We start from the raw sequence: 57031 nt of genomic DNA, 5'->3' as shown, positions 1-57031 counted from the left end.
TGAGGAAGACCAGGCCGAACAGGAAGTTGGCCAGCGCCATCGCGCCGGCGAAGGCAAAGGGATAGCGCGGGTTGATCGCGCCGAGCAGTCCCCCGATCGCCGGGCCGACGACGAAGCCGATGCCAAAGGCCATGCCCATCATCCCGAAGCTCGCCGCGCGCTTCTCGGGCGGGGTGACGTCGGCGATATAGGCATAGGCGGCCGAGAAGCTCGCCCCGGTGATCCCGGCGATGATGCGGCCGAGCACCAGCCAGCCCATCGTCGGCGCCAGCGCCTGGATCAGGTAGTCGCAGGCGAGCGCGAGGATCGAGGCGAGCAGCACCGGCCGCCGCCCGAACCGGTCGGACAGGTTGCCGATGATCGGCGCGAACACGAACTGCATCGCGGCGTAGCCCGCGCCGAGCCAGCCGGCATATTCGGCTGCGGTCGTGATCGGCACTTTCGCCAGGTGCATGATCAGGCCCGGCAGCACCGGGATGACGATCCCGAACCCCAGCATGTCGATCAGCACGATGGCGAAGACGAAGCCGATCGAGGCGCGGTGCTGCACGGGCGAAATCTTTCCGGGGTTGGCGTTTGCCGCGCTCTAGAGCACGAAATCGCTCGCCGCCAGCACCGTTGTTCCGGCAATCGAAAGCATGAAGTCGGCAACCCCGTCGCCGTTCTGGTCGCCGTAGACGAGCGTCACGGTCGCGCCGTATTCGCAGCGCAGCTCGCCGATCTGCGCGTCGGAGGTGTCGAACGCGGCGGTGCCGAGGAAGACGAAGCCCTGGTCGCCGGCGTGGCCGGCGCGAATGTCGCCGTCGACCGCGGACAGGTCGATCTTGTCGCCCTTGGCGAAGTCGGAGATGCGGTCGCAGCCGGTCCTGGTCAGGGCGCCGAAGTCCCCGTCGTCGAACACGAAGCGGTCCTTGCCCGCGCCCCCGCTAAGCACGTCGCGGCCCTTGCCGCCGATCAGGAAGTCGGCGCCGTCCCCGCCCGCCAGCCGGTCGGCGCCCGCGCCGCCGTAGAGGCGGTCGACGCCGCCCCCGCCGGCAAGGTTGTCGTCGCCGGCATTGCCGTAGATCTGGTCGGCGCCGAGGCCGCCCGTCACCTTGTCCTTGCCGCCTCCGGCCTCGACCCACGACAGGCTCGTCGCCGTTCCCTGCAGCACGATCGAATCGGCATCGCCGCTGCCGCTGACGAAGAAGTTGTCCGCCGCGGTCGCCGCGAACGCGTGGTTCGAGGCATCGAGCGTGACCTTGACCAGGTGCAGCGCGAAGCTCTCGGTTTCGGCGCTGCCGGCAAGGACCGAAGCCTTGCGCACCAGTCCGGTGCCGTCGGTGACGGTGAGCGAGACGGCAAGGTCGATCGCGCCGTCGTCGCGGCCGAGGATCACGCTGCGCAGGTCGAGCGCCGCGCTGTCGCCGCCGGTGGCGGTGCCGTCGACCGACCAGGCGAAGTCGAACAGCTTGTTGTCCGGCGTGGTCACGCCGAGCTTCGTCAGCACCGTCTGGCGCTGCGCGGTGACGAGGTTTTCGGTTGCGCCGTAGAACCGGTCGATGAAGGCTTCCTTCTCGGGCGCGCTGAACGGCGTGTCGAGGTAAAGCATCTTTGAGGTTTCGGTCGCGCGCCAGACTCCGGTCGCGCGGTAGTAGCCGCCTTCATAGACGCCGACCGTGCCGAGTTCGTCGGTGTATCCAATCCAGTCCTTCCATGGCACGTCTTCGGGGGAGGACTTGGTCGAGACATGCGCGCTGTGGTCCAGCACCGACAGCGGGTAGCTGTTGGCGATCGCGGTATCGACGTATTCGTCCTGGAGCCCGGCAAAGCTGTGGCCGATCTCGTGCAGCGCGATCTCGAACGAGAGCGGGTTCCCTGCCGTCGCCCAGGCGACATCGCCCCCGGCCCCGCCATACTTGTCCGAATTGATCAGCACGATGACGATGTCGCGGGCGTTGCCCGACAGGTCCGACAGCGCCTGGTTGACCTTGCCCGAATTGCCATAGACGAGCCGTCCGTCCGAGAGGTACGCCTTCGAGCCGAACGCGGTGTCGCGGGTCTCGGTGTTGGTGCTGTAGCCCGACTGGTTCGAAGCGACGAACACGGCGGACGCATTTATAATCGTAGAGTACGTCGCGAAGGGGTCATTCAGCCGAGAATTGTCCTTCGACAGGATGTAATCGCTGGCATTCTTCGCATCGGCGAGAAACTTGTCGCGTTCCTCGGCAGTATATCCTTCGGCGACGAATACGATATCGATACGATCGGCGCTGGCGCCAGTTGTGCGGATCGATGTGATGTCCACGGTCGGGGCCCTCGATTCGACTTGCTGAAGGCCGTAGAATTACAGACGCAGCGCGGCTGGGCAAGCCGGCTTGGCTTACGCGCGGGTGAGGGCGGCCTCGCTCTCGGCCAGCAGCTGCGCCATGATTGCGGCGACCGGCTGTTCCTGCGTGACCATGCCGACCGACTGCCCGGCCATGACCGAGCCGTTCTCGACATCGCCGTCGATCACCGCGCGGCGCAGCGCGCCGGCCCAGAAGTGCTCGATCTCGAGCTGGGCGGCGGCCATGTCGACGCGGCCCTCGTCCAATGCCTGCGCGACTTCGCGCTGCTTGGCGGTGAACGCCTCGGTGCCCTTGTTCTTGAGCGCGCGCACCGGGATCACCGGCAGCCGCGGGTCGATCTGCACACTCGCCACGGCATCGCGCGCGTTGGCGCGGAAGAAGGCCTGCTTGAACGCAGGGTGCGCGATCGATTCGCTGGCGCAGGCAAAGCGCGTGCCGAGCTGCACGCCCGCCGCGCCCATCTCGAGGTAGCTCGCGATCGCTTCGCCCCGGCCGATGCCGCCGGCAACGAACACCAGGTGCTCGGCGGCGAGCGCGGGGAGGAATTCCTGCGCCAGCACCGAGGTCGAGACCGGGCCAATATGGCCGCCCGCTTCGCTGCCTTCGATCACCAGCGCATCGGCGCCCGAACGGAACAGCTTCCTGGCGAGCGCGATCGTCGGGGCGAACACGATGACCTTGGCGCCGAATGCCTTGATCGCCTCGACGCTGCCCTTGGGCGGGATGCCGCCGGCGAGGACCACGTGGCCGACCTTGTGCCGCGCGCAGACCTCGATCAGGTCGAACAGCGCGGGGTGCATGGTGATGAGGTTCACGCCGAAGGGCTTGGCCGTCAGCGCCCTGGTGCCGGCGATCTCCTTGTCGAGCAGTTCGGGGGTCATCGCCCCGCAGGCGATCACGCCGAAGCCGCCGGCATTGCTGATCGCGGCGACGAGATTGCGCTCCGACACCCAGCTCATCGCCCCGCACAGGATGGCGTGCTCGGTGCCGAGGAACGCCGCGCCGCGCGCCATCAGCGCCGAAGTCCTGGGGGTGCTGGTCATCGCGTCTTGCCGTCCGTCCGTTGCAACTTGGCCCGCGCCCTTAGGCGTCGCGGGCCTGTCGGGCAAGTCGCAGGGCGCTTCAGGCGGCGTCGAGCCCGTAGGCGGTGTGCAGCACGCGCACCGCGAGTTCGACCTCGTCGGCGTCGATCAGCACCGAGACCTTGATCTCGCTGGTGCTGATCGCCTGGATGTTGATGCCGCGGTCGGCCAACGCCTTGAACATCGTGCTGGCGACGCCCGCGTGGCTGCGCATGCCGACACCGACCACCGAAACCTTGGCGACCTTGCTGTCGGCGATCATGCGGTAGAAGCCGATCGCCTCCTTGCGCTCCTCGAGCAGCGCTTGCGTGCGCGCGAGGTCCGACTGCGGGCAGGTGAAGGTGACGTCGGTCTCGCCCTTGTCCTTGGCGATGTTCTGGATGATCATGTCGACGTTGATGTTCGCTTGCGCGAGCGGCTCGAAGATCGACGCGACTGCGCCCGGGCGGTCGGCGATGCGGGTCAGGGTGACCTTGGCTTCGTTCTTGTCGGCAGCGATGCCGGTGATCAGCTGGCGTTCCATATCCAATCCTTCGAGTTCCTCGTCGGAAACAATCATCGTGCCGGGGATGGTGTCGGCGGCGGGCGCGTCGTCGTCGATGAACGAGGACAGCACCTGCACGCGCACCTTTTCCTTCATCGCGAGGCTGACCGAGCGGGTCTGCAGCACCTTCGAGCCGACCGAGGCGAGCTCGAGCATTTCCTCGTAGGTCACGTGCCGCAGCTTGCGCGCCTTGGCGACGATGCGCGGGTCGGTGGTGTAGACACCGTCGACGTCGGTGTAGATGTCGCAGCGATCGGCCTTGACCGCCGCCGCCACCGCCACCGCAGAAGTGTCCGAGCCGCCACGGCCGAGCGTGGTGATGCGGTTGCCGGCGGTCAGGCCCTGGAAGCCCGGGATCACCGCGATCTCGCCCGCCGCCATGCTGGCCAGCAGTTCGTCCGAATCGATGCCCTCGATCCGCGCCTTGGCATGGGCGTCGTCGGTGCGCACCGGCAGCTGCCAGCCGAGCCACGAACGCGCTTTGCAGCCGAGCGCCTGGAGATGCATCGCGAGCAGGCCCGAGGTCACCTGCTCACCGCTCGCGACGACGACATCGTATTCTGCCGGGTCGTAGAGCGCGCTCGCCTCGCGGCAGAAATTGACCAGCCGGTCGGTCTCGCCGGCCATCGCCGAAACGACCACCGCGACCTCGTGCCCGGCGGCCTGCTGGCGCTGGACGATCCGGGCCACACGACGGATGCGCTCGGTTCCGGCCATCGAAGTGCCGCCGAATTTCATCACGATCCGGGCCACGCCACGCTCCCAACGGTTACAGTAACAATCTTTCGTGCATGGCCGGTGGACCATGCGAGAGCGGCGCTTTAGGGATGGGTCATGCGCAATGCAACCACGATCCGCCCCGCCGAAGCCTCGCACTTTGGCAAGCTCGCCGCCGACTGGTGGGACCCGAAAGGCTCCTCGGCTATGCTCCACCGGCTCAACCCGGTGCGCCTCGGCTTCATCCGCCAGGCGATCGATTCGCACTTCGGCATCGATTCGCGCGCGTTGAAGCCCCTGGCGGGCAAGCGCGCGCTCGACGTCGGCTGCGGGGCAGGGCTGCTCGCCGAACCGCTCGCGCGGATGGGCGCGGCGGTGACCGGGGTCGACGCGGCGGAAGAGAACATCGCCGTCGCCAGTGAACATGCCGCCGCTTCAGGCCTCACCATCGACTATCGCCACGGCGAGATCGGCGCGCTGGGCCTCGCCGGCTTCGACCTCGTCACCTCGATGGAAGTGGTCGAGCACGTGGCCGACAAGGCGGCCTTCGTCGCGGCGCTGGCGGCCAGCCTTGCCGAGGACGGGCTGATGGTGCTCTCGACCCCCAACCGCACCGCTGCGTCACGGCTGCTGCTGGTCGAGGGCGCCGAGCGCATGGGCATGGTGCCGCGCGGCACGCACCACTGGCAGGATTTCGTGACGCCGGTCGAACTGCACGACCTGCTCGCTGACGCAGGGCTCGTCATGGGCAATCCGATGGGCATCGCGTGGGGGCCGACGCGCGGCCTGCACCTGTCGGACGATCTTTCGCTCAACTACATCGTCACCGTGACGAAGCGCTGAGCTACTCCGCCGAGGGCAGGAACTTCTCGACCAGCTCGCGCGCCAGCCGCGCCGGGCGCAGCGTGGAAGCATCGAGGCAGCACCAGCTGGACTTGACCTCGGCCAGCACGTCCTCGCCGCGCTTGATCACCGTCTCGTAGAACGCGCGGGCGCCCTGGACCTTCTCGAGGATCACGTGCGCGATCACCGTGTCCTCGAGGAAGGTAGGGCGGCGATAGGTGATCGAATGCGTCGTCGCCACCCAGAGGTACTGTTTGACCGCCTCGACCGGCGCGAAGGCGCGCCAGTGGTCGACCACCGCGTCCTGCACCCACTTGAGGTACGAGGCGTTGTTGACGTGCCCCATGAAGTCGATGTCCGCCGGATCGACGGTGATGGCGAAAGTGTGTGGGACCGCGTTGCTCACATCGATGTAGATAGCACACCCGGCGGCCTTCGCACAGGGTGCCAAGCGTATCCTTTTGTGTCCGTTCCCGCCCTTTTAGGGGGCCCGGCGCAGCAGCACCGAATCGCCCGATGCCGCCACGCGCCGCCAGCCGGGTTCGGCGAAGTCCGGCGCCACGCCGACCAGCCAGACCCAGCCGACCCCGGCGCCGATGGTGCGCATCGCCTCGCGCACACCGGGCCAGCCTTCGCAAGGCTGCTCGTAGAGCATCCCGTGCGCTTCGCGATCGAACGGCGCGGCGGCGGGATTGTGGACGCTCAGCAATTGTCCCGCGGCCTCCTGCCACTGCCGGCTGTCGAATGATTCGCGGCGGATCAGCGCGTAGCCCGAAATGTGGTCGCGGCGGTTGCGGTCCCAGTCGAGATCGCCGCCGCAGCGGTGCGGCACCAGCGTCACCACGTTGCTGCCGCGCGGCAGGCGGTCGAGCACCGCCACGGTCCGCTCGAACTGCGCCGAATGCCGCATCATCGAAACCGCGTTCCCGCTCCAGCGCGCGCCGACGACCAGCAGGCCGAGCACGGTCAGTGCGGCGACGAGCTTGGGGCCGGCGTTATCGGCCGGGCGCACCGCAATGAGGAACAGCACGAAGACCAGCGGCACCAGCCGCATGTCGGCGTATTGCGCCTCGAAGATCATGTCGGGGATCAGCACGTAGATCGCCAGCATCGCCCAGGCGAACAGGGCGAGCGAGGGATCGCGCACCATGCGGCCCGATCGCCAGAACAGGTAGATCGCGATTGCGGCGGCGAGCACCGCGCCCATGTCCCAGCCTTGCCAGCTGTCGCGCAGCACCTGCACCGGCCAGATCAGCTTGTCGAAGGTGAGGTGGTAGGAGAACGGCTCGACCCTGGCGTGGCGGGCGAAGAGCGCGCCGACCAGCGGGCCGAAGCTGAGCGGCCAGAGCGCAAGGCCCGCGCCCGCCAGCACGCGCCAGGCAGGACCGCCCGCCCGGTGCCGCTGCGCCACTTCGTGCGCGAAGGCGCCGACGACGAGCACTGCCAGCGCCACCAGATGGCAGATCCACAGGAGCAGCCCCACCGGCACGAAGATCAGCGCGCGGCGCGAGGCGGGAAAGGTGCGCCCGAGGTGGATCCACCCCGCCAGCGCGACCAGCGCCGCGCCCGATCCCAGCCAGAAGTTGAGGAAGCCGAACTGGAACGGGAAGGCATAGACGAAGGGCAGCGCGAACAGCGCCGTCGGCACGAACTTTCGGTGCACCACCCGCGAGAGCAGCAGGATGCCCGCCGTCTGCGTGCCCAAAGCCAGCGCGACGATCACCCGCAGCGCCGGCTCCGGCCCGATCAGCGGCAGCAGCGCTTGCGCGAGCAGATCGCAGCCGAGATTGGCGACGAGGCCCCAGCGGAAATCGTACCACTGGCGCAGCACCGGCGAGGCGCCGTGATCGACCTGCACGATCCAGCGGGCAAGGTGGCCGGGCGCATCGACCAGCGGCGGCGCGGTGACGAAGGCCATCGGCGCCATTGCCAGCAGCACGAAGGCGACGATCGCCCAGCGGCTTTGAAGTACGGGCAACAACGGAAAATCCGAGCGTCCCGCGCGATCCGGGGCGCTTGCGGCGGCAGGGAAGGGGGCGGCGCTGGGCTGGCTCATCGCCCGCACTTGTCGCGGAGGTATGGTTAAGCCGGCGTAAACGGCTCAGCCGAGCGCGGCGGCCCATTCCTCGGGCTTGAACCCCACCAGCAGCCCGCCCGGATGCTCGACGATCGGCCGCTTGATGACCGAGGCATTGGCCGCCAGCACCGCCGCCGCGCCATCGCCGGCCAGCGCGTCCTTCTGCGCCTCGTCGAGCTTGCGGTAGGTGGTCCCTGCCTTGTTCACGATCCGCTCGCGCCCCGCCTGCGCGATCCAGCCGGCGATGCGCTCAGGGTCGGCGCCCTGCTTTTTATAGTCGTGGAAGGCGTAGGCGATGCCTTGGCCTTCGAGCCAGGTGCGCGCCTTCTTGACGGTGTCGCAGTTGGGAATGCCGTAGACGGTAACGCTCATCGTTCGGACCTGTCGAAGTGGTGGTGGCGCGCGGGGGTGCCGGCGAACAGGGTGTAGCTCTCGTAGTATTCGGCGCGGCCTCGCGCCTGCACGGCGGCGTGGTCGGCCTGCCGTCGCCAGCCGAGCGCCGCGGCCTCGTCGGCCCATTCGGACAGCGCGATCACTTCGCCATCGTCGGCCGTGTAGCTCTTGAACGAGAGGAACCCCGGCTGAGCGCGGGCGAGGTCCTCCATCGCCTGCGCGTCGGCGGCATAGGCGGCGGCGTCTAGGTCGGCGCGCTTGCGGTTGCGGAAGACGACGAGGTACATGGGCCAAGTCCTAGCGCGCCGGGTTGGCCGGGCAATGGACTTTTGCGCGCGCTTGCGACAAAGCCCGTGCCCCATGAGCCTGAACAGCTTCGGACACGTGTTCCGCTTCACCACCTGGGGCGAAAGCCATGGCCCCGCGCTCGGCGCGGTCGTCGACGGCTGCCCGCCGGGCCTCGCCATCTCCGAAGCGGTGATCCAGCCCTTCCTCGATGCCCGCCGCCCCGGCCAGTCGCGCTTCACCACGCAGCGGCAGGAACCCGATCAGGTGAAGATCCTCTCGGGCGTGTTCGAGGGGCGCACCACCGGCACGCCGATCAGCCTGATGATCGAGAACCTGGATCAGCGCTCGAAGGACTATGGCGATGTCGCCAAGGCCTACCGCCCCGGCCATGCCGACTATGCCTATGACGCCAAGTACGGCTTTCGCGACTATCGCGGCGGCGGGCGCTCCTCGGCGCGCGAGACGGCGGCGCGGGTGGCGGCGGGCGGCGTCGCGCGGCTGGTGATCCCGGAGGTGAAGATCACCGCCTGGGTCAGCGAGATCGGTGGCGACCGGATCGACCATGCCCGCTTCGACGAAGCCGAGATTGCCAACAACCCGTTCTTCTGCCCCGATGCAGCGGCGGCGCAGCGCTGGGAAAAGCTGGTCGACGACGCGCGCAAGGCCGGCTCGTCGCTGGGCGCGGTGGTCGAATGCGTGGCGCAAGGGGTGCCCGCCGGCTGGGGTGCGCCGCTCTATGCCAAGCTCGATGCCGAACTGGCCCACGCGATGATGGGGATCAACGCGGTCAAGGGCGTGGAGATCGGCGACGGCTTCGAAGCCGCGCGCAACACCGGCGAAGGAAACGCCGATCCGATGCGGCCGGGCGAAGGCGCGCCCGAATTCCTCGCCAACCACGCGGGCGGGATCGCGGGGGGCATTTCGACCGGCCAGCCGGTGGTGGTACGCGTGGCGTTCAAGCCGACCAGTTCGATCCTCACCCCGATGCCGACGATTACGCGCGAAGGCGAGGCGACCGAGCTGTTCACCAAGGGCCGCCACGATCCTTGCGTCGGCATCCGCGGCGTCCCCGTGGTCGAAGCGATGATGGCGCTGGTCCTCGCCGACCAGAAGCTGCTCCACCGCGCCCAGACCGGGCGTTAGCGCCGGAGGGTCAGCGCCCTTTCCACTGCGGCGCGCGCTTTTCGGCAAAAGCCAGGGCGCCCTCGCGGGCGTCCTCGCTGCGGCGCCACGCGGCAAAGGCGGGATAGCTCTCCTGTGCCCCGATCGCCGCTGCCACGCCCGGCTCGTCCAGCCCGCGCATCACCGCCTGCTTCGACGCGCGGATCGAGAGCGGCGCGCCCTTGAGGATCGCCTCGACCCAGCCCCGCGTCGTCGCTTCCAGCTCGGCATCGGGCACCACCTGCGTGACGAAGCCCAGCCGCTCGCCTTCGACGGCGTCGACCTGCCGCGCAGAAAGGATCATGCCCATCGCCTTTTTCAGGCCGATCTGTCGCGCGAGGCGATGGACGCCGCCGCCCAGCGCGACCGCGCCGACCAGCGGTTCGGGCAGGCCGAACCGCGCGCTTGTCGCGGCGATGATCAGGTCGCAGGCGAGCGCCACCTCGAACCCGCCGCCCAGCGCCAGCCCGTTGACCATGGCGATGATCGGCTTGTCGCAGTCGAACCGCTCGATCAGCCCGGCATAGCCGTGGGCCGGGTAGTCGCGATGCCCGTTCGCGACCACCGACTTGAGGTCGGACCCCGCGCAGAACGCGCGGCCTTCGCCTGTCACCACGCAGACCCACTGCTCGGGATCGGCGGCGAACGCGTTGAACGCGGCTTCCAGTTCGTCGTGCATGTCCGCGTCGATCGCGTTCAGCACCTGCGGGCGGGCAAGGCGGATCCAGGTGACCCGGCCCTCGCGTTCGATCCTGATCCTCTCCACCGGCGTCTCCCTTGTCGCGTTTGCCCTATGCCTAGCCAGCGGTTAGTCTGCCGCGCAACAATCTTGCGGGGACGACAGACCTTGGGCCGACGCCTTACCCTTTACATCGTGATCGCCATGATCGCCGGAATCCTGACCGGCTTCGCGCTCAACCGCGCCTATCCCGCCGACAGCCCGACGCTTGCCGCGATCGCCGATGCGCTCAAGCTGCTGCCCGAGGTGTTCCTCCACCTGATCAAGATGATCATCGCCCCGCTGATCCTGGCGACTCTGGTCACCGGCATCGCCAGCATGGGCGACAGCGCCGCGCTCGGCCGGATCGGCGGGCGGGCGCTTGCCTGGTTCATCACCGCCAGCCTGATCTCGATCGGGCTCGGCCTGGTCCTCGTCAACCTGTTCCAGCCGGGCGTCGGCCTGCAGTTCACGCCGGCGAGCCCCGTCGGCGACCTCGCCACCGCCGATTTCACGCTGCGTCACTTCGTGCTCGAGATCTTCCCGACCAGCGTGTTCGAGGCGATGGCCAAGAACAACGTGCTGCAGATCCTGGTGTTCTCGCTGTTTGCCGGCGTGGCGCTTTCGGCGATCGGCGAGAAGGGGGCGCCGCTGCTGCGCGGTACCGATGCGCTCGCCACGCTGATGCTGACGATCACCGACTACGTGATGCGCGCCGCGCCCCTGGCGGTGTTCGGCGCGCTCGCCTCGGTGGTCGCGACCAAGGGCCTGTCGATCATCGTCACCTACGGGGTGTTCGTCTCGGAATTCTACTTCGGCCTGCTGCTGCTCTGGGTGCTGCTGCTGGGCATGGGCGGCCTGTTCCTGGGCAAGCGCGTCCTGCTGCTCGCGCGCTACATCCGCGAGCCGCTGCTGCTTGCCTTCTCGACCGCAAGCTCCGAATCGGCGCTGCCCAAGCTGTTCGAGCAGCTGGACCGCTTCGGCGTGCCGCGCCGGATTTCCGGGTTCGTGCTGCCGCTGGGCTACTCGTTCAATCTCGACGGCTCGATGATGTACACCAGCTTCGCGACGATGTTCATCGCGCAGGCCTATGGCATCCACCTCTCGGTCGGCCAGCAGATCGCGATGCTGCTGACGCTGATGGTGACGAGCAAGGGCATCGCCGGGGTGCCGCGCGCGAGCCTCGTGGTCATCGCCGCCACGCTGACCCAGTTCGGCCTGCCGCTCGAAGGGATCGCGCTGCTGCTGGGCGTAGACACCTTCCTCGACATGGGCCGCACCGCCACCAACGTCGTCGGCAACGCCGTCGCCACATCGGTCATCACCCGGTGGGAGGGCATGCTGCAGGTGCCGCTCGATCCCGACGCCGACGAAGCGCAACCGCCGTTCGACACTCCCGAACAGGGGCGCCGCGGACTGAACCTCGATTCGGGGCAATAACCCGCCGACGAAAAAGGCCGCCCCGGCATCCCGGGACGGCCTTTTTTCTGTCGGCGATGCCGGCGCGATCAGCGCAGGCGGATCGGCACGTAGAGCGCGGGCTGGCCGCGGCGCTGGATGCGCAGCAGCACCGCCTCGCGGTTCTCGGCCTTGGCCTGGCGGATCACCGCCTCGAGGTCGGAGAGCGTCGCCACCGCCTTGTAGTTGGCCGAAAGCACGATGTCGCCGCGCTGCAGGCCCTTGGCGGCCGCGTCGGCCGAGGTGTCGACCGCGGTGATGACCACGCCCTTGGTGTCCTCGCCCGCGCCGAGCTGGCGCGCGATCTGCGCGGTCAGGGGAATCGCGGCAATGCCGAGCGACTGCTGGATCGCGGGGCCCGCGGTCTGCTTGTCGGCGCCGGGCTTGGCGAAGCCGTTGTCGTCGTCGTCGTCCTGCGAATCCGGGTCGAACCGGTTCTGCGCCAGCTCCTCCTCGCTCGGACGCTTGCCGACGACCGCCTGGACGGTGAGGCGCTGGCCGTTGCGGATCAGCTCGATCGGGATGCGCTTGCCGGGCGCGGTGTTGGCGACGAGGAACGACAGCGTCTGGTCGGGGGTGACCTCCCTGCCGTCGACCGAGACCACGACGTCGCCCGCCTGGATGCCGGCCTTGGCCGCGCCCTGGCCGGGTTCGACCGACTGGATGAACTCGCCGCGCTTCTTGGCGAGGCCCAGCGAGGCGGCAAGGTCGTCGGACAGCTGCTGGATGCGCACGCCGAGGTAGCCGCGCTCGATCGCCTGGCCGCTGCGCAGCTTGTCGACGATCGGCGCGGCGATCTCTGCCGGGATGGCGAAGCCGATGCCGACGCTGCCGCCGGTGGGCGAGAAGATCGCGTTGTTGATGCCGATGACGTTGCCGTTCATGTCGAACATCGGCCCGCCCGAGTTGCCCCGGTTGATCGACGCGTCGGTCTGCAGGTAGCGGTCATAGGCCGAGCCCGAGCCGGTGTTGCGATAGACCGCCGAGATGATCCCGCTGGTCACCGTGCCGCCGAGGCCGAACGGATTGCCGATCGCGATCACCCAGTCGCCGACGCGGGCGTGGCGCGAATCGCCGAACTTCACGAACGGGAAGGGCTTGGTCCCGACGATCTTGAGCACCGCGAGGTCCGAGGCCGCGTCGCGGCCGATCAGCTTGGCGGGATAGTCGGTGCCGTCGGTCATGGTGACGGTGATCGATTCGACCTCGCCCTGGCCGTCGGCGGTGATCACGTGGTTGTTGGTCACGACATAGCCGTCGGCCGAGATGATGAAGCCCGAACCTAGCGACTGCGCCTCGCGCGTCTGCGCTCCGCCCTGGCCGCCACCGAACAGGTCGCCGAACGGCGTGCCGGCAAAGGGGTTGTTGGGCTGGACCTTGACCCGCTGGCGGGTCGAGATGTTGACCACCGCCGGCTGGAGCTGCTGCGTCAGGTCGGCGAAGCTTGCCGGCGCGCCCGCGCGGGGCACCACGTTCTGCATCTGCGCGGAATCGTTCTGCGCCACCTGGGCGCCGGCCGGAAAGCCCGTCACCAGCGTCGCCGCGCTGCCGGCAAGGAGCAGCGCCGTTGTCACTCCGTAAGCATATCGCACGTGGCTCGTTCCTCTTGTCCTGAATGCGTTGGCGGCTCACGCTCTCACGTGGATGCCGCTCCCGATCCCCGTCCGCGATCAACGCTTCGTCGCATGAACGAGGATTGAATGGCGCTGTTCCGTCACTTTCCGCGGAATTGCCGCAGGTATTCGTTGTCGGGCGAAAGCACGATCGAGGTGCTCGAACCCTTCTGCGCGAAGGTCGTATCGTAACTCTGCATCGCGCGATAGAAATCGTAGAACTGCGGATCCTTGCCGAAGCTGTCGGCATAAGTGCGCGAAGCGTCGGCCTCGGCCTGGGCGCGGATGATCTGCGCGTTCTTCTGGCCCTGCGCGCGGATCGTCGCCGCTTCCTGCTGGCGCGCGGTCGCCATCCGGGTGAACGCCGATTCGAGCGGCGCGCCGTCGGGCAGGTCGGCCCGCTTGATCCGAACGTCGATCACCTGCGCGCCGTATTCGCGCGCCTCGGTGTCGAGCCCCTTGCGGATGTTGGCCATGGCCTGGCCGCGTTCGGCGGTAAGCAGCGAGGCGAAGGTGCGCTTGCCCAGTTCCTGGCGCAGCACCGAATTGAGGATCGGCTGGAGCTGCTCCGAGACCCGATCGACAGTGCCGGCGGTCTCGTACATCTTGACCGGGTCGATCACGCGAAAGCGGGCGTAGGCGTCCACTTCCAGCCGGCGCTGGTCGGCGCTGGTCACCTGCTGGCGCTCCATGTCGACGTCCATCACCCGCTTGTCGACCCATACCACCGTCTCGAAGAACGGGATGCGCCACGAAAGGCCCGCTCCGGTCTGGCCGAAGTCGGCGTTGGGGCGGAAGCGGTTGATCACCCGCTGCGGCTCGCCCAGCCGGACGATCACCGCCTGCTTGGTCTCGGGCACCACGATCAGCGTGCTGGCGAGCGCCACGATCGCGACGATCACCGCGATGATCGCCGCCTTCTGCTCGGCCCACAGGCGTTCGAGCGCATCCATGTCAGTTCGCCCCCCCGTTCGCGGCATCGCTGGGCTCGTCGCTCGGACGGCGCTTGATCTCGGGCAGCGGCAGGTACGACTGCACCCCCGGGGTCTCGACGATCACCTTGTCGGTCTGGCTCAGCACGCGCTCCATCGTCTCGTAGTACATGCGCCGGCGGGTGACGTCGGGCGCGAGCTTGTACTGCTCGTAGACCTTGTCGAAGGCCGCCGCCTCGCCCTGCGCGCGCGCGGTCAGCTGCTGCGCCCAGGCTTCGGCGCGGTTGACCTCGCTCTGCGCGTCCTGCTGCGCGGCGAGCACTTCCTTGAAGGCGTCGACCACCTTGGCCGGCGGGTCGGTCTTCTTGATCTCCACGCCCTGGATCTTCACGCCCGAGCGATAGGCGTCGAGCACGCGCTGCATCCGCTCGCGCACGTTCTGCTCGATCGCGGCGCGGCCCGAACCCATCGCATCGTTCAGCGTCACTTCCGCGATCGAGGCGCGCATCGCCGCCTCGGCCACTTCGCGCACGGTCTGGTCGGGCTCGGCCAGCTGGAAGGAATAGAGCTTGAGGTCCTTGATGTTCCAGCGGACCAGGTAGGTCAGGTCGACGAGGTTCTGGTCGGCGGTCAGCATCAGCTTCTCGCCTTCGCCCTCGGGGATCGATTCCCGGCGGATCGAGGTCACGTCCTTCACGTTCACCGTCTGCACCGGCCAGGGCAGGGTCAGCGCCATGCCGGGGTGCAGCGTGCGCGAATAGGAGCCGAAGGTGGTGACCACGCCCTGCTCCTGCGGGGCGATGCGATGGACCATCGAGGTGCCCAGCCACAGCAGCACGAACGCGGCGATGCCGATCGGCACCCACGACTTGCCGTCGGGCCGCTGCGGCAGGCGGAACGCGGGGCCGCCGGCGCCGCCGCCGGTCAGGCCGCCGAGCGCGCGCTTGCGGAACAGTTCCTCGATGCTCGGCCCCTTGCGCGGCTCGGCCGAACCGGGCGGCAACCAGGGATTGCGGGGGCCTTCGCTGCGCGGGCCTTCGCCGCGCTGGCCGTCCTGGGCGGGCGGCGGAGCGGGCCGGTCGCCGCCCGGCGTCCCGCTCCCGGGCGCGGCCTCGCCGCTCGCAGCCTCGCCGTCCGCGGCCTCGCCATCGGCGCCCGGGTCGCCCCAGGGGCTCTTCTTGCCCGCCATCGCGCTGCTGGTCCCGGGCAGGGGTCCGGGCCCTGCGCCTGCTCCACCGAAATCCGTCATGCCCGATGTTATAGGGGCGCCGCGCGCGAAAAACAGTGTCTCGCTCCCAAAATTCCTCTGCTAGGGCACTGCCCCGAAGGACGCCCCCCAAGGGTCGTCGGGCAGGAAGGACAGGGACGGGCGTGAGCCTCGATGGCAAGACGCTGCACGATGCGGTGCGGCAGGTGGCGGGCAATCGGTTGCAGTCGGCCACGGTGAAGGGGGACGTCGCGACGATCGTGCTCGACGTCGCCGGCATGGAGCGGCTGGCGCGCGACAAGCTCGACCTTGCCGTGCGCGACGCCGCCAAGGGCGCGGGCGCCGCCGAAGTGCGCGTCGCGATGACCGCGGAAAAGCGCAGCCCGCCGCTGATCCTCGCGGTCGGCTCGGGCAAGGGCGGCGTCGGCAAGTCGACGCTTTCGACCAACCTCGCCGTCGCGCTGTCGCGCGCGGGGAAGAAGGTCGGCCTCGTCGATGCCGACATCTACGGCCCCTCGCAGGCGCGCCTGCTGGCGACCGAGGGCCTGCGCCCCACTGCCGAGGGCAACAAGCTGCACCCGGTGCAGAGCCCGTGGGGCCTGCCGCTGCTGTCGATGGGGCACCTCGTCCAGCCGGGGCAGGCGATCGCCTGGCGCGGGCCGATGGCGGGCAATGCGCTCGGCCAGCTGACCGATGCGATCTGGGGCGATGTCGAGCTGCTGGTGGTCGACCTGCCGCCCGGCACGGGCGACGTGCAGCTGACCATGCTGCAGAAGCACAAGCCGGCAGGCGCGGTGATCGTCTCGACCCCGCAGGACCTCGCGCTGATGGACGCGACGCGCGCGGTGCAGCTGTTCGAACAGGCGCACGTCCCCATCGTCGGCCTTGTCGAGAACATGGCCGGCTATGTCTGCCCGCACTGCGGCGAGGAGAGCGATCCGTTCGGCCAGGGCGGGGCGGAAGCGGCGGCCAAATCGATGAACCTGCCCTTCCTCGGGCGCATTCCGCTCGATCTCGCGATCCGCCAGGACAGCGATGCCGGGCGGCCCCCGGCGGCGGGCGAGGGGCCGCAGGCCGATGCCTTTGCCGCAATCGCGCAAGGCGTGATCGCCTGGCTCGACCAGCGGTAGGCCCCGTGCGGCTGACCCGGCGCGGCCTGCTGATCGGCGCGGGTGCGACAGGCGGCCTGCTGCTCGCGTTCCGGCTGGTGCCGCGCCGCTACGCGAGCCCGCTCGCTGCCAGCGAGGGCGAGCGCGTGTTCGACAGCTTCATCCGCCTCGCGCGCAATGGCGATGTCGGCGTGGCCGTGCCGTTCTGCGAAATGGGGCAGGGGATCGCCACGCTCGCCGCGCAGATCGTCGCGGTGGAGATGGGCGCCGACTGGAAGCGCATCGGCGTCGAGCCCGCGCCGGTCAGCCCGGTCTATGGCGATGCCGTGCTCGCCGCGCGCTGGGCGCCGCTCTGGCTGGGCCTCGCGCCATCGCTCGCCGATCGGCCGGACGCGCTCCTCGCCCGCCTCCATGCCGAGCGCGAGCCGCTGCAGATCACGGCGGAGGGCACCGCGCTCGCCGCGTTCGAAGCGCCGTTGCGCGAAGCCGCCGCCGCGGTGCGCGCGGTGCTGTGCCAGGCCGCCGCGGCGCAATGGGGCGTCGGCTGGGAAACGCTCGATGCGCAGGGACACGCCGTCACCGACGGCAAGCGCCGGCTCGCGTTCGACAAGCTGCTTGGCACCGCCGCCGGGTTCGACCCGCCCGACCCGCCGGTGCTGCGCGCGCAGCCCCCGCGCGAAGAGCCCGGCGCCTTTCCCGAAGGCGCGCGCCCGGCCTGTCCCCGGCTCGATCTTCCGGCCAAGGTCGATGGCAGCTTCGTCTTTTCCGGCGATGTGCGCCTGCCCGGCATGGTCCACGCGGCGATCGCGATGGGGCCGCAGGGCGACAGCGTGCTGGCAAGCTACGACAAGCAGGCCGCAGCGCAAGTGAAGGGCCTCGTCGGCGTGGTCCACGCCAAGCGCTGGCTCGCCGCCGCCGGCACCACCTGGCACGCCGCCGACAAGGCCTTGAAGGCAATGGACCCGCGCTTCAAGGCGGCGGGCCGCATCGCCGACAGTTCCGCGCTCGACACCCGCCTCGACGCGGCCTTGCGCAAGGGCGCGGCGACGCTCATCGCCGCGCAGGGCGACCCCGACGCGCTGCTCGCGCGCCCTTCGCTTTCCGTCCGCTACGATGTCGAACCGGCCGTCCACGCCCCGCTCGAGACCGCCACCTGCACCGCGCGGCTGGAGGAAGGGCGGCTCGAGCTATGGCTGGCGACGCAGGCGCCCGAACTCGCCCGCCGCGCCGCCGCGCGCGCCGCGGGTGTCCCCTTGCGCGATGTGGTGCTCTATCCGCTCCATGCGGGCGGCAGCTTCGATGCGCGGCTCGACGCGCGCATCGCCTCGCAGGCCGCCGCCATCGCCAAGTCGCTTGGCCGCCCGGTGCAGCTGATGTGGTCGCGCTGGCAGGAATCGCTCGGCAGCTATCCGCGCACGCCCGTCTCGGCGCAGCTGTCCGCGGCGATGAGCCCGGACAAGCAGCGCCTGCTCGGCTGGCGCGCGCGGATGGCGCTGCCGGCCACCGCGATCGAATGGGGCACGCGCCTGCTCGGCGAAACCAGCATGCCCGCGGCGAAGGCCGCGGCGCGGGGCAAGCCCGATCCGATGGCCTGCGAAGGCGCGCTGCCGCTCTACGCCATTCCCGAAAAGGCGGTCGACCACGTGCCCGTCGACCTGCCGCTGCCCACCGCCCGCCTGCGCGGCGGGGCGGCGGGCTACACCGCGTTCATGGTCGAAAGCTTCGTCGATGAATGCGCGCATCTTGCCGGCGCCGAGCCGCTGTCGTTCCGCATCGGCATGCTCTCGGGCCAGCCGCGCCTCGTCGCCTGTCTGCAGGGCGCGGCGCGGATGGCGATGTGGGGGGGCGGTGCCGATGCCTCGGGCCAGGGGATCGCCTGCTGGCGGCTCGACCTCGCCGCGCCCGAAGGCCCGCGCTCGGGCCATATCGCGGTGGTTGCGACGGCGCGGCAGGACAACGGCGCGATCCGGGTCGACCAGCTGTCCGCCTACGCCGACATCGGCCGCATCGTGAACGTCGACATCGCCCGCCAGCAGATCGAAGGCGGCCTTCTCTTCGGCCTCGCCCATGCGATCGGCGGCAGCACAGCCTATGCCGCCGGCCTGCCGCTGTCGGGCCGGCTGGCGCAGCTCGGCCTGCCGCTGCTCGCCGATTGCCCCAAGGTCGATGTTGTCTTTGCAGACTCGGCGGAGCAGCCGTTCGACCCCGGCGAGCTGGGCGTGGTCGTCGCCGCGCCCGCCATCGCCAATGCCCTGTTCTCGGCCACCGGCGCGCGCCTGCGCCGCCTTCCCCTCCTGTCCGAAGGTTTGTGATGACCGCTTCGCATCTCCCCGCCGATCACCCGGTCGTGCGCAAAGGCAAGGTCGGCGTGCTGCTGGTCAACCTCGGCACGCCCGATGCGCCCGATGCGAAGTCGGTGAAGCGCTATCTCGGCGAATTCCTGTCCGACAGGCGCGTGGTCGAAATCCCCACGCTGCTGTGGCAGCCGATCCTGCGCGGGATCATCCTAAACACCCGGCCGAAGAAGAGCGCGCACGCCTACCAGCAGGTGTGGAGCGACGAAGGCTCCCCGCTCGCCGCGATCACCGCCGCCCAGGCGCGCGGGCTCCAGGCGCGCCTGGGCGATGCGGCGATCGTGCGCCACGCCATGCGCTACCAGAACCCGGCGATGGGCAAGGAGCTCGACGCCCTGCTCGAACAAGGGTGCGAGCGCATCCTCGTCGCGCCGCTCTATCCGCAGTATTCGGCCGCCACCACCGCCAGCGCGCTCGATGCCATGGCGGACTGGATCAAGGGCCGCCGGCGCCTGCCCGCGCTGCGCACGCTGCCGCCCTATCATGACGATCCCGCCGCGATCGCCGCGCTCCACGCCGATCTCGCCCGCCAGATCGGCGCGCTCGCGTTCGAACCCGAACTGCTGCTGCTCAGTTTCCACGGCATGCCCGAGCGGACGCTGCACCTCGGCGATCCCTACCATTGCCACTGCCGCAAGACCGCGCGGCTGATCGGCGAACGCTTCGCGCAGAGCCACCCGGCGCTGCGCGTCGCCACCAGTTTCCAGTCGCGATTCGGCCGCGCCAAGTGGCTCGAGCCGGCAACCGACGCGGTCCTGCTCGAGGAAGCGCGCAAGGGCACCCGGCGGGTCGCCATCGCCGCGCCGGGCTTCTCCGCCGATTGCCTCGAGACGCTCGAGGAACTGGCGATCCGCGGGCGCGACGATTTCCTCGCCGCCGGCGGCAGCGACTTCGCCGCGCTTTCCTGCCTCAACGCGGGCGAGGCGGGCCTCGACCTCATCGAAGCGCTCGTCCGGCGCGAACTCGCGGGCTGGATCTGACGCGTTCCCGGGCTTGCCTCTGCTGACATTCGTGTCATTAATGGGGCGATTAAATGCACCGGGAGACCTTTCGATGGCGAGCGTTCCTGCCCGCAGCTTCACCGACGTCACGGTCCAGTCCGAACGCGGCAACCCGCACTGGACCCGCCACCCCGGCGATGCCGCGCTCGATGCGATCCCGGGCGACGACGGACTGCCGATCGTGGGCACCACCTTCCGCCAGCTCGCCGACCCGATCGGCTTCGGCAACGCCATGCTCGCCAAGTACGGGCCGGTCTACCGCACCCGCAGCTTCGGCCGGCGCGGCGTCACCCTCGTCGGCCCCGACGCCAACGAGCTGGTCCTGTTCGACCGCGACAAGCTGTTCTCGAACGAGCAGGGCTGGGGCCCGATCCTCAACCTGCTGTTCCCGCGCGGGCTGATGCTGATGGACCACGAAGCGCACCGCATCGACCGGCGCGCGCTGTCGATCGCGTTCAAGCCCGAACCGATGCGCGCCTATTGCGGCCAGCTCAACGAACAGATCGCGCGCGGCGTCGACGCCTGGGGCAAGGGCGCCGGGGCCAATGGGGTCACGCAGGTCCGCTTCTACGACCTGATCAAGACGCTGACGCTGCAGACCGCCGCGGTCAGCTTCCTCGGCCTGCCGCTGGGGCCCGAGGCCGACCGGCTGAACAAGGCCTTCGTCGACATGGTCCAGGCCTCGGTCGCGCCGATCCGCCGCCCGCTGCCGTTCACCGCGATGGGACGGGGCGTCGCCGGGCGCAAGCTGATGGTCGAATACTTCACCCGGCTGGTGCGCGAACGCCGCGAGAAGCCGGGGCAGGACATGTTCAGCCAGTTCGCCCTCGCCACCCGCGAGGACGGCAGCCTGCTGGCCGAGGACGTCGTGGTCGATCACATGATCTTCCTGATGATGGCCGCGCACGACACGATCACCAGTTCGTTCACCACGCTCGCCTGGCACCTTGCGACTTCACCCGAATGGCAGGACAAGCTGCGCGCCGAGGCGCTGGCCGTCACGGGAGGTCCGGACCGCGCGCTCGCCTACGAGGATCTGGGCAAGCTCGAGCTGACCGACCTCGCCTTCAAGGAATCGCTGCGGATCATGCCGCCGGTGCCGGCGATGCCGCGCCGCGCATTGCGCGATTTCACCTTCCGCGGCCACCGCATTCCGGCGGGCACCGGGGTCGGCATCAGCCCGGCCGCGGTCCATGCCGACCCTGCGCTCTGGCCCGATCCCGACCGCTTCGATCCGCTGCGCTTCACCCCCGACAAGGTCGCCGCGCGCCACAAGTACGCCTGGGTGCCGTTCGGCGGCGGCGCGCACATGTGCCTTGGGCTCCACTTCGCCACGATGCAGACCAAGGTGCTGGTCGCGCAGATCCTGTCGCGCTATGCGCTCGAAGCGGCGCCCGGCTATGCGCCCAAGTGGCAGGCCTGGCCGATCCCCAAGCCGCGCGACGGCCTGCGCCTGTCGCTGCGCCGGCTGGGGTAGGGCTGCGCCGGCTGGGTTAAGGCTGCGCCGGCTGGGTTAAGGCTGCGCCGGCTGGCGTAAGGGGCGGCCCGCAGGCGCCGAATCTGTTGACCGCACCGCGGCTTGACGCTAAGGGCGCCGCTTTCCGGCGGGCTTTCCCCGCTTTCCATCATGATTGCATGGGCGCCTTTTCGGTGGCCCGCCAGAGGACACGAGACAGGAACACATGGCCAACACGCCGCAAGCCCGCAAGCGCATCCGCCGCAACGAACGTCGCGCCGAAATCAACGGCAACCGCCTCTCGCGCATCCGCACCTTCGTCAAGAAGGTCGAAGCCGCGCTCGAAGGCGGCGACAAGACCGCGGCGGCCGAAGCGCTCAAGGCTGCCCAGCCCGAGCTGGCGCGCGGCGTCGCCCGCGGCGTGCTCCACAAGAACACCGTGGCGCGCAAGATGAGCCGTCTGAGCAAGCGAGTCGCCGCGCTCTGATTCGCGCCGGCCTGCTGTTCGTGTCGGGGTGATGACCGGCGCGTTACGGCACAAAAAAAGAACATGGCCGGCGTGTCAAACGCCGGCCTTTTCTTTTGCGCGATTGTTTCAGGCGCGCGACTTTTGCGCGGATGCAACAAGTCGCGGAATTTCCGCGATTCGCGAATACTCTGCAGAAAAAGCATTGAAAATCAGCCATTTGATGGAGTTCTGCGGGCCAGAACCGAGTCAAGAAGGTTTATTTCAGTTTTTTTGCGCCGGGCCGCTTGCGCGAGTCAGCGAAGCGCCAATACACAGGACGGACCGGCAGCGGCGGGGGCCTTCTGTTTCGGCAGGGTAATCGTCTGGCCGGTGTCACGAAATCGCTTGAAGCAGGGTCCGGGGCGCGCTGGTGCGCGTCCGGGCAAGGGGTAGGTCGTGCCCGGTCTCCGGCGAAGGAGGCGGGCCGGAAAATGCGGGGCGGCGGCGCGTGAAGATTGACGAGTTCGGCATGGGCGGCGCCAGTCAGGCGGCGGGCGGCAACAAGACAACGGGACACGCCGGACAGGCGAAGAAGGGACGCGAAGGCACCATGATCGAGGACCAGGAAGCCCTGGATCTGGCGGCCGACTGGGCGGACATCAGCCAGGGTCTCAAGAAGGACCTGGGCTCGCAGCTGCACAGCCAGTGGATCAAGCCGATCCAGCTCGGCAGCTTCTGCAAGGACACCGGCACGCTCGACCTGTTCCTGCCGACCGAATTCTCGGCCAACTGGGTCGCCGATCGCTTCGCCGACCGGCTCAGCCTCGCCTGGAAGATCGCGCGCGCCGAAGTGCGCCAGGTGCGCATCACCGTCCACCCGCGCCGGCGGACCATGCCCGACCTGCGCGTCGCCGCTGCGTTCGAGCCTGCCGCCCCGGCGCGCGCGGTCGCGCCCGCGGTGGCCGAGACCGCGCTCGCCGGGCTCGATCCGTCGCTGACCTTCGCCGATTTCGTCTCGGGTTCGGCCAACGTGCTGGCGGTCAACGCGGCGCAGCGCATGGCCGCGCTCGAGACCCCGCAGTTCTCGCCGCTCTACCTCAAGGCCTCGACCGGGCAGGGCAAGACGCATCTGCTCCATGCCATCGGCCACGCCTATGCTGCGGCCAAGCCGGGCGCGCGGATCTTCTACTGCTCGGCCGAGCGGTTCATGATCGAGTTCGTCCAGGCGATGCGCTCGAACGAGATGATCGAGTTCAAGGCGCGGCTGCGCGGCTTCGATCTGCTGCTGGTCGACGACATCCAGTTCATCATCGGCAAGGCGAGCACGCAGGAGGAATTCCTCCACACGATCGACGCGCTGATGAGCGCGGGCAAGCGTCTGGTCGTGGCCGCCGACCGCGCGCCGCAGGCCCTCGACGGGGTCGAGCAGCGCCTGCTCTCGCGCCTGTCGATGGGTCTTGTCGCCGACATCCAGCCGGCGGACATCGAGCTGCGCCGCAAGATCCTCGAGCACCGCCTCGCCCGCTTCGGCAATGCCCAGGTGCCGGGCGACGTGATCGAGTTCCTGGCGCGGACGATCAACCGCAACGTGCGCGAGCTTGTCGGCGGGCTCAACAAGCTGATCGCCTATGCCCAGCTCACCGGCCAGCCGGTCAGCCTGAGCCTCGCCGAGGAACAGCTCACCGACATCCTCTCGGCCAACCGCCGCCGCATCACCATCGACGAGATCCAGCGCACGGTCTGCCAGTTCTACCGCGTCGACCGCACCGAAATGGCCAGCAAGCGCCGCGCCCGCGCGGTCGTTCGCCCCCGCCAGGTGGCGATGTACCTCGCCAAGGTGCTGACCCCGCGCTCCTATCCCGAGATCGGCCGCAAGTTCGGCGGGCGCGACCACTCGACGGTGATCCACGCGGTCCGCCTGATCGAGGAACTGCGCACCCGCGACGCCGACATGGACGGCGACGTCCGCACCCTCCTGCGCCAGCTCGAGGACTGAGTCGGCGCAGCTGCTAGGGTGCAGGGACCATTGCTCCCTGCACCTGCCGACGCCGGAAGCGACGGCGTCCCACCCGCCATCCTCCCCTGCAAGGGGAGGGGGACCACCCGCAGGGTGGAGGGTGCCGCGCAGCGCCAGCCCTCGAAGAAGGACGATCCTTCGACAAGCTCAGGATGGACGGAGTTGGCAGGCCAGCCCGTGCCCCGAGCCGCTCGGAGTTGGCAGGCCAGCCTTTGCCCCGAGCCGCTCCGGATGGACGGGCCAAGACACCAACGCCAGCCCCCAACTCCGCCCGCCCTGAGCCTGTCGAAGGGCCGCCCTTCCTTCGGCGCACCCCCCCGAAGCCCCCCGCACCCCGCGCCGCATCCACAACGCCAAAGCCGGAAGACGTCCCGGGAGCGCGAGGGGCCATGCCCCTCGCACCTCTCTTCTCTTCCTTCTCCGCGCCTCTGCGATCCCTGCGCGAACCCTCCCCAACCCATCTTGACATGACTAACCATATAGGTTATACGCCACCCCATGGACCGGGAGCGGCATGGCCGGCTTGCTCTTCGCTCCTTCGGGGTTGCGCCCATGTGGCAAGGCCCCGACGCGACCGGCGCGGGTCGGCGCTGCGGGAAGCCGGATCTCTCACCAGATGCGGCGAGCGGGGGCGTTAAGCCCCAAGTCCCTCAGGGCACACCCCAGCCAGTGCAACGGACGGGCGGATGTGGTGCGGCGGTCCAGCCGCGTGGCAGCGCTCCCATGAAGTCCGGTTCCGGTCCGGCCTGGCCCCCTCGCGCGGCCCTGCTTATCCCGGAACTTATCCTTAGGGACTCGCTACGGACCCGATGCGGCACGCGAGCCGTCGCAAGGGATACGAGCCCCCCGTCCGACCAAGGCCGAGCCGTGCGGGAAGCAACGCCCCGCCGGCCACTCGCCAGAGCGTTCACCGCCCTCCTTCGCGCAGCGCCAGGCAATGGCGCCCGCGCCGGTCGCGCAGGTCCGTATGGTTTCCCCAAGGCGCAAAGGTCCGGGTTCGCCGCCGGATGCTTTCGTGTGTGCGGCCTTGCGGGCGTTCGCTCGCGCGACGGTCCGCTCAGCTCCAGACCGCTTCGGGCGGCAGGCTCATCAGGATCGCGTCGATGTTGCCGCCGGTCTTGAGGCCGAACAGCGTGCCGCGGTCGTAGACGAGGTTGAACTCGGCGTAGCGGCCGCGCCATTGCAGTTGCTGCAGCTTGTCGGCCTCGGTGAACGCCATGCCCATCCGCCGCCGCACCAGCCTGGGGAACACCGCGAGGAACGCCTCGCCCACGTCGCGGGTAAAGGCGAAGTTGGCGGCAAAGCCTGCTTCGTCGGCGCATTCGAGGTGGTCGTAGAAGATCCCGCCGACGCCGCGATGGACCTTGCGGTGGGGGATGTAGAAGTATTCGTCGGCCCAGGCCTTGAAGCGCGGGTAGTATGCGGGATCGTGGGCGTCGCAGGCAGCCTTGTAGGCGGCATGGAACTCAGCCGTGTCCTCGGCATAGGGGATCGGCGGGTTGAGATCGCCGCCGCCGCCGAACCAGGCCTTGCTCGTCGTCAGGAAGCGGGTGTTCATGTGGACCGCGGGCACGTGCGGGTTGGCCATGTGCGCGACGAGGCTGATGCCGGTCGCGGTAAAGCCCGGGTTCTCCGCGCTCGCGCCGTTGATCGAGCCTGCGAATTCCTTCGAGAACGCGCCGCCCACGGTCGAGACGTTGACGCCGACCTTCTCGAACACGCGGCCCTTCATCAGGCCCTGCACCCCGCCGCCCCCGTTCTCCACCGGCTCGCCCTCGTGCTGGCGATCCCAGGGCGTGTAGGTGAAGCGCGCGTCGCTGCCCGCCTCGCGCTCGATTGCCTCGAACTCGGCGCAGATGCGATCCCGCAGCGATTCGAACCAGGCGCGGGCGGCGGCGGTCTCGTGCGACCAGTCGGTCTTGGGGCTGTCCATCGCCAAGCCCTTGCCAAGCAATCCCGCCTGCGGCAAGGGGCAGCCATGGTTCCCTTTTCGTTCGCAGGGCAGGAATGGCGCCTGGGCGCATCGCGCGCGCTCTACTGGGCCGAGGAGCGCGCGCTGCTCGTTGCCGACCTGCATCTCGAGAAAGCGAGCTTCTTCGCCCGCTTCGGCCAGATGCTCCCGCCCTACGACAGCCGCGAGACGCTGGGCCGCGTCGCCGACGCGGTACGCGCGACGGGCGCTGCGCGCGTGTTCTGCCTCGGCGACAACTTCCACGACGCCGCCGGGCCCGAGCGGCTCGAACCGCATGCCGCGGGGATGCTGGCGGCGCTCACCCGCAGCCTCGACTGGGTGTGGATCACCGGCAACCACGACGAGAAGGGGGGCGCCGCGCCCGGCACCTACGTGCCCGAACTGGCGGTGCGCGGCGTGATCCTGCGCCACGAGGCGAAGGCGGGCGAGCGCGCGCCCGAGCTGTCGGGGCACTACCACCCCAAGCTGCGCATCGCCGCGCGTGGGCGCCGGATCGCGCGCCCCTGCGCGGTGCTTAGCGAGCGCAAGCTGATCCTGCCCGCGTTCGGCGCGCTGACCGGCGGGCTCGATGCCGGCGACCCGGCGATCGTTCGGGCAATGCAGCCGGCCGCGGCGATCGACGCGCTGGTTGCGGCGGGCGAGCGGCTCGCGCGCTTCCCGGTTTGGCGCGATCCGCTGTGGCAGGAAGGCCGCGCTCCGGCTTGAACCGGAGGCGGGGCGACACCATCTCGCAAGACTGGGCCTTTATCTGCCGCGCCATTGTGATATGAGCGCGCGCACAGCCGCATTATCCGACCACGATCAGGAGAGTACACAATAGCACCCCCTCCCCGGCGCATGATGGCGCCCCCCGTCAAGAGCGGGCCTCGCTACAACCACATGATCAACGTGCCCAAGGTGCGCGTGATCGATGAAAACGGCGAAAACCTGGGGGTGATGTACACCCGCGAGGCGATCGAACAGGCGGCCGAAGTCGGCCTCGACCTCGTCGAAGTCTCGCCCAACGCCGATCCGCCGGTGTGCAAGTTCCTCGACGTCGGCAAGTTCCGCTACGAGGCGCAGAAGAAGGCGAACCTCGCCCGCAAGAGCCAGAAGACGCAGGAGATCAAGGAGATCAAGATGCGTCCGAACATCGACGACCACGACTACGACACCAAGATGCGCAATGTCGTGAAGTTCATCGGCGAAGGCGACAAGGTCAAGATCACCCTGCGCTTCCGCGGCCGCGAGCTCTCGCACCAGCAGCTCGGCATGAACCTGCTGCGCAAGGTGCAGGACGACGTCGCCGAAATCGCCAAGATCGAAGCCTTCCCCCGCATGGAAGGCCGCCAGATGCTGATGGTGCTGGCGCCGAAGTAAGGCCGACGTTGGCCAGTGCATGGCCCCGACGGGCGCCGGAAACGATCCGGCGCCCGTTTTTGTGAAGCCGTCGCGCGCGACTACAGGACGAGCAATTCGCCCGTAAGGTCGTGGGGCGGTGGAGCGCCGGGCAGGTCGAACTGCACGTTGTCGATGGCAAATCCGCTTGGCTCGTCACCAATGGTGTGTATCGCCCAGCCCCCGATCAAGGCATCGCCCTTGGCCACCACATCGAAGTGCTGGATGCCCGACTGGGTATTGGTCAAGCGGCCGAGCACCTTTCCGGTGGTGCTGTACCAGACCAGCTCGGTGCTGCGGATCGCATCGAAGTAGCCTGCGTCGAGCTGGAACTCCTTGACGCCAATGGTCTTGCCCGACGCGGGATCGACGAAGGTTGCCTTGATCTCACCGACAAATATCGGCGAGCCCGAAAGAACCGGGCTTGTCGGATTGGCCCCGTCGCCAGCAAGCTGGGCGCCGTCAGCGAACACGATGCCCTTGTCCTGAAACTGGTCGGTGATGGCGGTGCCAGTTGAAAACTCGTCGAAGGTCAACTTTACCGACTGGTCGTGGGCGATCGTCACCCCGAAATCGCCGGAGACGAATTTGTTGATCGTCACCGATCCACCGGCTCCATCGCTTATGGTCAGCTTCTTGGCTGCGGCATTGTAGTCATAGATCAACCCGTCATCGGCGACAGCGTGCTGCTGTGCATCGAGCGTGATCGACGCCGCGATATCCCGGTTCGAGAAGTAAGCCCGGTCGCTCTTGTCGGCCAGCAGGCCGCCGGTCAGGGTGGCGTGATCGCCACGCACGAAGATCAGGTTGTTGTGCGTTCCGTCGGACTTGTCTGTGACCGTATCGTTGCCAAGCCCGGTCACGACCAGGGTATCGACTTTCGCCTTGGCGCCGATGAGGACGGCCTCGCCATTGTCGGTGGCCGGCATGACCACATCTTTGAGCGACTGCTGCCCCTGGCCAAAAAGCGCGATCAGTTCGGCCTTGGCGGGAGCGTAGCTAGCCTCCCAGAACTTGGCGGTCTGGTTCTTGCCGAGCCCGCTTGCCGTGAACTTCGCGGTCACAGCCTTCTCGTTGACGAGAAGGTAGCGGAACGTGTTGAGCGCCTCGCCGCCGCCGTCGTCGTGGGCGGTTTCCGGAGCGTCCGGTGTGCCGTGGCTGTAGAGGCCGAATTCCTTGGCTTCCTCGATCCGGCGGTTTTCCAGGCCCTTCACGTTCTTGCCATTCATGCCGATGAGGATTTCGCGCCAGGCGCCCAGCCGATCACCCGCGTCAAGGTAACCCTTGAACGCCTTGCCCGCCAGGGCGGGTGAATTGTACACGATGTCGGATATCGCGATCGCCTCGAACGTGTTGGCGAGTTCCGGCGAATTGAGCCGCGTCACCAGCCCGGCCGTCTTGATGTTGCGGTCCACGGCAAGGTTCAGCAGGTAGTCCGCCTTGGTCTCGTCGATCGAAAGGTCCAGCGTATCGATCGCGCGATTGTCGAAATTGGCCTCGGCCTGATCGAGGTAGCTTTGTGCCGATGCCGTGTGGGCGGCATAGCCGTCTTTGTCCCCCGCCTTCATCGCCTTGGCGGCCAGCGCCAGTTCGCCTTCGCGCTTTGTCAGCAAATCTGCGATCTTGGTCAGCAGAGTCGTGTCGGCTTGCGACAGGGTATAGACATCCCCCAGATCAGACTGGATCTTTGAGTTGACCGAGAACGTCCCGGCCTTGTTCTTGATGAGCAGGGCGTAGCCGAAATCCACGGTCGGAATACCGACGTTGTCCTGATAGACATCACCCGTGAACTTGGTCGCCTCGCGGGCCTTGATGAAATCTGCCCGTAAACTTGCGAAATCGCCGAAGCCAGCGACAGATCGTCCATTGAGCATTTGGTCCCCCTCAAAATCCGTCAAGAATACGAAATTTTTGAAGCGACCTGTCGGCAACAGAAACACATCAAATGATTCAGGTCAATTTCTCCCGCAACGATTACGGCCAATCTATTGCCGATAGGAGACCATACTCAAGGCCGCGTTATCCGCACCGACCAGTTCGTGCCCGAACCGATGCCGTGGTCCCTGGCGTAATTGCCCTGGTTCAGCGCCACGGCCACCGCGAGCAGGCTGTTGATGTAGACCATCGGCTGGCCGACGGGCACGTCGCCGAAGGTCTTCGTGTAGGGTGCCACCACGGTGTCGACGACCTTGCCATCCTTGAGGAACTCGACCTTGACCTTGTCGCCGAGCTTGAAGCCGGCCTTCGCGAAAAGCTCCTGCGGCACGTTGGTCCAGACGTTGCCATAGGCGACATCGAGCGCGGGGATCATGCCCTTGAGCACCCCGCCCTCGAGCGCCGGCTTCTGGTAGGAAAGGCGCACCAGCCTCGCGGGATCGATCTTCGGCCCGACCTGCTCCCACGAAATCGTGCCCGAGGCGAGCCGCGCGCCGGTGTAGCCGAACACGTCGCGGCCATGGAAGGTGTTGCTCTTTTCAGAGCCGGCGAGGCGGTTGATCGTCTCGTCGATCACCCGCGCCTCGTCGATCCCCTCGACCTCGTCGATCAGGGTGTAGAGGCCGTTGTCGGGGCCGATGTAGTAGTGCCCGGCGCGGGTGCGCACGGCGATCGACAGGCGGCTGGTGCCGACGCCGGGGTCGACCACGGTCACGAACACCGTGCCCTTCGGCCAGTAGGGGGCGACCTGGTAGAGCCGGTAGGCGCCGTCCCAGATGCCGTCGATCTGGTGCGACAGGTCCGAGATCAGCAGGTCCTGCGACACGCCGTAGGCGACGCCCTTCACTTCCGAGACCGCGCCGTCGACCGTGCCGAAGTCGGTCATCAGCACCAGCGGCGCGCGGGTCGCGGGCGCCGCTTGCGCTCCCTGGACCCCCTCGGCAAGCGCGGCCGACGGCGCAAGCGCGCCCGCGCCGCACAGCGCTGCTGCAAGAACGATGGCAATGGTCGAACGCGTGGTTTTTTCCCCCTTGGCTCGCGCCAAGGTGTCAGATCGGGGCGCGCTCGCGCAAGAGCGTTTCGCGTGGGCCTCCGGCCGGAACGGAGGCCCCCGACGCCGCCCGATTGCCCGGTGCGCGAAGCTGTGCCACCTGTGCCCGGGGAACAGCGCTCGTCGGCCGGGCAGAACAGGAGCACCCGGCACAAGGCAGGGGAAGCCCGATGACTCTACGCTATGCGACCTCGACGTACGGTACCGGAGTGCTGTTCGATGTGGGCACGGTCGACAGCTTCCTGGTGCTGCGCGAGAGTACCCTGTTCAGCGAGAACAACTACGCCATCGTCACCGCGGGAACCGGCCAGTCGGTCCAGGTCCTCGGCCTCGTCGGCGGCGCCCGCGGGATCGCCATGATCAACCAGCTCGGCGGCTCCTCGCTCAACACCATCGACGTTGCCCGGAACGGCTCGATCAGCACCGAGTACGTCGCCATCTCGGTGCAGTCGGTCGCCACCACGATCATCAACTCGGGCGAAATCCGCTCGAGCGACGGCGCCGCGATCTCGCTCAGCACGGCTCTGGACAAGCCGATGGGCACGGTCGTCAACTACGGGGTGATCAGCGGCGAAAGCGGCGGGATCGCGATGAGCACCGGCGGCGCCTTGTCGATCAGCAACTACGGCACGATCAGCAATGTCGACCCGCTCAATTACGCGGTGATCACCGACGACGGCAACGACCTGCTGGTCAACCGGGGCACCATCGAGGGCCGGGTAAACCTCTCGCTGGGCGACGACGTGCTGCGCAACCGCGGTCTCATCGCCGGCAATGTCGACATGCTCGACGGCAACGACCGGGTCGATACCATCGGCGGCACGATCGACGGCGCGATCCTGCTCGGCGCGGGGGACGATACCCTCCTGCCCGGGCTCGATGTCGAGAACGCCGATGGCGGCCAGGGCACCGATACGCTCGACTTCAGCCGCCTGCCCGGCGTCGTGGTCGCGCTCGACGGCAGCCTCGACAACGCGGGCGGCGCGGCCGGCGACAGCTACACCGCCTTCGAGAACATCGTCGGCTCGCAGCTCGGCGACGATACGCTGGTCGGCGATGCAGGCGCCAACCTGCTCCAGGGCCTCGGCGGCAAGGACGCGCTTTACGGCCAGGCCGGCGACGACAGGCTCGCCGGCGGGCGCGGGGCGGACACGCTCGACGGCGGCGACGGCGACGACCAGCTCGATGGCGGCGAAGGCAACGACAGCCTGTTCGGCGGGCTCGGCGCCGATACGCTGACCGGCGGGGCCGGCAACGATACGCTGACCGGCGGCGGGGCGGGCCGCGACCTGCTGACCGGCGGCGCCGGGGCGGACAAGTTCGCCTTCACGCTCGACGATGTCGCCGGAACCAGCATCGCGGCCGCCAACTACGACCAGATCCTCGACTTCACCCGCGCCGACAAGGACAAGATCGTGCTCGCCGCGATCGACGCCAAGGTCGGCGTCGCCGGCGATCAGGCCTTTGCCTTCATCGGCGCCGCCGCGTTCCACAACCTCGCGGGCGAACTGCGGATCAGCCCGGTCGACGGCGGCTATGCCGTGATGGGCGACACCAACGGCGACGGCGTGGCCGACTTCGTGATCGGCGTGACCACCAGCGCCGCGCTCGTCGCCGGAGACTTCGTGCTCTAGGCCGTTCAGGAGTTTACGGCCTGGTCCGCAAACCCGCTTCCCCCTGCTCGGCGCGCCATGCTAGGCCGCCGGGACAGGGAGCCGGGGGGGGTACGATGGCGGCATTCGATCTACGCAAGCTGGCGCTCGTCGTCGGGCCACTGGGCTTTGCCGCGACGCTGCTGCTCGCCAGCCCCGGCGGCATGACCGCGCCCGCCTGGCACACCGCCGGGCTGCTGTGGTGGATGGCGGTGTGGTGGATGAGCGAGGCGATGCCGCTGTCGGCGACCGCGCTGCTGCCGTTCATCGTCCTGCCGCTGACCGGCGTCGCCGACGCCAACAAGACCGCGTCCGCCTACTATTCGCCGATCATGTTCCTGTTCGTGGGCGGCGCGTTCCTCGCCCTCGCGATCGAGCGCACCGGGCTCCATCGCCGCCTCGCCCTTGCCATGCTGCGGCGCGCCGGCGCGAGCCCGTTCCGCCTGCTGCTCGCGGTGATGGCCGCCACCGCGACGATCTCGACGATGATCTCGAACACCTCGACCGCGCTGATCATGATGCCGATGGCGCTCGCCATTCTCGCCTCGGGCGGGGTCAGGGACGGCGAGACCGGCGGCATGGCGGGCGCGCTGCCGATGGGGGTGGCCTTCGCCGCGACGCTCGGCGGCTACGGCACGATCGTCGGCACGCCGACCAACGCCATCGCCGTCGCCCTGCTCGAACGCACCCTCGGCGTTCGCATCACCTTCATCGAATGGTCCGCGTTCGGCCTGCCGGTCGTGCTGATCGGCGTGCCGCTCGCCGCCTGGCTGATCGCGCGGGTCCACGATCTGCGCGCCGACAGCTTCGATCCCCAGGCCGCGCGCGATGCGATCGAGCACTCGGTGGAATGGACGCTGCCCGAAAAGCGGCTGGTGCCGGTCTTCGCGCTCGCCGTGCTCGCCTGGGTCACCCAGCCGCTGACCGAGGGGCTGTTTCCCAAGGGCGGGCTGACCGACGGTACCATCGCCGCGATCGCCGGGCTTGTCCTGTTTGTCCTGCCCGACGGCACCGGCCGCCCGATGCTGCTGTGGAAGGAAGCCAACCGCGCGCCCTGGGACGTCGTGCTGATGTTCGGCGGGGGGCTGTCGATGGCGATGGGGATGAGCGAATCGGGGCTGGCCGACTGGCTCGGCACCGCGATGCTCCCGCTCGCCCACGTGCCGCTGCCGGTCGTGGCGCTGGTGCTCGTCGCCTTCGTGGTCGTCGTCACCGAGTTTGCCAGCAACATCGCCGCGGCGAGCGGGATCATGCCGGTGGTGGCGGCGCTGTGCGGCGCGCTCGGGGCCGATCCGATCCTGCTCGCGCTGCCCGCCGCGCTCGCCGCGAGCTGGGGCTTCATGCTGCCCGCCGGCACCGGACCCAATGCGCTCGCGTGGGCCACCGGGCACATTGCGATGCCGCGCGTGCTCAAGGCGGGGCTGGCGCTCGACCTTCTCGGCGCGGTGCTGATCGTGGGGGTGGTGTGGACGGTCGCGGCGCTGCTCGGCTTCTAACCCCTTGGCGGGCCGGTTTTTCCCCTTCCCCATTCCACCGTTTTGGCACTAAGGTATTTTCCTGAGGCCATCGTCACGTCGCCGCTCACCTTGTGAGCGCCGACACAGCAGAGCGCGGACGCAAAGGCCAGAACGGGCGCACCACCGGAAACCGGCATCGGAAGAGGGCCACACCGTGCGCAGGATCATCATGTCATTGCTGGCCGGAGGCGCGCTGTGCGGCGCGCTCGCCGCCATCGCGTTCGTTCCCACCGAAAGCGCGACGAGCGCCGACCATCTCGACCCGCCGACGCGCACCGACGGCGGCTTCGACACGACGCCCGACGTTCCGGCCGACATCGCCGACGTCTTCGCCTGGCATTCGGACGGCACGGTCAAGATCGCGATGACCTTCGCGGGACCGGTGCGCAAGAGCGAGCCGCTGCACTACGATCGCGACGTGCTCTACAAGATCCACATCTCGACGAAGAAGCCCGGCACCACCGACGAGTTCACGATCCGCGCGCGCTTCGGCAAGGGCGCCGGCGACAAGGACTGGGGCGTGCGCTTCGAAGGCGTGCCCGGCGTTGCGGGGGCGATCGAGGGGCCGGCCGAGACCACGCTCCAAAAGGACGGGGTCAAGGCCCGCGCCGGCCTGTTCGACGAACCGTTCTTCTTCGACCTGATCGGCTTTCGCGAAACGCGCCAACTAGGCCAGATCCGCATCCGCAACAACCGCAATTTCTTCGACGAGCAGAACGACATGGCGCTCGTCTTCGAAATTCCCGACGCCAACTTCGGCGCCGACGTCAGCCAGCTCGAGCTGTGGGGCCAGACGCTGCGCTTCGGGGGGAACCTGTGATGGACAAGACCTTCTCCGCCCGCGCCGCCGCCCTGTTCGCAGCGCCGCTCGCGCTCGTCCTGACGCTCGCGGCGTGCGGCGACGATGGCGCGGGCAGCACCGTCGTGATCCCCGGCCCGCAGCCGAGCACCACCGGCACGCCCACCGGCACGCCGACGCCGACCGAGATCGCCTACGACGTCGCGCCCTGCTTCAGCCAGAAGATCCAGGGCCAGAGCGGCGACACCGCCACGCTCAAGCAGATCATCATCCCCGACACGCTCAAGCTCGACCTGACCCGGCCGACGCGCTGGCCCAACGGGCGCCACCCGTCCGATCCGGTGGTCGACCTGCTGCTGGCGACGCTGTTCCTCGACATGAACGCCTCGGGCCAGGGCCCCAACACGCTCGCCAACCTGCCGCTCGATCCGCCGGCCAACGACCAGCCGTTCAGCCTGACCTTCCCCTTCCTCGCCAAGGCGCAGGGCCAGCCCGAGATCGCCAGCGGCACCGGCAGCGGCTTCGATTTCCGCACCGATCCCGAATCGGCCTATGTCAACGTCGACCGCATGGGCAACCCTGCCGTGGCGACCGCCTTGATCCGCAGTCCTAAAAAGGTGGAGTATAACGACGACAACCCGTCTATAGACGTCTCCGAAAAGTACTTCGAGGAAGAGAAGGCCGACCTTGGCGAGCTGTTCCACCTGATCGGCGACGATCTTGTCGGACTTGGCCTCAAGATCTGCGCCAAGACCTCCTGAGGTTCCGGGTTTCGGTCGCCAATACGATGAATGAAGCAGGGGAGAGCAACCGCCGCGCGCCCTGGCCGTGGCTGTTGCTCGTCGCAGCCCTGGTGGTGCTCGCGGCAGGCTTTGGCGTACGGTCATGGCGCGCGCATCACCAGGGGCCCCCGGACCCCGACCCCGCCGCGATCCGCCCCGGGTTCGGGCCGAAGTCCGCCGCCGCGGCGATCGCGCTTGCCGATACCCAGATCACCGGCGCGCGCGAAGGCGTGGCCGAAGGCGGGACCGACTGGCTCCATCTCGAAATCCTCGCCGATACGCTCGTCGGGCGCTACCGGCTGACCGGCGACTGGGCCGACCTGGCCGAGGCCGACCGCACGCTCGACCGCGCCATGGCCTCGGTGGAATCGCCCGGTGGGCCGAGCCTCAGCCGCGCGGCGCTGGCGAACACGCTCCACCGCCTGCCGCAGGTCGGGCAGGCGCTCGCCCGCTTCGATGCCCAGGCGGCGCGGCCCCTGCCCGACGAAGCGGCCAGCGCCTTCGCGCTGCGCGGCGATGTCGCCATGCAGCGCGGCGACTATGCCGCGGCGCGCGAATGGTATGGCAGGGCCGAGGCCGCGGCCAGCAACGCCGGCCTCGCGCTGCGCCAGTCGATGCTCGCGCTGCGCACCGGCGATGGCGAACTCGCCCGTCGCCGCGTCAACGCGGTGCTGCGCGGCAAGCGGCTGACGCGGCAGGCGCTGCAGACCGCCGCGCTGCAACGCGCGACCATCGCCTACGCCACCGGCGACTGGGCCACGGCCGGGCGCTGGATCCGCTGGGGCGACGCGCTGTTCCCGGGATTCTGGCTGGCGCAGGCCTTCGCCGCGCAGCAGGCCGCGATCGAGGGCCGCGTGGACGAAGCCGTGCGCCGTTACGGCGAACTCGCCGAGCGGACCAATGCGCCCGAAGTGATGGACGCGCTCGCCCACCTGCTGCGGCTGCAGGGCAAGCGCGATGCGAGCCGGTTCTGGGCCGCGCGCGCCGGCGCGCTGTGGGCGCAGCGGCTCGCGCTGCTGCCCGAGGCCGCCTATGCCCATGCCGCCGAGCATGAACTGGCGGTGGGCGATCCCGCGCGCGCGCTCGACCTTGCGCGCAAGGACGCCGCGCTGCGCCCGCATGGCGCGACGCTGGCGCTGCTCGCGCGCGCGCAACTGCTGACCGGCGACGCTGCCGGGGCGCTCGCCACGATCGAGCGCGCGCAGCACGGCGGCTGGCGATCGGCGCTGCTACTGATGCAGAAGGGCGAGGCGCTCGACGCGCTGGGCCGCGATGGCGAGGCGGAAACGGCGCGCAGGGCTGCGCTGGCTATCAACCCCCACGCCGCCGATCCCGCCGCGCGCTATGTCTGGTTCGGGCATGATTGACCGCTGGCGCTGGGTGGCGGCGCTCGTCCTGCTGCTCCTGTCAGCGCCGGCCGCGGCGCATCTCACCCCCAATTCCGAGATCCGGCTCGATTTCGCGCCCGGCGCGGTCACCGCCGACGTGGTCGTGCCGCAAAGCGAGTTCGGCTATGCGACCGGCCTTGCCACCGACAATACGCCCGCGAGCCTTGCCGCCGCATCGCGCTACCTGCTCGCGCACATGGCGGTGGCCTCGCCGACGGGCGCGCGCTGGACGGTCGCGCTGCGCCGCCTGCGCTTCGAGACCATCGCCGGCCCGCCCGACCTCCACGCCAGCCTCGTGCTGGTGCCCCCGCCCGGCGCGAGCGACCGCGCCTTCCGCTTCGACTGGCGCGTGATCACGGGCGAAGTGCCGACCCACTTCGCGCTGCTGGTGGTGGGCGGCGATCTCGTCGGCGGCACGGCGGAGCAACGCGAGCTGGTCGGCGCGCTCACCGCGGCGCGGCCGAGCCTGATGGTCGACCGCGGCACGGTGGGCCTGCCCTCGCTCCTCGCCAGCGCCTTCCGGCTCGGCGCGCGGCACATCGCCGAAGGGACCGACCACCTGCTGTTCCTGCTCGCGCTGCTGCTGCCGGCGCCGCTGCTGGCGAGCGGCGGGCGCTGGCCGCGTGGCCGATGGAGCGGGCGGCGCGCCACGCGCGCCACGCTGCGCCACCTCGCCGGGATCGTCACCGCCTTCACCCTGGGCCACAGCACCACGCTGATCGCCGCCGCGCTGTTCGGCGCGCGCCTGCCCGCAGCGCCCGTGGAGGCCGGCATCGCCTTTTCCGTCCTCGTCTCGGCGGTCCACGCGGCGCGGCCGCTGTTCCCGGGGCGCGAGGCGGTCGTCGCCGCGCTGTTCGGCCTCGTCCACGGCCTCGCCTTCGCCACCACCATCGCCAACTTCGGGCTCGACCTCGCGACGCGGACGACCGCGATCCTCGGCTTCAACCTCGGCATCGAGGCGGTGCAGCTGCTGGTCGTGCTCGCCGCGCTGCCGCTGCTGATGGCGCTGCCCCGGCTGCGGAACGCCGCGGCGGTCCGGCTCGTTCTGGCGGGCGCGACGGGCTTTGCCGCACTGGTCTGGCTCACACAGCGGATCGGGCTCGCCTGAAGCGCCGCCGCTGGTTACACTCGCAACCAGTCACGATCTTCGAGAGGACCGCCCGATGACCGCCAGCCCGCCCGACCGCCCGCTCAAGCCTTCCACCCGGATGATGGGCGCGGGCTACGATCCGCGGCTTTCCGAAGGCGCATTGAAGCCGCCGATCTTCCTCACCTCGACCTTCGCGTTCGAAAGCGCGGCGGCGGGCAAGCGCCACTTCGAAGGCATCACCGGCAAGCGCCCCGGCGGCGCCGACGGCCTCGTCTATGGCCGCTTCAACGGACCCGATCAGGAGATCCTCGAGGACCGCCTCGCCATCTGGGACGAGGCGGAAGAAAGCCTCGTCTTCTCGAGCGGCATGTCGGCGATCGCCACGCTGCTGCTGGCGCAGTGCGGCCAGGGCGATGTCGTGGTCCATTCCGGCCCGCTCTATGCCGCGACCGAAACCTTCATCGCCAAGGTGCTGGGCCGGTTCGGCGTGACCTACCTCGATTTCCCCGCCGGGGCCACGCGCGCCGAGATCGAGGCGCTGCTCGAACAGGGCAAGGCGCAGGCGGCGGAACAGGGCGGCAAGCTCGCGCTGGTCTATCTCGAAAGCCCGGCCAACCCGACCAATGCGCTGGTCGATATCGAAGCGGTGCGCGCCGCGCGCGATGCCGTGCTGGGCGCCGACGGCGCGCCGATCGCGATCGACAACACCTTCCTCGGCCCGCTGTGGCAGCAGCCGCTGCGCCACGGCGCGGACGTGGTGGTCTATTCGCTGACCAAGTATGTCGGCGGCCATTCCGACCTTGTCGCCGGCGGCCTGTCGGGCGCGAAGCGGTGGATGGACCCGATCCGTTCGTTGCGCAACGTGATGGGCACGATCCTCGATCCGCACTCGTCGTGGATGCTGCTGCGGAGCCTCGAGACGGTCGAACTGCGCATGATGCGCGCCGGGGAGAACGCCGCCAGGGTCTGCGCCTTCCTCAAGGACCATCCCAAGGTCGAAGGGCTCGGCTACCTCGGCATGATCGCCGATCCGCGCCAGCAGGACATCTTCGACCGGCACTGCACCGGCGCGGGCTCGACCTTCTCCCTGTTCATCAGGGGCGGCGAGGCGGAATCCTTCCGCTTCCTCGACGCCCTGCGCATCGCCAAGCTCGCGGTCAGTCTCGGCGGCACCGAGACGCTCGCCAGCCATCCCGCGGCGATGACCCACCTTTCCGTGCCCGACGCGCGCAAGGCCGCGCTCGGCATCACCGACAACCTCGTGCGCGTGTCGATCGGCATCGAGGACCCGGACGACCTGATCGCCGACTTCGCGCAGGCACTGGACGCGGTCTAGGCCTGTACCAACCTGTCTCGACTTCGCTCGCCGGGAACGAAGGCCAGTCTCCCGCTTCCGTTGCCCTGAGCTTGTCGAAGGGCTGCCCTTCTTCGTTGCACCCCTTCCCTGACCGACAGGAAGGACAGCCCTTCGACAGGCTCAGGGCGGACGGATCGGGGGCGGACGGATCGGGGCGGACGGATCGGGGCGGACGGATCGAGGCGGCCATCGTAAGCCCGCCCCCTCCCCGTTCGTGTCGAGCGACGTCGAGACACGCTGGACAAGCGCCGCCCCGATCCGCCACAACCGGTGGCGGGATGGACAGGAACGGGGAACCCTCGGCGCTTTCGGCGGGCGCCAATTCCGTGCTCGGCTCGCCGCTGCGGCTGCTGTCGGGCACGGTCACCTACGTCGCCGCGCTGTTCCTCGTCTCGACCATGGGCTACGTCCGCGCCGGCTGGCCGCTCGGCGATGCCGCCTACATGGTGCTGCTGACGATCTTCTCGGTCGGCTACGGCGAAGTCCGCCCGATCGACACCACCTTCCTGCGGCTGTGGACGACGATGACGATCGTGCTCGGCTGCACCGGCATGATCGTGCTGACCGGCGCGCTCGTGCAGGTCTTCACCCTCTTCCAGTTCCGTCGCCTGCTGGGGCTCGACAAGATGCAGACCGAAATCGAAAAGCTGACCGGGCACATCATCATCTGCGGTTATGGCCGGATCGGGGTGCAGCTGGCCAAGGCGCTGACCGAGGCGCGCGCGCCCTTCCTGATCCTCGAGCGCAGCCCGGCCAAGGCCGAGGAAGCCAAGGCCCACGGCTACCTCACCCTCGTCGGCGAGGCGACGCAGGAGGAAACCCTGCGCGAGGCGGGGATCACCCGCGCCCGCGTGCTCGCCTCGGTGCTGCCCGACGATGCCGCGAACGTGTTCATCACGCTCTCGGCGCGCAACCTCAACCCCGGCGTGCAGATCATCGCCCGCGGCGAGGCGCCGAGCACCGAGAGCAAGCTGTTCCACGCCGGCGCCGACAAGGTCGTGCTGCCCACCCACATCGGCGCCGAGCGGATCACCGAGCTGATCCTCTACCCCGCGACCGACGCGGTGACGCAGGGCGCCGAGATGGGCACGTTCAAGCGCAACCTCCACGATTTCGGACTCGACCTCGAAGTGGTCCGCGCCGCCGAGAAGGGCGCGCTGACCGGCGAGAGCGTGGGCGAGGCCGAGCGGCGCGGCAACGGCGCGTTCTTCATCGTGCGCATCGAGCGCGCCAATGGCCAGTCGATCGAGCACCCGGGCGAGGACGTCCGGATCGAGGCGGGCGACCAGGTCATGCTGGTGGTGCGCGGCAGCCGCCTTTCGGCCGGCGCGATCTTCACCACGCCCGCCCGCCCGGTGAAGCAGGGCCGGACCTGGAGCTGAACGTTCGTGACCGTTGCGCGCGTGCCTTCCCCCTGCACCACATCCGTCACCCCGGCCTTGAGCCGGGGTCCCGCTGCCTTGTTGCAAAGGAAGAAGCGGGATCCCGGGTCAAGCCCGGGATGACGAACTGGACAGACCTGGGGCGGAACGTTCGCCCTTGAGGCCACTAGAGCCGGTTCCGCCCCCGCATCATGTTACCTCGAGGGAGGACAACCGATGGTCTCGCCGCAATTCAGGGAATGCCTGCTCGACGTCTACCTCGCCGTCCATGCGGCCGAAGCGGTGTTCGAGGTCATGCTGGTGCGCGCGCAGGGCGCCGAGCAGCGCTACGTCCTCTCCACCCTGCTCCAGGGCGAAACCGAAGCCAAGGTGGTGATGCGCCCGCTGCTGTCGCGGCTCGGCCTGCCGATCACCGACAGCGAGGGCACCAGCGTCGGCGGCGCCGCGGCGGCGAACCAGCTGTCCGCCCTGCCCTGGACCGACCGCTTCGACGCGCTGGGCGACATGATCCGCGCGACCTACCTGCCGCGCTACCTCGAACTCGCCACGCTGGTCACGCCCGAGGAGGATGCCGAGGCGGCGGCGATCGCGCGCTTCATCGGCGAGCACGAGCGCGCCGTGCTGCAGCTTGCCGACAACGTCGCGCAAGGCGTGCCCGACCCGGCCGCGCCGCTCGCCGCGCTGCTCCACTTCCCGCTGGTGCGCCCGACGCTGATGTGAGCGGCGGCGCGCCTCAGCCGTGCGCGCCGAAGATGTTGGCGATGGCGACGGCGATGCGCAGGTTGAGCGCATGGGCGCGCTCGATCGGGTCGATGAACCGCGCCCGGATCGCGCCGTAGTCCTCGCCCTGGCTGTCGGGGAAGTCGGTCGGCTCGTCGACCGCGAAGTCGGCGATTTCCGGCTCGACCACCGGATAGGCGCGACGCATCTGCGCCAGCGCATCCTCGACGCGGAGCGACAGCACCATTTCGAGCACGTCGTCGCGGCTGACGTCGTTCGAGCGCGCGAACGGCGGCACCTGCACCGCGCGCAGGAACATGTGCATCAGCAACGCGAGGCGCACCGACTGGAGCAGGCCGATGTTGCGCCGTTCGGCATCGGCGGCGGGATCGCGCGCGGCGGAACCCGCGCCGGACGCCGATCCGGCAGTCAGCGCCAGCAAGCGGTGCAGCTTCATCCAGTCGACCCGCAGCCGCGAGACGAGCCGGCGGAACACCCCGGCGCGGTCGTCCTTGGTCAGGTGCTCGGCCAGGGTCATGCACGCGGTCTCGAGCTGGGTCTCGGTGCCGCGATAGGGCCGGCTCGCCCAGTAGGCCGAGTTGAACAGCTCGCCATAGGCGGCGACGGTCTTGATCGAGGCGAGCCCGTTGGCGCTGCGCAGCAGGCGCACCAGCTGGCGGCCGCGCCCCGAACGCCCGAGCAGTTCGGCAAGCGCCTCCATCTCGTCGCCCGCGGCGGTGCCGGCGCCGGCGACCACGTTGACCGGATAGCCGATCTGCTGGAGGATCGCGTTGTGCGGGATCGCGCGGATCTGGCGCAGGCTCATCGTCCGGTCCGCGCCGACGTCGGACTGGCGGCGCGAGACGCGGCTGCCGGTCGCCTTGAGCAGCCCGAGGCCGAAGGCGGTGACCGCGCGCGCGTAGGTCGCGCTTTCGAGGTGTTCGCGCTGGACCCGGCGGATCGAGCGGTAGAAATCGAGGCTGAGGTCGGTGCGGTCGTAGAACGGATCGCGCGCGCCCTCGTCCAGCTCGCCCGCGATCTGCGCCTCGGCCTCCGCGATGCGGGTCAGCGTCGCGAGCGCGAGGTCGTCGTTGCGGAAGAACAGGTAGCCGTCGCCGCCCTGGAAGCTCGCCTCGGGTTCGAGCGCGATTCCGGCCCTGGCAAAGCGCGCCCGCGCCCAGCGCGACAGCGGCCAGGTCAGGCGGTCGGCAAAGCCTGCCGGATGCGCGCCGCGCCCCATCGATTCGCCGTGCGTGTCGAAGATCAGCGCGGCGACGTCGGTCAGGCCATTGCTCTTCATCGCTTCGGCCAGCCGCCCCTGCAGGCGCTCGATCGCAAGCGCGGCGGGAAGCTGGCCGATGAAGCGGCCGGCATCGGAAAAGCCGGTCTGGATCGACACCCGTCCGCGCCCGCGCACGTAACTGCGATAGCTCTCCTCGGCGAGCAGCGCTTCGAGGAAGCGGCCGCCGTGTTCGAGCGCGGTCTCGGTCTCGAACAGCGGAGAGACGTCGACCTTGCCCTCGATGCCGAACAGCTTGGCGAAATAGAGCGCGGCAAGCACCGTCTGTGGCTGTTCGCATTCGGCGATCAGCATGCGGATCGGCGCGTCGGCGTCGATGTGGTGCAGGATCTGCGCCATTGCCAGGAACTGGCGCATCGCGGTGCTGGTCTCGATCGCCAGCGCGGCGAAATTGACCCGCAGCGGCCTGACTTCGGCGAGCAGTTCACGCAGCCGCGAAATCGCGCTCTTGCTCGACAGGTCGAGCGTGGCGTCGGGGTCGATCCGGCGGCGCAGCGCGTTGTGCAGCTGGCTGGCGTTCACGCGGAAGTGGATCCAGCCCATGCCGAGACCGTCGGCGCGCATCGCCGCCGAAAGCGTCGCGAGCGCCAGAGCCTTGTCGCCTGCGCCTTCACCGTCCGCCGCCCTGGCATCGGCCTCCAGCGTCGCGATCAGCGGGGCAAGGCTCAGCAGCTTGCCCGGATCGTCGGCGGTGAGCCGGTTGGCCGCGGCCGACAGCGCCTCGGGCGCGTCGAGCGGGCGCGCGAACAGGCCCGCCATCTCGGCCGCGTGGGCCTGCGCCGCCGCGAGCGTCGCGACCAGCGGATGCGCGGCGTCGATGTCCTCGAGCGCGGCGAGATAGCCCGCCAGCCGCCGCGCCTTCTCGGCGAGGCGATAGGAGATCGAGGTGTGCCAGCCGATGTCGGTGCGCCCGTCCATGTCGTAGCCGACCCAGGTGGCGAAGCGGAACGGCAGCGGGCGGAAATCGAGCCAGCGGCCCGGCCAGCGCCCCCGCGCATGGCCGAGCAGCGTGGCGACGATCCGGTCGCGCGCGGCCCCTGCCCGCGCGATCGCGTCCATCGCCTCGACATGCTCGAAATCGAGCGTGATCGCAGGGCCCGGTGCGGGCACGGTGCAGACCGTCGCCGCCAGCGGGTCCTCGGCGAGCGCGGCGGTGGCGACCGCATCGGCCTCGACCGGGTTGAGCAGGAACGTCGGGTGCGCGGTGAACACCGCGTGGAGCAGCGGCTTTTCCCAGCGCGCGCGGAACTGCGAGAAGCCGTCCTCCTCGTTGAGCAGCGCCGCGACCCGGTCGAGGTTCTGCGCAGGCTCGGTCGGCGCGACCAGGCGGCGCAGCCGCGCGGCGCGGCTCTGCAACGCCTCGCACTCGAGCTCGGCAACCAGCGCTTCCACGCCGTCGAGCGTCAGCGCGCCGCTTTCGAGCTGGCGCGACAGGTCGTGGCTCAGCTGGAACACCGGATTGAACAGCGGCGTTTCCGCCGTCCGCTGGTGCAGCGCCTGCAAGCGCTCGCGCAAGGCTTCACCCGTCTTCATCGCCCGCTTGCCCCCTTTGCGCGCCGCTTTCGCCACGGACGCTGCTGTCAGTCCTGCCGCAACGCGGATGCCGCGCGCGCCGCCGCCTCGATCTTGTTCTCGTCGGGTGCGCCCTTGCCCACCAGCCAGCTGCCGCCGACGCAGAGCACCGGTTCGGCCGCGAGCCAGTCGGACGCGGTGTCGAGCGTGATCCCGCCGGTCGGGCAGAACCGCGCCTGGTGGAACGGCCCCGCCAGCGCCTTCAACGCCGGAAGCCCGCCCGAGGTTGCCGCCGGGAAGAACTTGAAGTGCGCAAGGCCAAGGTCGAGGCCGAGCATGATGTCGGCGGCATTGGCGGTGCCCGGCAGGAACGGGATGCCCGAGGCGACCGCGGCTTCGCCGAGGCGCGGGGTCAGGCCGGGCGAGACGACGAATTCGGCGCCCGCGTCGATCGCAGCCTTGAGCTGGTCGGGATTGACGACCGTCCCGGCGCCCACGATCGCGCCTTCGACACCCTTCATCGCGCGGATCGCCTCGAGCGCGGCGGGCGTGCGCAGCGTCACCTCGAGCACGCGCAGGCCGCCCGCGACGAGCGCGCGCGCGACCGGCACCGCGTGCTCGACCGCGTCGATCACCAGCACCGGGATGACCGGCGCGGTGCGCATGATGGTTTCGATCGGCTTCATGGAAGGTCTGCTCTTTCCGACAGAGGATGGTCTGCCGGACGAGTAACGCGCAAGACCTTATTGTGCAGCCGCTAACCGTGCGCGCGCATAGCTATTACTCGGCGAAGCGCCCCCTTCAGACCGCCGAGCTGAACTGGTGCGCGCCGTCGCGGTAGGCGTCGAACAGCGCCGCGACCGAGCGCGCATAGGGCTCGCTGCCGCGCTCGAGCACGAGCAGGTCTCCCTCCAGACGGACGATGCCGCGCTCGGCGAAGGCGTCGAGCCGGTCGCGCGCGGCGAGCAGGAGGTCGCGCTCGATGCGCGCATGGCCCCGGCACAGCAGGTCGGTGATCACGCGCCCGCGCCGCCGGTCCTCCGCCGTGCGGACAACCCCCTTGCGCCCGGGCAGGAGGCTGGCTGCGACCAGCATCCGATAGCGCCCGGCATTCTTCTCGTTCTGCACGAGCAGGCCGTCGAATTCGCTGATCGCGCTTGCGCCCAGGCCGATCAGCGTCTCTGCCGCATCATCGGTAAAGCCCTGGAAATTGCGCCGCAGCGTGCCGGCGAGCGCGGCGCGGGCAAGGTCGTCGCCGGGCCGGGCGAAGTGGTCGAAGCCGACCGCCTGGTAGCCTGCATCGACCAGCCGGGCGTGCCCCTGCGCCGCCATGCGGAAGCGCGCGCGCTGGTCGGGCAGTTCGCTCGCATCGATCCGGCGCTGGCGCGGGATCAGGTGCGGCACGTGGGCATAGCCGAACAGCGCCACCCGGTCGGCGCCCATCGCCGCGCTGCGATCGAGGCTGTCGGCCAGCGCCTCGTCGGTCTGGAACGGGAGGCCGTACATCAGGTCGAAGTTGATCGATTCGACCCCGGCCTTGCGCAGGCCCTCGACCGAGCGCTCGATCATCGCGGCGGGCTGGACGCGGCCGATCGCGGCCTGGACGCGCGGGTCGAAGGTCTGCACGCCCATGCTCGCCTTGATCACGCCTATGCCGCGGATCGCCATGAACCAGTCGGGCGTGACGCTGCGCGGATCGAGCTCGATCGACAGCACCGGCCGCTCCATCCGGAAATTGAGCGTAAGCGCGTCGATCAGCCGGACGAAGTCGGTGGGCTTGATCGCGTTGGGCGAGCCGCCGCCGAAGGCGATGCGCCCGATCCGCACCGAAGGGTCGAGCAGCGCGCCGGCCAGCTCGATCTCGCGGTGGAGCGCCTCGAGGTAGGCGGCGAGCCGCTGGCGCTTGTTGGCGGCGCCGGTGTTGCAGCCGCAGTACCAGCAGATTTCCTGGCAATAGGGGATGTGGATGTAGAGCGAGGCGGTGCCGCGGACCGCTTGCAGGGCGGTTCGCTGGGCCTGCTCGAAGCTGTCCTCGACGAATTCGGCCGCCGTGGGGTAGCTGGTGTAGCGCGGCACCGGCCGCGCCAGCAGCGCGGGGTGATAGGTCCAGTCGCCGAAGCTTTCGCTCGCGAGCGCATCAGCCGCCATCGGCTTCGTCCTCACAATGGTCGTCATGGCAGCAGGTGCTATCGCCGCCGATCCGCTTGCGCATTGCGATATGGCAAACTTTGCAGCACGGCGCGCCGCCCGGTCCGTCGCCCGGCGCGTCGTTGCGTCCGGGCACCCGGATCGGCGCGGAATGGCCGGGCTCGCCGCAGATCGGCACGAGCACGAAGGCCGCCTGCGCCGGCGCGGGGAGCGCCATCTGCAGGACCGCGAACGGCGCGAGGAGAGCGAGCGCGCGGCTCATCCGGCGTCGTCCTCGTCGATCAGGATCCGCGCCGCCGCGCCGTCGAGGTCGCTGAACTGCCCGCGCTTCAAGGCCCAAAAGAACGCGGCGAGACCGCAAAGGCCCATGCCGAGCGCGATGGGGAGCAGGAAGGCGATCGAAGTCATCGTGCGGCTCCCTGCAGGCGGAGCGAATTGGCGACGACGATCAGCGAACTGGTCGACATCGCCACCGCCGCGATCAGCGGGGTGACGAGGCCGGCCATCGCCAGCGGCACCGCGAGCGCGTTGTAGCCGATCGCCAGCGCAAAGTTCTGCCGCACCACGCGCATCGTCCGGCGGCTCGCCCGCACCGCGCGGGGCAGCGCCAGCAGGCTCTCGCCGGTGAACACGAAGTCGGCGGCCTGGCGCCCGACGTCGCTGGCGCTGCCCGGCGCGATCGAGGCGTCGGCGGCGGCGAGCGCGGGCCCGTCGTTGAGCCCGTCGCCGACCATCAGCACGCGGCGCCCGGTGGCCTGCAGGCTGGCGATGTTCTGCTGCTTGTCGGCGGGCGAGGCCGAGGCGCGCGCGGTCAGCCCGGTGCTGCGCGCGACCTGCGCGACCGCGGCGATGCCGTCGCCCGACAGGATCGAGCACTCGACGCCGAGCGCCTTCAACTCGTCCAGCGCCTGCGCCGCATCGGGTCGCAGCCGGTCGGCAAAGCCGATCACGCGGACCGGGCCGAGCCCGGCGTCGAGCGCGCTCGCCATGCCTTCGGCGGCGACCGGGCGGCCGAGCGCAACGCGCATGCCCTGCCAGGTCCCGCTGACCCCCCGGCCCGGCTCCTCGACCACGTCGGCAAGGTTCGCCGCCTGAACGCCGCGCGCCGCCAGCGCCTGCGCGAGGCCGAGCGAGAGCGGGTGTCGGCTGTGGCTGGCGAGCGCGAGCGCGACCGACGCTTCGGCCGCCGACAGCGCGTCGAGCGCGGCCTCGTCGGGCACGGGCCGGCCGAGCGTGAGCGTGCCGGTCTTGTCGAGCAGCGCGCGGTCGACCTGCGCGAGACGCTCCATCGCGGCGCCGTCCTTGACCAGCACGCCGCGCTTCATCAGCGCGCTCGCCGCCACGACCTGCGCCACCGGCACGGCCAGGCCCAGGGCGCAGGGACAGGTGATGATCAGCACCGCGATGGCGACGACGAGCGCGTGGTAGAGCCCCGCGCCGGCCAGCATCCAGCCCGCGAACGTCAGCGCGGCGAGCGTGTGCACCGCCGGGGCATAGAGCCGCGAGGCGCGGTCGGCGATGCGGACATAGGCCGAGCGCGACTGCCCCGCCGCTTCCATCAGCCGGGCGATCTCGGCGAGCGCGGTATCGGTGCCCGCCGCCGTCACCTCGACATCGACCGGTGCGTCGACGTTGAGCGTGCCGGCGTGGACCGCCTCGCCCGCGCGCGCGGCGACCGGTTCGCTCTCGCCGGTCAGCAGCGACTGGTCGAAACGGCTGGCGCCGCGCACCACCCGGCCGTCGGCCGCGAGCCGCTCGCCGGCGGCGACGCGCATGACCATGCCGGGCGCGAGCGCCGCCGCCGCGAGCCAGCGCGTCGCGCCGCCCGCCTCGACCACCATCGCGCCGCTCGCCGCCTGGCGCAGCAGCGCATCGACCCCGGCGCGCGCGCGGTCGCGCATCATCGCATCGAGCGCGCGGCCCGCGAGCAGGAACAGCAGCAGCATCAGCGTGCCGTCGAACCAGGCATCGGCGCCGCCGGTCATGGTCTCGTAGATCGACAGGCAGGTGGCGAGCGTGACGCCGATCGAGATCGGCACGTCCATGTTGGTGCGCCCGCGCTTCAGCGCCGCCAGCGCCGAGGCGAAGAACGGCTTGCCGGCATAGGCGATGGCCGGAACCCCGATCGCCGCCGATAGCCAGTGGAACATTTCGCGCGTGGTGCCTTCGGCGCCGGACCAGATGCTGACCGAGAGCAGCATCACGTTCATGCAGGCGAAGGCCGCGACGGCAAGCGGCGCGAGCAGCGGCCGCACCGCCGAGGGGGTGTCCTCGGCCGCGACGCGCGGCTGCGCCTCGAACCCGGCGGCGGCGAGCGCGGCGACGAGCTGCGGCGTCTCGAGCGCCTCGTCGTGGACCACCTCGACGGTGCGCGCGGTCAGGTTGGTGCGCGCCGAGGCGACGCCGGGAAGCGCTCCGAGGCTGCGCTCGACCTTGCCCATGCAGCCGGCGCAATGCATCCCGGGCACCGCCAGGACGCTGCGCACCGGCGCTGGCGCGGCGGCCGCCGGGAGGCGCGCGGCGGCGCTCACTGCACGTCCCCGACCGCGCGCCATTCGTGACCCTGCGCGCGCGCGGAAATCCGCAGCCGCCAGCGCCCGGCGGCAAGCGGCGCTTCGTAGAGGCCGGGCGCGGTCTCGCGCAGCGTCAGGGTTTCATCGTCGCGCAGGCCGAGCGGATGTTCCGCGACCACGCCGACGCGCGCCCCGGTCAGCGCCCGGCCGCCCGCATCGCGCAGGACGACGCGAAGCGCGCCGCGCGACGTGCGCTCGAAGCGCGCCTTCCAGCCGAGCGCCTTTTCCGCCCTCGCCTCGTCGAGCCAGGTGTTGAAGTGCTGGCTCGCGACATAGGAGTTCTCGACCACCACCCCGCCGAAGGTCGAGGTGGCGAGCCGCGCCATCAGCACGTTGACCGCGATGACGACGCCGAAGAACGCGACCATGATCGCGGCCATGTGCCTGCCGGTGAATTGCCCCGGCTGCCGGGGCGCCTGTGCACGGCGCGCTTGCGTCACTGGCCGTTTCCTTCCGCTGTGGTGAACGTGGTGCGGACGCTGTCCTGCCCGCCTTCCTTGTCCAGCGCCTTGACCTGGAACAAGAATTCGGTGGGCCTCGCGCCCTCGGGAACGATCGCGTAGACGCGCATCCGGCGGGTCGTGTCGGCCGGCACCTCGACCGACAGCGCCTGCCGTGCAAGGCTTGCGTCCATCTCGTCGGTGTAGATCGCGCCGCCCGGCAGCCCGGCGATCGCCAGCGCGACGGGGCGCGGACGGTCTTCCATGTTGCGCAGCTTGACGGTGAAGCCGTTGCGCACCTCGCCCTTCGACAGCATCACGTATTCGGGATTGCGGTCCTTGGCGACCGACAGGTCCAGCCGGGTGCGCGAGGCGAGCAGGAACAGCATGGCCATGCCGATCCCCGCCCAGATCCCGAAATAGACCAGCGTGCGCGGGCGGAAGATCGTCCGCAGCACCGGGGTCGGCGCCTCGCCGCGCGCGACCTTTTCGGCATCGTCGAGCGTGAAGTAGTCGATCAGCCCGCGCGGCCGGCCGACGTCGGCCATGGCCTTGTCGCAGGCATCGATGCACAGCGCGCAGGTGATGCAGCCGACCTGCGGCCCCTCGCGGATGTCGATCCCGGTGGGACAGACCGCGATGCACTGCCGGCAATCGATGCAGTCGCCCAGCGGATCGAGCCCCTGCTCCACGCGCTTTGCCGCCGCCTTGACCGACCCGCGCGGCTCGCCCCGCCAGTCCTTGTAGGTGACGGTCAGCGACTTTTCGTCGAGCATCGCGGTCTGGATGCGCGGCCAGGGGCACATGTAGATGCACACCTGCTCGCGCATGAAGCCACCGAGCCAGAAGGTGGTGAAGGTCAGCACGGCGGTGGTGGCATAGGCGACCGGCGCCGCCGTGCCGGTCCAGAACGCGCGCTGGAGCGTCGGCGCATCGGCGAAGTAGAAGATCCACGCGCCGCCGGTGAGGAAGCTGATGGCAAGGTAGACGCCCCACTTGAAGGTGCGCCGCGCGATCTTGGCGGGCGTCCACGGGGCGTTCTGCAGGCGGATCTGGGCGTTGCGATCGCCGTCGATCAGCCGGTCGACGTGCTGGAACAGGTCGGTCCACACCGTCTGCGGACAGGCATAACCGCACCATGCGCGCCCGACCGCGCTGGTGACGAGGAACAGGCCGATCCCCGCCATGATCAGCAGCCCCGCCACGAAGTAGAATTCGTGCGGCCAGATCTCGATCTGGAACATATAGAAGCGGCGGTGGGCGAGATCGACCAGCACCGCCTGGTCGGGCGCATAGGGCCCGCGGTTCCAGCGCAGCCAGGGCGTGCCCCAGTAGACGACCAGGCAGAACGCCATGATCGCCCACTTGAGTCGACGGAAGGCGCCGTCGCTGCCGCGGGGGAAGACCCCCTTGCGCTTCTCGTAGAGGCCGATGTCTTCGGAATGGTCCGCGCGGGTGAGCTTGGGATCGTGCGCGAGGTTCATCTTGGCTGTCCTGCTAGGGGCGGCCGCCGTCCCGCTGCCCGGGTCCGGCGGCCGCGCCCGATCATTTGGCTGCCGCCGAAGCTGCCGGTGCGGGCGCCGCGGCCGGGGCTCGCGCCTTTTCGCCACCGCCGAGCGAATGGACGTAGGCGGCGAGCATCTTGACCGTCACCGGATCGAGCCGGCTGCCCCAGGCGGGCATCACGCCGTAGCGGGCGTTGGTCACCGTCTCGGTCAGCGTCGCGCGGTCGCCGCCATAGAGCCAGATCGCATCGTTCAGACGCGGCGCGCCGACGGTTCGGCCGCCCTCGCCACCGGCGCCGTGACACACCGCGCAGTTGGCGGCGAAGATGGCCGCGCCGCGCTGCGAGGAACCGGAGGGCTTTTCCTGCCCGCTGATCACGCGGACGTGGCTGACCACGTCCTGCACTTGCGCTGCGGTGAGGATGCCGTCGCGCCCGAAGGCGGGCATCTGGCTCATCCGCGTGGCATCGTCGCCGGGCTGGCGGATGCCGTGGACCAGCGTCTGGTGGATCGTGGCAATGTCGCCGCCCCACAGCCAGTCGTCGTCGTTGAGGTTGGGATAGCCTTTCGCCCCCGCCGCGCCCGCGCCGTGGCACTGCACGCAGTTGACCTTGAACGCGGCGCGGCCGCCTTCGATCGAGGCGCGCAGCAGCTTCTCGTTGCCGGCGAGCTGCTCGACCGGCGTCGCGGCGATCTCGGCGCGGATGCCGGCGCGGGCGGCGTCGGCCTCCTTCATCTCGTGCGCCAGCGCGCCGCGGCTCGACCAGCCGAAGGTGCCGGCGCTGGCCTTGTGCAGGCCCGGGATCGCCGGGTAGACCACGCAATAGGCCACCGCGAAGACGATGGTGGCGTAGAACGTCCACAGCCACCAGCGCGGCAGCGGATTGTTCAATTCCTCGATGCCGTCCCATTCGTGGCCGACGGTTTCGACGCCCGTGGCGTCGTCGATGCGCTTATTGGCCATCGTTCTCATCCTTGAAGATCGAGGTCGCCGCCTGCGTGTTCGCGTCGCGTGCGCCGGGCCGGAACGGCCAGAGGCACAGGCCGACGAACACGATCCCCATCGCGAGCAGGCCCCAGCTGTCCGCGAGGTGGCGCAGCATGTCGTAGGTGGAGTGGGTGGAGAGGGCGAAGAGGCTCATCGTCCCTTCTCCTTGGCCAAATCCTCCTGCGCGGCGGGCGCATTGACGTCGACCATCGTGCCCAGCACCTGGAGATAGGCGACCAGCGCATCCATCTCGGTCAGGCGCTTGGGATCGCCGTCGAAGTCGCGCGCCTGAGCCTTGGGATAGCGCTTCCTGAGGTCGGCGGTATCGGCCTCGGGATCGGCCTGGGCCTTGAGGTCGTCGTTGGCCTTGGCGATGTCGGCCTTCGAATAAGGCACCCCGACGCGGTAGAGCGCCTGCAGCTCGGCGGTCATGTCGCCCGCGTTCAGCTCCTTCTCGGCGAGGAACTGGTAGGTCGGCATGATCGATTCCGGCACGACCGAGCGCGGGTCCTTGAGGTGCTGGACGTGCCACTCGTCCGAATACTTGCCGCCCACGCGCGCAAGGTCCGGCCCGGTGCGCTTCGAGCCCCACTGGAACGGATGGTCGTACATCGATTCCGCGGCGAGGCTGTAGTGGCCGTAGCGCTCGACCTCGTCGCGGAACGGACGGATCATCTGGCTGTGGCAGACGTAGCAGCCTTCGCGGATGTAGATGTCGCGGCCCGCCTGCTCGAGCGGGGTGTAGGGCCGCATCCCCTGGACCTTCTCGATGGTGTTGTCGATCCAGAACAGGGGCGCGATCTCGACGATGCCGCCGACGGTCACCGCGGCAAAGGCGAGCACGCCGAGCAGGGTGACGTTGCGTTCGAGCTTCTTGTGACGCTCCATGATGGAGAATGCCATTGTTCGTCTCCTTCCCCTGAGCGTCAGGCGTGGACCGCGGCCGCGGCCGGGGCTGCGGTGGCGGCGCCGACGAGCGGCACGTCGCGGTTCGCGTCGTAGGGGGTCTCGGTCATCGGCTTTTCTTCGCGCAGCGGCGAGCCGAGGATCGTGCGGGTGATGTTGTAGGCCATGATGCTGGCGCCGGCGAGGTAGAGCAGCCCGCCGAAGGCGCGCAGCGCATACATCGGGTGGAGCGCGGCGACGGTCTCGGCGAACGAGTTCACGAGGTAGCCGTCCGGCCCGTATTCGCGCCACATCAGGCCCTGGGTGATGCCCGCCACCCACATGCTCGCGGCGTAGAACACGATGCCGGTGGTCGCGAGCCAGAAGTGCCAGTTGACCAGGCGCAGGCTGTAGAGCCGCTCGCGGTTCCACAGGCGCGGCGCGAGGTAGTAGAGCGTGGCGAAGGTCACCATGCCGTTCCAGCCGAGCGCGCCCGAATGCACGTGGCCGATGGTCCAGTCGGTGTAGTGCGAGAGCGAATTGACGCTCTTGATCGACATCATCGGGCCTTCGAACGTGCTCATGCCGTAGAAGGCGAGGCTCATCACGTACATGCGGATGATCGGGTCGGTGCGGATCTTGTCCCAGGCGCCGTTGAGCGTCATCAGGCCGTTGATCATGCCGCCCCAGCTCGGCATCCACAGCATGACCGAAAAGACCATGCCCAGCGTCTGCGCCCAGTCGGGCAGCGCGGTGTAATGGAGATGGTGCGGACCCGCCCAGATGTAGAGGAAGATCAGCGCCCAGAAGTGGATGATCGACAGGCGATAGCTGTAGATCGGGCGCTCGGCCTGCTTGGGCACGAAGTAGTACATCATCGCGAGGAAGCCGGCGGTGAGGAAGAAGCCCACCGCGTTGTGGCCGTACCACCACTGCACCAGCGCGCCCTGCACCCCGCCGAACACCGAGATCGAGTGCGAGCCGAAGAAGCTGACCGGCACCGCGGTGTTGTTGACCAGGTGGAGCATCGCCACGGTCAGGATGAACGAGAGGTAGAACCAGTTGGCGACGTAGATGTGCGGTTCGGTGCGCTTGAGGATCGTGCCGACGAAGACCGCGAGGTAGGCGACCCAGACGATCGTCAGCCACAGGTCGACGTACCATTCGGGCTCGGCATATTCCTTGCCCTGCGTCACGCCGAGCAGGTAGCCGGTGGCCGCGAGCACGATGAACAGCTGGTAGCCCCAGAAGACGAAACGGGCGAGGCCGGGGAAGGCCAGCCTCGCCCGGCAGGTGCGCTGGACGACGTAGTAGGACGTCGCGATCAGCGCATTGCCTCCGAACGCGAAGATGACCGCGCTGGTGTGCAACGGGCGCAGGCGGCCGAAGTTGATCCATTCGAGCCCGAGGTTGAGCTGCGGCCAGGTCAGTTCGAGCGCGATGTAGAGCCCGGCGAGGAACCCGGCCATGCCCCAGAACACCGTGGCGATGACCCCCCAGCGGATCGGGTCGTCGTCATAGCGGCCCTGGTCGGGCATCCGCAGCGCGCCGCGCACCAGCGCATCGACGTCGGCCTGGCGCAGCGAGACGACGAGGCCGATCAGCGCGGCGAAAGCGCAGATGGTCATGTGGATCGCAAAGGGCGCATCCTTGGCGAGCGCGACTGCGATGACGGTGAAAAAAAGTACAGCGAGCCAGACGCCGCTGCGCGTCACTAACGAGACCATGGACCCTTCCCTTCCATGCATGATGTGACAGTGCCCGTGCGACGGGAGGGAAGGCAGAACATTGACGAACGTCAAAATTGCGGAGAATCAGATTGTTCGACAAGTCAGTCGACGCGCCCCGTTATTTTTGCGCTTCGTCAATGCTTGCGATTCGCTCCCGCAGCATCAGCGTCTCACACCGCGAGGCCGAAATACAGGCCTGCGAGGGGCAGGCCACCCGCGGTCGCAGGACATGATGACCATGAACAAGTTCTTCAGCGTCGCCCCGCACGTCGCCCTGGCGGCGGCCCTCGCCACCACCGCGCTGGTCGCCCCGGTCGCCGCGCACGCCGGCTCGGCCGACGGCAAGTGGCAGGTCAAGGTGCTCGGCACCGCCGTGCTGCCCGACGGCAAGATCGACGAGATCAAGTCGATCGACACGACGACCACGCTGGGCTCGACGCTCGCCGCCGTGACCGGCCCCGACACCCGCGCCAACGACAACGTCGTGCCCACGCTCGCGGTCGAGTATTTCTTCAGCCCCAACGTCTCGGTCGAGACGATCTGCTGCTTCACCGGCCACCATGTCGAAGGCGACAAGGGCCTTGCCGGCGCGGGCCACCTCGTCGACCACGTGCTGATCCTGCCCGCCACGGTCACCGCCAAGGCGCACCTGCCGCTCGGGCCGATCAAGCCCTACGTCGGCGCCGGCCCCGCCCTGTTCTTCGTGTTCGGCGAAAAGCCCGGCGACACCGCGAAGGCGCTCGGCGTCGACAAGGTGAAGATGAGCAATTCGCTCGGCGTAGCGCTGCAGGGCGGCGTCGACATCGCGCTGGGCGACAAGGGCTTCGGCCTCTCGCTCGACGCCAAGAAGTACTTCATCAAGCCGACCGCCAAGTTCTACGACAACGGCACGCTGGCGCTGGAAACCAAGCACAAGCTCGATCCCTGGGTGCTCAGCGCCGGGGTAAGCTACCGCTTCTGATCTCGCTTTCCCCGTTCCCGCCCTTCCCCAAATCTGGGCGGGAGCGGGGATCGGCGGGCGGGTCTGCCGGGGTTCTGGGATCACTCCTGCACGGCCCGCCCGCTTAATTTTTCGGGGCATCACGTCCCCGCCGCTCTCGAAAGCGAAACCTTCGCCTGCCATGGCGGTTGCCCCTGCACCATCCCCGGGACCCAGGAGCAACCCTTGCCGCGCCAGCTTTCGATCGACGTCCTGCTCGACTACCAGTTCGACGAGCCGGCCGACGTCCTGCTCCAGATCGAAGCCGCGCCGCTGCCCGACCAGACCATCGTCGAAAGCAGCCTCGACCTTGCCGATGGCGTGCGCGTCGCGGCGCTCGACGGCGTGGGCGAGCGGATCTGGCTGCACCGCTCGGGCCGGATGCGCGTCAACTATCGCGCCAGCGTCGAGATCACCCGCGCCGGCATCGACCTCGCCCCGCTCGCGGCCGTCGCGCACCGCGACCTGCCCGGCGAGACGATCCCCTACCTGATGCCCTCGCGCTATTGCCCGTCCGACCGGTTCCAGGCCTTTGCGCTGCGCACCTTCGGCGAGATCGGCAACGGCGCGGGCGTGCTCGCGATCCGCGACTGGATCGCCGGCCACCTCGACTACGTCGCCGGGGTCAGCAACAGCGGCACCTGCGCCACCGACACCTTCGTCACGCGCCAGGGCGTCTGCCGCGACTACGCCCACCTGATGGTCACGCTGGCGCGCGCCGCTGGTCTGCCGGCGCGGTTCGCCAGCGTCTATGCCGCCGGGGTCAAGCCACAGGACTTCCACGCCGTGGCGCAAGTCTGGCTCGAAGGCGCATGGCACATCGTCGACGCCACCGGCATGGCCCGGTGCGACGAGACGGCGATCATCGGCGTCGGCCGCGATGCCGCCGACGTCGCCTTCCTCACCGCCTTCGGCTTTGCCCGCTACGTCGACCAGCGGGTGGCGGTCGCGGCAGCCTAGCCCGCCAGCGCCACCAGCGCGGGGCGGTCGAGGATCTCGACCTCGCGGCGCGAGGGCAGTTCGATCACGCCCTCGTTCTTCAGCTTGGTGAATTGGCGGCTGACCGTCTCGATCGTCAGGCCGAGCACGTCGGCGACCTGCTGGCGGCTGAACGGCAAGGAGAAGCGCCGCGCCGGGCCGAGCTTGACCGCGCAGCCGGTCTCGCTCAGCCGCTCGCTCATCTCGAGCAGGAAGGTCGCGATCTTCTCGGGCGCGGTCTTGCGGCCGAGCAGCATCATCCATGCGCGCGTCCGGTCGAGTTCGGCGAGCGTGCGCTCAAGCAGCTTGTGCTCGAGTTCGGGGTGTTCGCGCGCGTAGCGGTCGAAGTCGTTGCGGGCGAAGACGCAGACCCGCGCATCGGTGAGCGCGACCACGCTCGCCTTGCTGGTCTGGCCGAACGGGCGGCCGATGAAGTCCGACGGATAGGCGACGCCGACGATCTGCTCGCGTCCGTCCTCGGTCGAGGTGGTCAGCTTGAGCACGCCTTCGATGACGTTGGCGACGAGCAGCGAGTCGTCGTCCTCCCAGATCAGCGGTTCGCCCGCGGCGACCGCGCGGCGACGGCCCATCGCGCTCAACGCGGCGATCTCCTGGTTGTCCAGGCCGGCGCAGATCGCCCGGTTGCGGACGACACAGGTATCGCAAGACGACATGGTCCGATCGCGTATCAAAATCATGCAGCGGTCACAATGTCATCGCACGTGGCGACGGCGCAAAAAAATCGGGCGGCCAGGACCTGGCCGCCCGAGTTGGGGAGAAATCGGCGAGAGGAGGACGGGCCATCGGGCCCCTCGTCCTGTCGACGCCTGCTTACTCGCGCAGGTGCGGCAAACGCGCCTTGATCGAGGTCAAACAGGAAAAAATACGCAGGCCGGTCGACGGCTGGCCGGGCCAGGCCTCAGCCCTCGAGCCGGGACAGGTCGTGGTAACCGCCGCGGAAGAACAGCAGCGGCGCCCCGCCCTCGCGGTGCCCCAGCGCCTCGACGGCGCCGACCACCAGCCAGTGATCGCCGATCCCGACGACGCGCTCGATCGCGCAGTCGATCCACGCCACCGCATCGTCGAGCAGCGGCAGGCCGGCCGGGCTGTGCCCGTGCGCGAGTTCGGCAAACTTGTCGTCGCTGCGCGCGGCGAAGCGGCGGCACAGGCCGATCTGGTCGGCGCCGAGCACGTTGACGCAGAAGCGCCCCGTCGCCTCGATG

Annotated in this window: 51 protein-coding genes (2 of these 51 cut by a window edge); 22 read left to right on the top strand and 29 right to left on the bottom strand. The window is 69.3% G+C overall.

Features of this window, described 5'->3' with window-relative positions; translation table 11 throughout:
* The 4 genes from K3A85_RS13010 to K3A85_RS12995 form a co-directional block, all read right to left on the bottom strand.
* On the bottom strand, positions 1-550 hold the start of the coding sequence (locus K3A85_RS13010; RefSeq protein WP_225206953.1) for a TCR/Tet family MFS transporter. 692 nt of this gene lie to the left of the window's left edge; 550 of the gene's 1242 nt are visible here — the first part of the coding sequence; the start codon lies at positions 548-550; its stop codon lies off the left edge, out of view.
* A gap of 36 nt (positions 551-586) precedes the next feature.
* Complete coding sequence (locus tag K3A85_RS13005) at positions 587-2287, bottom strand: M64 family metallopeptidase (RefSeq protein WP_225206952.1); 1701 nt, start codon at positions 2285-2287, stop codon at positions 587-589.
* A 75-nt stretch (positions 2288-2362) separates the two neighbouring features.
* Positions 2363-3373, bottom strand: coding sequence for an NAD(P)H-dependent flavin oxidoreductase (locus K3A85_RS13000; protein WP_225206951.1), 1011 nt, complete (start codon positions 3371-3373; stop codon positions 2363-2365).
* Between the two features lie 79 nt (positions 3374-3452).
* On the bottom strand, positions 3453-4709 hold the full coding sequence (locus K3A85_RS12995; protein ID WP_404822935.1) for an aspartate kinase: 1257 nt from the start codon (positions 4707-4709) through the stop codon (positions 3453-3455).
* A gap of 81 nt (positions 4710-4790) precedes the next feature.
* Here K3A85_RS12995 and ubiG point away from each other — a divergent pair, with 81 nt between their 5' ends.
* A complete protein-coding gene (gene ubiG / locus K3A85_RS12990; RefSeq protein WP_225206950.1) occupies positions 4791-5516 on the top strand; it encodes a bifunctional 2-polyprenyl-6-hydroxyphenol methylase/3-demethylubiquinol 3-O-methyltransferase UbiG in 726 nt (241 codons plus the stop codon).
* Position 5517: 1 nt separating this feature from the next.
* Here ubiG and K3A85_RS12985 read toward each other — a convergent pair whose 3' ends face one another.
* The 4 genes from K3A85_RS12985 to K3A85_RS12970 all read right to left on the bottom strand — a co-directional run bounded on the left by K3A85_RS12985 (position 5518) and on the right by K3A85_RS12970 (position 8273).
* Complete coding sequence (locus K3A85_RS12985) at positions 5518-5922, bottom strand: acyl-CoA thioesterase (RefSeq protein ID WP_225206949.1); 405 nt, start codon at positions 5920-5922, stop codon at positions 5518-5520.
* Between the two features lie 75 nt (positions 5923-5997).
* Positions 5998-7494, bottom strand: coding sequence for a GtrA family protein (locus tag K3A85_RS12980; RefSeq protein ID WP_225206948.1), 1497 nt, complete (start codon positions 7492-7494; stop codon positions 5998-6000).
* Between the two features lie 123 nt (positions 7495-7617).
* The gene (locus K3A85_RS12975; protein ID WP_225206947.1) at positions 7618-7965 is read right to left on the bottom strand and encodes an arsenate reductase; all 348 of its coding nucleotides are present in this window, start codon (positions 7963-7965) and stop codon (positions 7618-7620) included.
* Entirely contained in the window at positions 7962-8273 is a 312-nt protein-coding gene (locus K3A85_RS12970; protein WP_225206946.1) for an antibiotic biosynthesis monooxygenase family protein, read from the bottom strand. The genes K3A85_RS12975 and K3A85_RS12970 overlap by 4 nt, the downstream gene beginning before the upstream one ends.
* Before the next feature lie 73 nt (positions 8274-8346).
* Here K3A85_RS12970 and aroC point away from each other — a divergent pair, with 73 nt between their 5' ends.
* On the top strand, positions 8347-9417 hold the full coding sequence (aroC, locus tag K3A85_RS12965; RefSeq protein ID WP_225206945.1) for a chorismate synthase: 1071 nt from the start codon (positions 8347-8349) through the stop codon (positions 9415-9417).
* 10 nt (positions 9418-9427) lie between these two features.
* Here aroC and K3A85_RS12960 read toward each other — a convergent pair whose 3' ends face one another.
* Entirely contained in the window at positions 9428-10201 is a 774-nt protein-coding gene (locus K3A85_RS12960) for an enoyl-CoA hydratase-related protein (RefSeq protein WP_225206944.1), read from the bottom strand.
* 81 nt (positions 10202-10282) lie between these two features.
* On the opposite strand from K3A85_RS12960, the gene K3A85_RS12955 reads away from it, so the two are divergent.
* On the top strand, positions 10283-11593 hold the full coding sequence (locus K3A85_RS12955; RefSeq protein ID WP_225206943.1) for a dicarboxylate/amino acid:cation symporter: 1311 nt from the start codon (positions 10283-10285) through the stop codon (positions 11591-11593).
* 68 nt (positions 11594-11661) lie between these two features.
* On the opposite strand, the gene K3A85_RS12950 is transcribed toward K3A85_RS12955, so the two are convergent.
* The 3 genes from K3A85_RS12950 to K3A85_RS12940 form a co-directional block, all read right to left on the bottom strand.
* Positions 11662-13203: a Do family serine endopeptidase gene (locus K3A85_RS12950; RefSeq protein ID WP_225206942.1), complete on the bottom strand. Its 1542-nt coding sequence runs from the start codon at positions 13201-13203 to the stop codon at positions 11662-11664.
* A gap of 122 nt (positions 13204-13325) precedes the next feature.
* Positions 13326-14177 carry a protease modulator HflC gene (gene hflC / locus K3A85_RS12945; protein WP_225206941.1) on the bottom strand — a complete coding sequence of 284 codons (852 nt, stop codon included), beginning with the start codon at positions 14175-14177 and terminating at the stop codon, positions 13326-13328.
* 1 nt (position 14178) lies between these two features.
* Complete coding sequence (locus K3A85_RS12940; RefSeq protein ID WP_225206940.1) at positions 14179-15345, bottom strand: protease modulator HflK; 1167 nt, start codon at positions 15343-15345, stop codon at positions 14179-14181.
* Positions 15346-15527: 182 nt separating this feature from the next.
* On the opposite strand from K3A85_RS12940, the gene K3A85_RS12935 reads away from it, so the two are divergent.
* The 6 genes from K3A85_RS12935 to dnaA all read left to right on the top strand — a co-directional run bounded on the left by K3A85_RS12935 (position 15528) and on the right by dnaA (position 23727).
* Positions 15528-16493, top strand: coding sequence for an Mrp/NBP35 family ATP-binding protein (locus K3A85_RS12935; protein ID WP_404822934.1), 966 nt, complete (start codon positions 15528-15530; stop codon positions 16491-16493).
* A 5-nt stretch (positions 16494-16498) separates the two neighbouring features.
* The gene (locus K3A85_RS12930; protein ID WP_225206939.1) at positions 16499-18784 is read left to right on the top strand and encodes a xanthine dehydrogenase family protein molybdopterin-binding subunit; all 2286 of its coding nucleotides are present in this window, start codon (positions 16499-16501) and stop codon (positions 18782-18784) included.
* Complete coding sequence (gene hemH, locus K3A85_RS12925; RefSeq protein WP_225206938.1) at positions 18784-19806, top strand: ferrochelatase; 1023 nt, start codon at positions 18784-18786, stop codon at positions 19804-19806. Before K3A85_RS12930 ends, hemH begins: the two co-directional genes overlap by 1 nt.
* Before the next feature lie 73 nt (positions 19807-19879).
* Positions 19880-21304 (top strand): cytochrome P450, encoded by a 1425-nt coding sequence (locus K3A85_RS12920; protein ID WP_225206937.1) that lies wholly within the window; start codon positions 19880-19882, stop codon positions 21302-21304.
* 205 nt (positions 21305-21509) lie between these two features.
* Entirely contained in the window at positions 21510-21770 is a 261-nt protein-coding gene (rpsT, locus tag K3A85_RS12915; RefSeq protein ID WP_225206936.1) for a 30S ribosomal protein S20, read from the top strand.
* A 571-nt stretch (positions 21771-22341) separates the two neighbouring features.
* Positions 22342-23727, top strand: coding sequence for a chromosomal replication initiator protein DnaA (gene dnaA / locus K3A85_RS12910; RefSeq protein ID WP_225207352.1), 1386 nt, complete (start codon positions 22342-22344; stop codon positions 23725-23727).
* A gap of 1078 nt (positions 23728-24805) precedes the next feature.
* Here the strand turns inward: dnaA and hemF are convergent.
* On the bottom strand, positions 24806-25681 hold the full coding sequence (gene hemF, locus K3A85_RS12905) for an oxygen-dependent coproporphyrinogen oxidase (protein ID WP_225206935.1): 876 nt from the start codon (positions 25679-25681) through the stop codon (positions 24806-24808).
* Positions 25682-25726: 45 nt separating this feature from the next.
* Here hemF and pdeM point away from each other — a divergent pair, with 45 nt between their 5' ends.
* Both pdeM and infC read left to right on the top strand, forming a co-directional pair.
* Entirely contained in the window at positions 25727-26425 is a 699-nt protein-coding gene (gene pdeM / locus K3A85_RS12900) for a ligase-associated DNA damage response endonuclease PdeM (RefSeq protein ID WP_225206934.1), read from the top strand.
* 132 nt (positions 26426-26557) lie between these two features.
* A complete protein-coding gene (gene infC, locus K3A85_RS12895; protein WP_225206933.1) occupies positions 26558-27079 on the top strand; it encodes a translation initiation factor IF-3 in 522 nt (173 codons plus the stop codon).
* A gap of 80 nt (positions 27080-27159) precedes the next feature.
* Here the strand turns inward: infC and K3A85_RS12890 are convergent, their stop codons facing one another.
* Together K3A85_RS12890 and K3A85_RS12885 are read right to left on the bottom strand one after the other, a co-directional pair.
* Positions 27160-28971 (bottom strand): lysozyme family protein, encoded by a 1812-nt coding sequence (locus tag K3A85_RS12890; protein ID WP_225206932.1) that lies wholly within the window; start codon positions 28969-28971, stop codon positions 27160-27162.
* A 134-nt stretch (positions 28972-29105) separates the two neighbouring features.
* Positions 29106-30077 (bottom strand): SAM hydrolase/SAM-dependent halogenase family protein, encoded by a 972-nt coding sequence (locus tag K3A85_RS12885; RefSeq protein ID WP_225206931.1) that lies wholly within the window; start codon positions 30075-30077, stop codon positions 29106-29108.
* A gap of 176 nt (positions 30078-30253) precedes the next feature.
* Here K3A85_RS12885 and K3A85_RS12880 point away from each other — a divergent pair, with 176 nt between their 5' ends.
* The 9 genes from K3A85_RS12880 to K3A85_RS12840 all read left to right on the top strand — a co-directional run bounded on the left by K3A85_RS12880 (position 30254) and on the right by K3A85_RS12840 (position 40770).
* The gene (locus K3A85_RS12880) at positions 30254-31717 is read left to right on the top strand and encodes a calcium-binding protein (RefSeq protein ID WP_225206930.1); all 1464 of its coding nucleotides are present in this window, start codon (positions 30254-30256) and stop codon (positions 31715-31717) included.
* A 95-nt stretch (positions 31718-31812) separates the two neighbouring features.
* Positions 31813-33231, top strand: coding sequence for an SLC13 family permease (locus tag K3A85_RS12875; protein WP_225206928.1), 1419 nt, complete (start codon positions 31813-31815; stop codon positions 33229-33231).
* 190 nt (positions 33232-33421) lie between these two features.
* Complete coding sequence (locus K3A85_RS12870) at positions 33422-34072, top strand: hypothetical protein (protein WP_225206927.1); 651 nt, start codon at positions 33422-33424, stop codon at positions 34070-34072.
* Positions 34072-34812 carry a DUF4331 domain-containing protein gene (locus tag K3A85_RS12865; RefSeq protein WP_225206926.1) on the top strand — a complete coding sequence of 247 codons (741 nt, stop codon included), beginning with the start codon at positions 34072-34074 and terminating at the stop codon, positions 34810-34812. Before K3A85_RS12870 ends, K3A85_RS12865 begins: the two co-directional genes overlap by 1 nt.
* Positions 34813-34838: 26 nt before the next feature.
* Positions 34839-36200 carry a tetratricopeptide repeat protein gene (locus K3A85_RS12860; RefSeq protein WP_225206925.1) on the top strand — a complete coding sequence of 454 codons (1362 nt, stop codon included), beginning with the start codon at positions 34839-34841 and terminating at the stop codon, positions 36198-36200.
* The gene (locus K3A85_RS12855) at positions 36193-37329 is read left to right on the top strand and encodes a HupE/UreJ family protein (RefSeq protein WP_225206924.1); all 1137 of its coding nucleotides are present in this window, start codon (positions 36193-36195) and stop codon (positions 37327-37329) included. Before K3A85_RS12860 ends, K3A85_RS12855 begins: the two co-directional genes overlap by 8 nt.
* Before the next feature lie 55 nt (positions 37330-37384).
* Positions 37385-38647 carry a cystathionine gamma-synthase family protein gene (locus K3A85_RS12850; protein WP_225206923.1) on the top strand — a complete coding sequence of 421 codons (1263 nt, stop codon included), beginning with the start codon at positions 37385-37387 and terminating at the stop codon, positions 38645-38647.
* Positions 38648-38946: 299 nt separating this feature from the next.
* Positions 38947-40050, top strand: a complete 1104-nt coding sequence (locus K3A85_RS12845; RefSeq protein ID WP_225206922.1) for a potassium channel family protein — start codon at positions 38947-38949, stop codon at positions 40048-40050.
* A gap of 216 nt (positions 40051-40266) precedes the next feature.
* On the top strand, positions 40267-40770 hold the full coding sequence (locus K3A85_RS12840; protein WP_225206921.1) for a hypothetical protein: 504 nt from the start codon (positions 40267-40269) through the stop codon (positions 40768-40770).
* A gap of 13 nt (positions 40771-40783) precedes the next feature.
* On the opposite strand, the gene K3A85_RS12835 is transcribed toward K3A85_RS12840, so the two are convergent.
* From K3A85_RS12835 to ccoN, 12 genes are all read right to left on the bottom strand, one after another.
* Positions 40784-43603 carry a phosphoenolpyruvate carboxylase gene (locus tag K3A85_RS12835; RefSeq protein WP_225206920.1) on the bottom strand — a complete coding sequence of 940 codons (2820 nt, stop codon included), beginning with the start codon at positions 43601-43603 and terminating at the stop codon, positions 40784-40786.
* 47 nt (positions 43604-43650) lie between these two features.
* Positions 43651-44268 carry a bifunctional 4-hydroxy-2-oxoglutarate aldolase/2-dehydro-3-deoxy-phosphogluconate aldolase gene (gene eda, locus K3A85_RS12830; RefSeq protein WP_225206919.1) on the bottom strand — a complete coding sequence of 206 codons (618 nt, stop codon included), beginning with the start codon at positions 44266-44268 and terminating at the stop codon, positions 43651-43653.
* A 115-nt stretch (positions 44269-44383) separates the two neighbouring features.
* On the bottom strand, positions 44384-45730 hold the full coding sequence (hemN, locus tag K3A85_RS12825; protein WP_225207351.1) for an oxygen-independent coproporphyrinogen III oxidase: 1347 nt from the start codon (positions 45728-45730) through the stop codon (positions 44384-44386).
* Positions 45720-45992 carry a hypothetical protein gene (locus K3A85_RS12820; RefSeq protein WP_225206918.1) on the bottom strand — a complete coding sequence of 91 codons (273 nt, stop codon included), beginning with the start codon at positions 45990-45992 and terminating at the stop codon, positions 45720-45722. The genes hemN and K3A85_RS12820 overlap by 11 nt, the downstream gene beginning before the upstream one ends.
* Entirely contained in the window at positions 45989-46138 is a 150-nt protein-coding gene (ccoS, locus tag K3A85_RS12815; RefSeq protein ID WP_225206917.1) for a cbb3-type cytochrome oxidase assembly protein CcoS, read from the bottom strand. The genes K3A85_RS12820 and ccoS overlap by 4 nt, the downstream gene beginning before the upstream one ends.
* Complete coding sequence (locus tag K3A85_RS12810; protein WP_225206916.1) at positions 46135-48261, bottom strand: heavy metal translocating P-type ATPase; 2127 nt, start codon at positions 48259-48261, stop codon at positions 46135-46137. The genes ccoS and K3A85_RS12810 overlap by 4 nt, the downstream gene beginning before the upstream one ends.
* Positions 48258-48743: a FixH family protein gene (locus K3A85_RS12805; RefSeq protein WP_225206915.1), complete on the bottom strand. Its 486-nt coding sequence runs from the start codon at positions 48741-48743 to the stop codon at positions 48258-48260. The genes K3A85_RS12810 and K3A85_RS12805 overlap by 4 nt, the downstream gene beginning before the upstream one ends.
* The gene (gene ccoG, locus K3A85_RS12800; protein WP_225206914.1) at positions 48740-50227 is read right to left on the bottom strand and encodes a cytochrome c oxidase accessory protein CcoG; all 1488 of its coding nucleotides are present in this window, start codon (positions 50225-50227) and stop codon (positions 48740-48742) included. The genes K3A85_RS12805 and ccoG overlap by 4 nt, the downstream gene beginning before the upstream one ends.
* A 61-nt stretch (positions 50228-50288) precedes the next feature.
* Positions 50289-51212, bottom strand: coding sequence for a cytochrome-c oxidase, cbb3-type subunit III (ccoP, locus tag K3A85_RS12795; RefSeq protein ID WP_225206913.1), 924 nt, complete (start codon positions 51210-51212; stop codon positions 50289-50291).
* Positions 51202-51390: a cbb3-type cytochrome c oxidase subunit 3 gene (locus tag K3A85_RS12790; protein WP_225206912.1), complete on the bottom strand. Its 189-nt coding sequence runs from the start codon at positions 51388-51390 to the stop codon at positions 51202-51204. The genes ccoP and K3A85_RS12790 overlap by 11 nt, the downstream gene beginning before the upstream one ends.
* Positions 51387-52139, bottom strand: coding sequence for a cytochrome-c oxidase, cbb3-type subunit II (ccoO, locus tag K3A85_RS12785; protein WP_225206911.1), 753 nt, complete (start codon positions 52137-52139; stop codon positions 51387-51389). The genes K3A85_RS12790 and ccoO overlap by 4 nt, the downstream gene beginning before the upstream one ends.
* Before the next feature lie 23 nt (positions 52140-52162).
* Positions 52163-53848: a cytochrome-c oxidase, cbb3-type subunit I gene (gene ccoN / locus K3A85_RS12780; RefSeq protein WP_225206910.1), complete on the bottom strand. Its 1686-nt coding sequence runs from the start codon at positions 53846-53848 to the stop codon at positions 52163-52165.
* Positions 53849-54089: 241 nt separating this feature from the next.
* Between ccoN and K3A85_RS12775 the strand changes: the two genes are divergently transcribed.
* Both K3A85_RS12775 and K3A85_RS12770 read left to right on the top strand, forming a co-directional pair.
* On the top strand, positions 54090-54812 hold the full coding sequence (locus tag K3A85_RS12775) for an OmpW/AlkL family protein (protein ID WP_225206909.1): 723 nt from the start codon (positions 54090-54092) through the stop codon (positions 54810-54812).
* A 204-nt stretch (positions 54813-55016) separates the two neighbouring features.
* Positions 55017-55790 carry a transglutaminase-like domain-containing protein gene (locus K3A85_RS12770; RefSeq protein ID WP_225206908.1) on the top strand — a complete coding sequence of 258 codons (774 nt, stop codon included), beginning with the start codon at positions 55017-55019 and terminating at the stop codon, positions 55788-55790.
* Here K3A85_RS12770 and K3A85_RS12765 read toward each other — a convergent pair.
* Positions 55787-56482 (bottom strand): Crp/Fnr family transcriptional regulator, encoded by a 696-nt coding sequence (locus K3A85_RS12765; protein WP_225206907.1) that lies wholly within the window; start codon positions 56480-56482, stop codon positions 55787-55789. The genes K3A85_RS12770 and K3A85_RS12765 overlap by 4 nt on opposite strands.
* Positions 56483-56727: 245 nt before the next feature.
* Positions 56728-57031: the 3' portion of a flavin reductase family protein gene (locus K3A85_RS12760; RefSeq protein ID WP_225206906.1), read on the bottom strand. It continues 182 nt past the right edge of the window; 304 of the gene's 486 nt are visible here — the last part of the coding sequence; its start codon lies off the right edge, out of view; its stop codon occupies positions 56728-56730.

This window comes from Novosphingobium huizhouense, assembly GCF_020179475.1.
In the GTDB taxonomy this organism is placed as follows: Bacteria; Pseudomonadota; Alphaproteobacteria; order Sphingomonadales; family Sphingomonadaceae; genus Novosphingobium; species Novosphingobium huizhouense.
Note: the sequence above shows the minus strand (reverse complement) of the source record. Positions and strands in the feature narration are given on the sequence as shown.

Excerpts from the sequence above, each read along its gene's own strand:
- K3A85_RS13000 (WP_225206951.1), bottom strand. The coding sequence starts at position 3,373 with ATGACCAGCACCCCCAGGACTTCGGCGCTGATGGCGCGCGGCGCGGCG.
- ubiG (WP_225206950.1), top strand. The coding sequence starts at position 4,791 with ATGCGCAATGCAACCACGATCCGCCCCGCCGAAGCCTCGCACTTTGGC.
- K3A85_RS12975 (WP_225206947.1), bottom strand. The coding sequence starts at position 7,965 with ATGAGCGTTACCGTCTACGGCATTCCCAACTGCGACACCGTCAAGAAG.
- K3A85_RS12970 (WP_225206946.1), bottom strand. The coding sequence starts at position 8,273 with ATGTACCTCGTCGTCTTCCGCAACCGCAAGCGCGCCGACCTAGACGCC.
- aroC (WP_225206945.1), top strand. The coding sequence starts at position 8,347 with ATGAGCCTGAACAGCTTCGGACACGTGTTCCGCTTCACCACCTGGGGC.
- hflC (WP_225206941.1), bottom strand. The coding sequence starts at position 14,177 with ATGGATGCGCTCGAACGCCTGTGGGCCGAGCAGAAGGCGGCGATCATC.
- K3A85_RS12940 (WP_225206940.1), bottom strand. The coding sequence starts at position 15,345 with ATGGCGGGCAAGAAGAGCCCCTGGGGCGACCCGGGCGCCGATGGCGAG.
- hemH (WP_225206938.1), top strand. The coding sequence starts at position 18,784 with ATGACCGCTTCGCATCTCCCCGCCGATCACCCGGTCGTGCGCAAAGGC.
- K3A85_RS12920 (WP_225206937.1), top strand. The coding sequence starts at position 19,880 with ATGGCGAGCGTTCCTGCCCGCAGCTTCACCGACGTCACGGTCCAGTCC.
- rpsT (WP_225206936.1), top strand. The coding sequence starts at position 21,510 with ATGGCCAACACGCCGCAAGCCCGCAAGCGCATCCGCCGCAACGAACGT.
- dnaA (WP_225207352.1), top strand. The coding sequence starts at position 22,342 with ATGATCGAGGACCAGGAAGCCCTGGATCTGGCGGCCGACTGGGCGGAC.
- hemF (WP_225206935.1), bottom strand. The coding sequence starts at position 25,681 with ATGGACAGCCCCAAGACCGACTGGTCGCACGAGACCGCCGCCGCCCGC.
- pdeM (WP_225206934.1), top strand. The coding sequence starts at position 25,727 with ATGGTTCCCTTTTCGTTCGCAGGGCAGGAATGGCGCCTGGGCGCATCG.
- infC (WP_225206933.1), top strand. The coding sequence starts at position 26,558 with ATGATGGCGCCCCCCGTCAAGAGCGGGCCTCGCTACAACCACATGATC.
- K3A85_RS12890 (WP_225206932.1), bottom strand. The coding sequence starts at position 28,971 with ATGCTCAATGGACGATCTGTCGCTGGCTTCGGCGATTTCGCAAGTTTA.
- K3A85_RS12880 (WP_225206930.1), top strand. The coding sequence starts at position 30,254 with ATGACTCTACGCTATGCGACCTCGACGTACGGTACCGGAGTGCTGTTC.
- K3A85_RS12875 (WP_225206928.1), top strand. The coding sequence starts at position 31,813 with ATGGCGGCATTCGATCTACGCAAGCTGGCGCTCGTCGTCGGGCCACTG.
- K3A85_RS12870 (WP_225206927.1), top strand. The coding sequence starts at position 33,422 with ATGTCATTGCTGGCCGGAGGCGCGCTGTGCGGCGCGCTCGCCGCCATC.
- K3A85_RS12865 (WP_225206926.1), top strand. The coding sequence starts at position 34,072 with ATGGACAAGACCTTCTCCGCCCGCGCCGCCGCCCTGTTCGCAGCGCCG.
- K3A85_RS12860 (WP_225206925.1), top strand. The coding sequence starts at position 34,839 with ATGAATGAAGCAGGGGAGAGCAACCGCCGCGCGCCCTGGCCGTGGCTG.
- K3A85_RS12855 (WP_225206924.1), top strand. The coding sequence starts at position 36,193 with ATGATTGACCGCTGGCGCTGGGTGGCGGCGCTCGTCCTGCTGCTCCTG.
- K3A85_RS12850 (WP_225206923.1), top strand. The coding sequence starts at position 37,385 with ATGACCGCCAGCCCGCCCGACCGCCCGCTCAAGCCTTCCACCCGGATG.
- K3A85_RS12845 (WP_225206922.1), top strand. The coding sequence starts at position 38,947 with ATGGACAGGAACGGGGAACCCTCGGCGCTTTCGGCGGGCGCCAATTCC.
- K3A85_RS12840 (WP_225206921.1), top strand. The coding sequence starts at position 40,267 with ATGGTCTCGCCGCAATTCAGGGAATGCCTGCTCGACGTCTACCTCGCC.
- K3A85_RS12835 (WP_225206920.1), bottom strand. The coding sequence starts at position 43,603 with ATGAAGACGGGTGAAGCCTTGCGCGAGCGCTTGCAGGCGCTGCACCAG.
- eda (WP_225206919.1), bottom strand. The coding sequence starts at position 44,268 with ATGAAGCCGATCGAAACCATCATGCGCACCGCGCCGGTCATCCCGGTG.
- hemN (WP_225207351.1), bottom strand. The coding sequence starts at position 45,730 with ATGGCGGCTGATGCGCTCGCGAGCGAAAGCTTCGGCGACTGGACCTAT.
- K3A85_RS12820 (WP_225206918.1), bottom strand. The coding sequence starts at position 45,992 with ATGAGCCGCGCGCTCGCTCTCCTCGCGCCGTTCGCGGTCCTGCAGATG.
- ccoS (WP_225206917.1), bottom strand. The coding sequence starts at position 46,138 with ATGACTTCGATCGCCTTCCTGCTCCCCATCGCGCTCGGCATGGGCCTT.
- ccoG (WP_225206914.1), bottom strand. The coding sequence starts at position 50,227 with ATGAACCTCGCGCACGATCCCAAGCTCACCCGCGCGGACCATTCCGAA.
- ccoP (WP_225206913.1), bottom strand. The coding sequence starts at position 51,212 with ATGGCCAATAAGCGCATCGACGACGCCACGGGCGTCGAAACCGTCGGC.
- K3A85_RS12790 (WP_225206912.1), bottom strand. The coding sequence starts at position 51,390 with ATGAGCCTCTTCGCCCTCTCCACCCACTCCACCTACGACATGCTGCGC.
- ccoO (WP_225206911.1), bottom strand. The coding sequence starts at position 52,139 with ATGGCATTCTCCATCATGGAGCGTCACAAGAAGCTCGAACGCAACGTC.
- ccoN (WP_225206910.1), bottom strand. The coding sequence starts at position 53,848 with ATGGTCTCGTTAGTGACGCGCAGCGGCGTCTGGCTCGCTGTACTTTTT.
- K3A85_RS12775 (WP_225206909.1), top strand. The coding sequence starts at position 54,090 with ATGAACAAGTTCTTCAGCGTCGCCCCGCACGTCGCCCTGGCGGCGGCC.
- K3A85_RS12765 (WP_225206907.1), bottom strand. The coding sequence starts at position 56,482 with ATGTCGTCTTGCGATACCTGTGTCGTCCGCAACCGGGCGATCTGCGCC.